Origin of the sequence: Priestia sp. TGN 0903, from assembly GCF_050846855.1 — a bacterium.
Taxonomy (GTDB): Bacteria; Bacillota; Bacilli; order Bacillales; family Bacillaceae_H; genus Priestia; species Priestia zanthoxyli.
The window spans coordinates 1-57,671 of the sequence record NZ_JBOZGL010000008.1 but is presented as its reverse complement, the minus strand read 5'-3'; the positions used below and the strand labels follow the sequence as shown (position 1 = coordinate 57,671).

Below are 57,671 nucleotides of genomic sequence, written 5' to 3'. Positions count from 1 at the left end.
AGAACTTTTCGTTTTGAAAACGAAAAGTTCTCCTGATTTTTCAATAAGCAATTCCAACGCGGCATTTTGGGAATTTTTGAGCCCATATTTCATGGTAGGTAAAGTGAGCGGTATCTCCCGTTGAAATTTTAACGGCATCTGCTGGCAAAATATCTTTTTCCACTCGGTATGTGCCTGTTACTTCACCATCAGGCAAGTAGGTTGGGCATATAACGGTCCAGTTTAGGTCACTTTCCTTCAAGTGTAAGTATCCTTTTAAATGATCTTCTGCTGCTCTGGTCGTTTTACGCTTTGATTCATTTGATTGAAAACGATACTTTTCCGGTTCCGTTCGTGACTGTAAAATACCTGCAGTTCCGATAGTAAGAATACGATGAACGCCGTAATGCTTCATGCTGTTTATAATAAGCGGAATACTTTTTGAAATGGTCTCTGCACCATCTGTATTTAACGCGCTGACTACGATATCTTGGTGCTTGAGGGCAAAGCTGATATTTTCTTGATCAAGGACATCGCCTTGTAAGATATGTAGGTTTGGATGACTAATCTTTAGCTTATTGCGGTCTCTAACAAGTACCGTAACGTCGTTTTCATCTTTTAGCATCATTTTTAATAAAGACTGTCCAACTCGTCCTGTTGAGCCTAATAGTAAAATTTTCATTGGTTGCACCCCTCTATAAAAGATAGTATCTATTCTTTAGAATATACAATTTGTATACTTATTCATAATAAAAAGCATGCGTAGCATAAAGTAATACAAAGTTGATGAAGAAAATATTCAACATCAAAAAAATTTGATATGATAAAAAGACAGAAAAATCAAAAAATAGGAGAGTGAATGTCTTTTGGGAGACTTGCCTCTGAATCAAATGATGATATTAGTCGTTTTGCTTATGTTATCAGCTTTCTTTTCATCTGCTGAGACAGCCTTTTCAAGCGTAAATAAAATTCGTTTAAAACATTACGCTGAGAAAAAGTATCGAGGAAGTAAAAAAGCGCTGCATATTGCTGAACACTTTGAGCAGACGCTATCGACAATTTTAGTAGGAAATGTTGTCGTAAACATTGCTGCGTCCTCTTTGGCAGCTAAAATTGCCCTCGATGTGTTTAAAGGAAACCTAGCACTTGTGATTAGTATCATCGTTATGACCATCATCATTTTGATTTTTGGTGAAGTCTTACCGAAATCGTTAGCGAAAGAGCATGCCGAATCTTTTGCGCTGATGATTTCTTCCTTGTTATTTCTTATTATTAAATTATTAACCCCGATTTCCTTCTTATTTTTACAGGTGAGAAAAGGAGCTTCTCACTTGTTAGCGTCTGCTCCCACACCAACGATCACAGAAGATGAAATTAAAGTGATGGTAGATTTAAGCGAAGAAGAAGGAACGATTAATAATATTGAAAAAGAGCTAGTTCATCGTTCACTCAATTTTAATGACATTGTGGTGGGGCAAATTTTAAAACCTAGAATAGATGTCACAGCAGTTGACGTAAATGCTGATATTGATTCGGTTTGTCAAATGTTTCTTGAAGAGAGATATTCGAGAGTCCCTGTATACGAAGATCATATTGATAACATTATTGGCATTTTATCAGAAAGAGAATTTTTAACCTGTTTAGTCCAAAGAAAAGAGATTTTTATTCGTGATTTGTTGAGACAACCTATTTTTGTAGTAGAATCCATGAAAATATCTGTACTATTGCCAGAGCTTCAAAAAAGTAAGGTGCACATGGCAATTGTAGTTGATGAGTTTGGTGGAACGGCCGGTCTTGTGACCTTAGAGGATATATTAGAAGAAATTGTGGGAGAGATTTGGGATGAACATGATGAAGCTGTTAAGTATGTACATCAGATAGGGGAAAAGGAGTACGAATTTAACGCAGACATCCCTATTGATGAATTTTTAACCTATGTAGCAGTTAGTTCTCCTGACAGTACGTGCCATACCTTAGGGGGATGGATATATGAGCAGTTTGATCATATTCCTGCTAAAGGAGACTTTTTCTCATATGAAGAGATATTGTTTACCATTAAGGAAGTAGAAAATCGACGCATTCGCAAAGTTTCTGTAAAATCATTTGCGAATAAGAATGAGGAAGCTGATTAAAAGAAATTAGAAAGCGCTCCAAGAGATCTTGGAGCGCTAAAGCCATAATATGAAATTAGTTAATATTAGTACTTGCCGCCTAAGTTTTGCTCAGCTAATTGTACTAAACGTTTTGTGATTTCGCCACCAACAGATCCGTTCGCACGAGCTGTTGCATCTGGTCCTAAGTTTACACCAAACTCACTAGCGATTTCGAACTTCATTTGATCGATAGCAGCTTGAGCACCAGGCGCTACTAACTTGTTTGATGAATTTCTGTTTGATGCGTTTTGATAATTTGCCATGTGTATTCATCTCCTCGTTAGATAAAATAGATTTAATGGTTGAGTTAGCTGGAGTTGAACCAGCCGAGCAGATGCATCGATTAGATCTGCTTGCCTACCGCGGCGTAACTCAATGTTTGCGAGCTGTTGTGCTCGGTTGTTACTAGTATTATGGCGAAAGGGAAAAAAACATATACATAGAATTTTATTGGTAATTTATAGAAAATTTTGTGTGGAGTTTGATAAAGAGTAAGAGAGTTTTATTCCGTGCATATTATAGGTACATATTGATCAGGTAAAGCGAGGTGTGCGGATGTCGATTTGTTCTTTATGTAATGGGTTTAGTGATGTACAAATGACGTGCAAAGCATGTGGAGAAGTGCTAGGGGATATGGGAAAAGTCAGCGATTATTTTGATGATTACAGTGCTTACATGGAAATCGATCAGTTAAAAGTAGAAAATGGGTATCTTAGTGATTTAGCAAATCACCAATGTATTCATCTCTTTTACTGCTCTACTTGTCACAGTGAGGAATTGAAGCAAATACAGGAATAAAAAAAGACCCCTAAGGGTCTTTTTTATTCGTGTTCAGCACGGATGCGCTGTTCGGATTCTGCATCAAAGAAATGCGCTTTGTTCATATCTAATGCTAAGTCTAGAGACTGAAGCGGTTTAATATCTGTTCTTGAATCTACGCGTGCTACAAAATCTTGTCCGCCAAGTTTAGAATAAAGCATGGTTTCAGCTCCCATTAACTCGGATACATCGACTTTAATGGTAACTTTTGTGCCGGGTGAAGATTCAATAAATACAGGTTCATCATGGAAATCTTCAGGTCGGATGCCTAAAATAATTTGTTTATTTAAATATCCTTGCTCGCGAAGTATTTTCATTTTACCTTCCGGAACTGCAAGAAGAGAATCGCCTACTTGAACCTTTCCGTCTTTTAACGTTCCGGTTAAGAAGTTCATAGCAGGAGAACCAATAAACCCACCTACAAATACATTTTCAGGTTTTTCATATACTTCTTTTGGTGTACCAACCTGCTGGATAATCCCATCTTTCATAACAACCAGACGAGAAGCCATTGTCATTGCTTCGGTTTGGTCATGTGTTACGTAAATTGTCGTTGTACCCAAACGCTGGTGAAGCTTCGCAATTTCAGAACGCATTTGCACACGTAATTTCGCGTCTAAGTTTGATAAAGGTTCGTCCATTAAGAAGACCTTAGCATCACGAACGATTGCACGACCTAGAGCTACACGCTGACGCTGTCCGCCGGATAATGCTTTTGGCTTGCGCTCTAAGTATTGCTCAAGTCCTAAAATACGAGCGGCATCTTTTACGCGGCGTTCGATTTCATCTTTTGGTAATTTACGAAGTTTTAAGCCGAAAGCCATGTTGTCATATACGCTCATATGAGGATACAATGCGTAGTTTTGGAATACCATTGCAATATCGCGATCTTTTGGAGCAACGTCATTTACACGCTTGCTGTCAATATAAAAATCACCTTTGGAAATTTCCTCTAGCCCTGCAACCATACGAAGCGTTGTCGATTTCCCGCAGCCTGAAGGCCCAACAAATACAATAAATTCTTTATCTTGAATGTGAAGGTTAAAATCTTTTACCGCCGTCACATCTTTATCATACATTTTATAAATATGTTCTAAACGTAATTCAGCCATTTCCATTTCCCCCTTGTATGTACTCTGTGAAACCGTTTTCTTAACTCTAGTGTAATTTTTTTTAATGAAACGGTAAATGGCAAACATGCACAAAAAAAAGAAAGAGTTTTCGTGCACTATTTACGAAAACCCTTTCATTTTATTTTTTATCCTGCGAATTTTTTAACGCAAGAATAGCTAAGTAAGCAGACACAGCTCCTGTGAAGTGTTTGATATCAAGGTGTGTGCGATCAATAAATTTCTCAATTCTATACTGCAAGCTGTTGCGATGCATGTACAAATTCTTAGCAGCAAGAGATACGTTTAAATTACATTCTAAATAAACTTTAATCGTTTCTAAAAGATCTCCATCATCTTTTACTAAGTCAAGTAAATGTATCATATGATTTTGGATTGCCTCTGAAGACTCTTGCAGAACCAAATGGGGTAAAACGTCGGTAAAATGGATAACATGATTTTGTTCGACTGTATGCTTAATTTGATAAAACCATTTCTTTTCACGCTCAAAAATTAATCGCGGTGAAGACGGAAAAAAGTGAATTTGTCCTTCAAAGAACTGAATTGAAGTTTCAAAATCATGACATAGCACCTCGATAGAATCTGATAAATTTTCAGTTAAGTCATTAGGATCATCAAAGGTTTCGATAACGATACCTGATTGTTTATCAATCCACAACACAGTAATCGAGGTAGAATACAAGGCGTGAAGCGCATTTTCAAACTCTATTTTTTGTTCAAACAAACGTTTAATTAAAAACTGGGTAAAGCGAAAAGAATGGTGCGTATGATGAGAGTGAATGACTTTTTCAGGTGCTTTAAATAACAGGTTTGACCAATACAATTGTTCTGGCGTCAGGAAAGAAACTTCCTCATCATAAGGCGTTAAAAAAGCAGAAAGTAATGCCTGCTCTTTTTGAGACAAAGCCGTGTGTTCAATTCCAATGAAGCCTTCATCACATGAAAACCATTTGTATCGTTCAAATTGAGAAGGGATTTTAGCCTTAATCATTTTATCCCCAAATAGTGTGTGCAGCTGTTTCATCTGTGCTCGTTCCCTTCGGTGAAAGCTTACTATTCATAAACGTGAAAAAGCATAAGCTCATGAATATAATCAATTAATTGTGTTTCATCTATTTGATTAGAAAGCGCAGTTTTCCATACAATTTGTCCATCTTTTAAATAATCAGCCTCGTAATAAACCCGATTCATATAAAACGAGATGTGCCAGCCCGGCATTCGATTATTTTGATACAGTGGTTTAACCTGAAAATGTGCAACCATAAAGAAAATCTCCTTTCTCAAGTAGTTATTATAAGCTTACCATGAGAAAAGGAGATGAAAAATCATTTAATCTAAAAATTTTGTTAATTTGTAAAATATGTTGCATATGTGTTTAGCACCTTGCGTTTGAATGTCTGTTTCATCAAAAATCATCGGTTTTGCATTCACTTCAAACAGATAATAATGACCTTGGACTGACTTTGCCATATCAAGAGAAAATTCTTCAATGAGAGGGAAGGACTTTTGAAGGACTTGCCCGCACGTATTTACAAAAGACGAAAGAAAGGAAGTATCTACTTCATCTTCAAGATCTTGAGAAGGTGAAATGCTTCCGCCGTTTAACGTATGTGTTGTAATGGAGTGATAGGGACTATGTCGAATACCGACGCCGCTAATAACATACCGGCTATCTTTGTGATGCGCTAAAATACGTAAGTCATAGCGCCGGTCTTTGAATGGCTGCGTCTCAATTGCTTCTTGAATGAGATAAGCAGACTTGGGAAGGTCAATTGCTTGTAAAGAAGAAAATTCTTCTTTGCGTGTATGATCTTGATAAATAATCGTATGCTTATCGGAAGATAATCGGAAAATTCCAGCGCCTTTACTGCTGTTAATAGGCTTAAAATAAAGAGAAGAGTGTTTTTGCAGAAGCTTAGCAATATCAATTTCTGGTGTTAAACGATAGGTTTTAGGAAGGTGAGAAGATAATAGTGGATGTTTTGAAAATAACTGATACACTTTCCATTTTGAAAAAAAAGCGGAATTAAAAAGGGGGATGTGCCTGCTTTTTATTTTTTTGTGTAAAGATTTCAGCTTTTTGGTTTCTGATTTTCTTCCTGGATAACGATTATATATAACGTTTGGCAGCGGCAAAGTTGTTTTGATCCACTGCTTTTTTGCCCCGTCAAAGCAATACCCTTCAAAGAAGTGATGAGACATTGTTTCTTCAGCGAATAAAGCAAGAAGCCCGCCTTTCTCTTGCAGGGTATGATGTAAGAGTTCTAATAAAGGACGCTGTTTTACATTCAGTTTTTCCAAAACAGCTTTGTTCGTTAAAACTCCCACAATAGGACCTGCTTTTTCTCCTTTTAAACGAAGAAAAGCTTGAGTAGAAGAAATACTTTGAGTAAAGGGAAGTTCAATTTCTTGAACTCCCCATGTGTAAGATGCTGAAGGATTATTATGAAACCACTGCTGCTTTTCTTTGTGATAGTAAATTGTAATCATATGCTGATGCCTTCAGGTGTATTTAGATAGTATCCAGATAAGTAAATCGCATATTCTAGAGAAAGTTTTCTAGTTTGTTGATCCGCTTTTCGTAAGGCAGGGTGTGAAAAAATAGAGCGACCGGGCTTAGAGTTAGCTTCAAACAGCCACACGTTTCCTTGATAATCCACTCCAAAATCGAATCCAAGCTCTCCAATTAATCCGTTCAACTCCTGTTCAAGTATATGACTAATTGAGATAGCGGCATCTTTTAGCTTATTTTCAATTTCTTTTTTGTAAGAAGGGTTAGTGAATATTTTGGCTGTAGCTTCAATTTCTCCGCCGTAATCAAGATGCGTAGTGATGCTGTTGGGACCGGCTACTTTAGCAGCTAGAGCAGTAAGCACCCATTGGTTATTCCCGTCTTTATTCGTATGCACGCGAAAGTCTACACAGCGCTTTTCTTTTTTGATTAATGAAATACCTTGCTGAGCAATGTATGAAGGATTAGTAAGTAAATATTCAAATTCTGATAATAGTTCCTCTAAGGTTTCTTTTTCTTGAACATGAAGACCTTTTTCTCCTTTGTAAGTCAGCGTGTACATGGAATCTTTAAAAGCTAGCGTATAAATGCCGCGGCCTAAGCTTCCGTTTTTCGGCTTTAAATAAACGGTTTGATGAAGAAGCAGAAGTTTTTTTATTTGCTCACACGAAGGACTTTCAACCGTGTAAGGTAACAAATAGGCTGTCTGCTCGTTCAGTTTTAAAAGCTCATGAATTTCCCACTTGTTGAAAAAATCAGGATTAAAAAATGGAATGCCGTAATCAGTCATCATCTTTTCTTTAATGAACTTAAAAGGAGCTAACCCCTCTGTTTTTCGATTTGGCAAACGGTTATATACAACGTTAGGAAGCGGGACTTCATGCTGTGTCCAGCCGCTTTCCTCGTAAAAATAGCCGTTTATGGTCCCGGTTTCCCAGTTGATATGATGAGTTCCAAAAATAAAAGGAAGTCCCCCTGTTATACTTGCAGTAGAAAGAAGTTTAGCTAAGTGAAGGGAACGCTTTCCAATTGGCCGCAGCAGAGAACCAGTAAAACCAGCTGATAACACACCAATTAAAGGTCCTAAGTGAATGGTCTCATTCACAATAATAGGGTGCATCATATGAGCGAAAGGAATTTGCAGTTTTGTCATTAGCTCAGCTGAAATCTGAATTTCTTCACATTCTGAAGATTGTATAAGGCATGGAGCTGTCATTGTTCCAAAAGCTGCTTGTTTCAAGGAGTCTTTGTAAAGAGATGCAGGAACAGAAAGATCGCATCCTAGCTGCTCTACTACAACAAGGCGAGTAAGAGTTTTTTTCATAGCATTACTCCTTACGATACGATAGTGTGTTAGCTAAATAGATGCAGTAAGACAGGACATTTTTATACATGACTTCTTTTTGTTCAGGAGCTGTCTCCATTACGATTTTTCTTCCTGGTTTCGAATTTAAATCTAGAATCCAGATGCTGAAGTCTCTCGAGATACATAAATCAATACCTAATTCAAAAAGAGAAGGAAAATGATTTTCCAGCACGGACGGAATCGTTTTACAAATGGTGTTGATTTCATCCATTACATATTGACGGTGAACGCGAGGGATGCGAGGCAGCAAGTTCTCAAAAGGTACAATAGAGGCTCCTGAACTTACATTTGTTACGATGGAGTCTCGTTCACCTTGTCTAATTCCTCTTCCAATTTCTTTCCAAGCACCATCGTTTCCTTTTTGTAATAGCAGTCTTATATCAAAAGGAGTGCGCTCATAAGGGAAAAATGAAATATGGGGCTGAGCAATATACAATACATCACGGGCCGTTTTCGTAAACCAGTTCTTAAACTCCTGAAAAGAGGAAAATAGAATGGTGTTTACAATGTCATTTTGTTGATAAGAAGCTTCAATTTCACGTCCACGCTGTCTTAATTTCACAATTCCTTTACCTTGTGAGCCGTTGGCAGGCTTAATCATTAGGCTATCGTTTGTTCGAAGCAGCTGAACAAGCTGCTCTACACTTTCGATTGGAGTGGTAGGAGGAATATATGAAGATAAATAGCTATCTTTTTTAATGGCTTCATAGACATCTAGCTTATTGGGCAATCCATGGCCTAAAAATGTAACATCTTCCCGCTGTTTAAGCCAGTTTACAATAGGGCGAGCCTTATTAGACAGCGAGTCTTTTCGATAAAAGCAGCGATCGTAAATAAACGAAGGAAGTAAAAAGGAATCTTCTATCCATTTCTTTTGTTGTAAATCGTAGCGGAAGCCTTCAATATTTTCGGTGTTAGGATGAATGTTAAAAGGAGTAAAACGGTATATTTCAATTGAAAACTCAGAAGCATGTTTAGCAATTTCGGTCACATACTCCACTTCTTGCTGTGGGTGAATCGTTAAAAAGCCTAATGAAATCATCGTAAATCCTCCTTGGCAAATTGAAAATTCGTTGCATGCAGACAATAATCAAGCAGTGCTTTTGTTGAGGGACGAACAGAGGAAGCGCTTGAATCTAATTGTTTGGAAGGTTTGACATTTACTTCAATAATCCAAGGCTTTCCTTCTTGATCAATCGCTAAATCAATACCAAATTCTGCATAAAGTTCAGACGGGTGAGAAAGCTGTGTGCAAATTTCAATCGCAATCTCTTTTAAAAGTGAAAGGATATGGCGCGTCGTTTTTGAATCATAGAGCTGAGTTAAAACTTGCTGAGGAGGATGAATATCCCCTCCACGAGCAAGATTTGAGACGAAATTGCCGGGTTTTGATACACGTGTGACAATGGACGTGATTTTCCACGTCAAGTCGTCTTTTTTATGACAGAGAATGCGGAAATCAAAAGGGCACTGTTTGTATGTCTGCAGTGAAATTCCTTCTTGGATGAGAAATCCTTGCCTTTTTAATTGACTATAAAGCGTTTCAAATAAGTCATAGAGAGATTCATATTCTTTTTCATACGTCTGTGTAAACGTTGTATAGTCTAAAATATACTTCTCTTTCTTTGAAATTTTAAAAATATTTTTTCCTTGGCTACCATGAACAGGCTTCAGAAAAACATCGTCATGAAGTTCCAAAGCGTCAAGAAGATCTTGACGTGAACGAAGCTGATACGTTTTTGGCAAATATGGAAGCAAGTGTACAACATCTTTAAGCTGTTGAAAAACCGTCCATTTATTTAAGTAGCGTGCGTTAAAGAAAGGAACGTCATGCTCTTTCAAAAATGTTTTAAAGGTTTGAAAATCAGCGCTTTGCTCGGTTTTCCTGGCATGAATCCGGTTGTGTACGATTCCCGGAAAGGGAACGTCTGAATAAACCCATCGATCACCGCGATAAACATATCCTTTAGGGGACAATGACTTCACGTCGCTCAATTTGCTCACATAGCAAAAACACCCTAACTCCTTGCAAGCTTGAACAAATTCCTTACAAAATACAGAAATGGAGCCAAAGGGTTCTTCATCTTCTCGAACTTCTGTTACGATGCTAATCACGGGTCCCATCCTAAACGTGTTCTCTTCGTAAATGCCTCTCAGCTGATGCGTTTCATACGGAAAGCAAAAGTCTGCAAATAGAGCTTCCGACATCATGAAGCAGCATTCTCGATGCTGAAAAACAGTGGCTTTGACTTCTTTCGTGATGGAGCCTACTGTTAACGTAAACTCGTGCTTGCATTTCACGCGTGAGAACAGAGCAGAACTAATGTAAATGTCGTCGCTCATATGGTTCTCTAGTGGTTTTAGAGAAATGGTAAAAGTATTCATAAACGAATCCTCTTTTTCTTTCCTTTAGTAGGCGAATGCTGATATATACTATGAGGAATTAGCCCAATCTGTGAAGAGAATTTATCGTTTTCTGAGAAAATAAAGGTCTTAAGCTGAATTTTATATAATAATTTGTTATAGTTAGGGAAGTCAAGAAATTATAGAACTGAATTAGGAGGAACTTAACGTGTCTGTAAACTTACATGATGTAGCAAATGATTTAGAAAAAGCAATTCGTCAAAGCGACGATTACACAAACTTAAAAAACTTATATGCAGCAGTAAACGCTGATCAAGGTTCAAAACAATTATTTGAGCGTTTCCGTACAATGCAAATGGAGCTGCAACAAAAGCAAATGATGGGCCAAGAGATCACTGAAGAAGAAGTTCAGCAAGCTCAACAAACAGTTGCAATCGTTCAACAAGATCAAAATATCGCGAAGCTAATGGAAGCTGAGCAACGTATGAGCATGGTAATTGGTGAATTAAACAAAATTATCATGAAGCCACTTGAAGAACTTTACGGTGCGGCTGAATAAGAGATAGAGAAAAGAGGAAAAGAGAAATCTTTTCCTCTTTTTTATGCGGAAATTCCTTCTAATTGTGCAGTTCTGCGCATAAGCTTAGTAACAAGGCTACACATGCCGACCATCATGAAAAGGTCATTTATAACCGTATCCTAACGGATTAGACATCTATGAAAGAAGGGGTTCTCATATGGCTTATCGATTGCTAGCGTTGAATATTGATGGAACCATTTTAAATAGCCAAGGGCGCGTTACAAAAGAAACGAAAGACGCAATTCAATTTGTGAAAAATAAAGGGGTTTACGTTACGTTAGTAACAAACAGGCATTTTCCGTCTGCTAAAAAAATTGCTCGATCACTTAAAGTTCATCCAGCAATGCTCATTACTCATAGCGGTGCCTTTATCGGAACATCGATAGACAAACCGATACTAGATAAGAGAATTAGCGAGGAAAAAACATTTAATCTCATTCAGCTTTTTGAAAATTTTAATTGTCATGTCCGCATTTTGCATGAAAGGTTTTCAATTGGAAATCGTGTAAAGCTTCCTAATAATATTGTAGCTAAAAGCGTGTTAAAAACGGGAGAACCGCTCTTTTATCCCGTGCAGTTCGTAGATTCATTAGGAGATACGCTTCGTGATGAACCTGTTTCTACTCCAAAAATAGAAGTGTATTTTGCAGATCGTAGAGAAAAAGAATACGCTGAGCAAACAATTGCCAGTGCAGTTCCGGATATTGAATGGTTTTCGTATCCAAATGAAAATAGATGTTATATTACGCCAAAAGGAGCCACAAAAGCTGCCGGCGTTCGTTATGTAGCAAATCGTCTAGGGATACCGATGGAAGACGTAGTAGCCATTGGAAATTGCTATGATGATGTAGAAACGATTGAACATGCGGGAATGGGTGTGGCCATGGGTAATTCACCAACGGAATTAAAAATGCTTGCGGATTGGGTTACTCGTTCTAATAATGAAAATGGTGTAGCATATATGGTGAAAGAATTATTTAGAAAGCAGCAGCGTCTTGGTTATCTTCATCAAATTGACAGCTTTCGTTTAAAATAAATAAAAGTATGTTAGTTGAAGGGAAATCCGAACGAAGAATCCAACTCGTTCGGATTTTTTTCATTGGTAAGATAAACTTCAGCTTCACGTATGTAGCTGTTTCTAACTGTTGATTGAAGGGCAAGGCGAAGACTCCTGCATAAATCAACAGAAGTGTAACAAGCAATTCATATGAGCTTATTTGTCCCATTTGTTCGTCTGTAGGTTGAATTAATGTAATTATGGCTCAATTTCTTTTTCCGTTTGTTTCCTGTCCGCATATTCCCTTGAGCTGAGCACCTTGACCGGACATACGTAGGTTTTGTAAACTGATTACTTAGATAGAATTGATTTGAAAGGTGATTATATTGAACATTTATATAAAAGGTATAGAAGATGAGCGTTTTTTACGTCCGCTTCACCGAATTTCAGATTTGTTTTTTGAAGAAAGCAACGTCTCCTTTGAGGATGATAACGAAGCTCAGCTCAAGGTCGAAGTAGAGCTAAAAGTTCATGAAGAAATTTATGCGAAAGCAGTGCTGCATGATGCTGCAACGGACAAGGTGTTTACAGAAGAGCTTTCTAAATCGTTTACGCCGTATGAAACAGAAAAAGAAAAATTTAAGCAAATAAAAAATGTGGTGCTTCGCGTCTACTTATCTGTGTTGCAGGAGTATACAAACATTGTTCAAAAATGGGGTATTTTAACCGGTATACGTCCAACGAAGTTGCTTCATATGAAACTGCAGTCAGGCAAAAGTAAAGAACAAGCACATCGTGAGCTAAAGGAAGAATATTTAATCACTGATGACAAAATTAATTTAATGCAGCATATTGTGGATCGTCAACTAGCAGCTATTCCCGATTTACATGAGTTAAAGAACGAGGTAAGCATTTATATAGGCATTCCGTTTTGTCCGACGAAGTGTGCATACTGTACATTCCCAGCCTATGCGATTAACGGACGTCAAGGATCCGTTACGTCATTTTTAGGCGGCTTGCATTATGAGATGCGTGAAGTAGGGAAATGGTTAAAAGACAATGATGTCAAGATTACAACCGTCTATTATGGCGGAGGCACACCAACGAGCATTACCGCTGAAGAAATGGACATGCTGTATGAAGAGATGTATGAATCGTTCCCTGATGTACAAAATATCCGTGAAATTACGGTAGAAGCAGGAAGACCCGATACGATTACGGAAGAAAAGCTAGCTGTTTTGAACAAATGGAATATTGACCGGATTAGTGTAAATCCGCAGTCTTATATTCAAGAAACTTTAAAAGCTATTGGACGTCATCATACAGTTGAAGAAACGATTGATAAATTTCATCTTTCTCGAAAAATGGGGATGAATAACATTAACATGGACTTAATTATTGGGCTTCCAAATGAAGGTGTAGAAGAATTTCAGCATACGCTAGACGAATCTAAAAAATTGCTTCCTGAATCTTTAACTGTTCATACGCTATCGTTTAAACGCGCGTCGGAAATGACTCAAAATAAAAGGAAATACAAAGTAGCAGATCGCTATGAAATTGGTAAAATGATGGATTTAGCGACTGAGTGGACTCAAGAACAAGGATATGAACCTTATTATTTATATCGCCAAAAAAATATTTTAGGTAATTTAGAGAACGTTGGATATTCATTCCCTGGTCAAGAGAGCCTGTACAATATTATGATCATGGAAGAAAAGCAGACGATTATTGGCCTTGGGTGCGGGGCATCCAGTAAGTTCGTGCATCCAGAAACAGGCATTATTACAAGGTTTGCGAATCCAAAAGACCCAAAATCGTACAACGATGGATTCGAGCACTATACGCAAGAGAAACTCAAGATTTTAGATGAATTGTTTAGGAAATAAAAAGGTCACTTTTTAGTGATCTTTTTTATTTTCAGCAGGGAAATGTCGGAATCTGTTGAATATATAAGAAAGTTGTAAGCGTTTTCTTATTATGACGATGCGAGGTGCCGCTTAATGATGAATGTACAGTTAACCGTACCATCTATGATGGAAAGAGCTGAAAAGCTGTTTGGTAAAAAAGAAGTGATTTCTAAATCTTCAAAAGGGATTCAACGTTTAACTTATAATCAGTTAATAAAACGGACTCGGCAGCTCTCTAGTATGCTAGAACGAATTGGAGTGAAGCGAGGAGAAAGAGTCGGAACGTTTGCATGGAATCATCATAGACATCTGGAGGCTTATTTTGCTGTACCGGGAATAGGCGCTGTGCTTCACACAATTAATATCCGGTTAGATTCTGAGCAAATTGTATACATCATTAACCATGCACGCGATAAAGTCATTTTACTTGATGAATGCTTTTTACCTTTATTTGAAAGCATTCATCAAAGGCTTCCACATGTTGAAGCCTATATCCTTATGTCAGATGAAGGTGAGCTGCCAGAAACAGAGTTGCCAGTGTATCATTACGAAAATTGGATTCAGCAAGGGGATGCATCGCATTCCTTTGTTCAAGATTTAAGCGAAGAAGAACCAGCAGGTCTTTGTTATACCTCTGCTACTACAGGAGAGCCAAAGGGCGTTGTATATTCTCATCGCGCTATTTATTTACACTGTATGGCGCTAGGGCTTGCTGATAGTGCTGGATTATCAGAAGGTGATACCGCTATGCCTATCGTTCCAATGTTTCATGTAAATGCATGGGGAATTCCTTTTGCTGCGGTCTGGTTTGGAACAAAGCTCGTGCTGCCGGGTGCTTTTTGTACCTCAGAGACGATTGCCTCTCTCATTGAACAAGAGAAAGTAACTCTTGCTGCAGCAGTACCTACCGTTTGGTTAAATTTTTTACAAGAGTTAGAAAAAAAGCCTTACGCAGTTGATAGTTTGCGGGCTATTTTATGCGGCGGATCAGCGGCCCCAAAAAGCGTCATTCGAGAATTTCAGGAAAAATATCAAATTGAATTTATGCATGCATACGGAATGACGGAAACAAGCCCTGTTGTAACCGTCTCCCGCTTAAAAAGCTATCAGTACAGCGAAGACCCTGAGTATCAGCTCAGCGTAAAAGCGAAGCAAGGTTTCTTAGTTCCTGGCGTTGAAATGAAAGTAATAGGTCAAAATGGAGAAGTTGCTTGGGATGGAGTGGAAATGGGTGAGCTATTACTAAAGGGGCCATGGGTAGCTTCTGAATATTACAAGGATAAAAGAACAGAAGATACGTTTAAAGACGGCTGGCTGTATACGGGAGATATTGTGACGGTTGACGAAGAGGGAACGATCAAAATTGTAGACCGAACAAAAGATTTAATTAAAAGCGGAGGAGAATGGATTTCATCGGTTGATCTAGAAAACGCGCTGATTGCCCATGAATCTGTTTTCGAAGCCTGTGTCATAGCAGTCCCTCATAAGGTGTGGCAAGAGCGTCCAGTTGCTTGTGTCGTGTTAAAAGATGCATATAAAGGTGTCGTTTCGTCAGAAGAGCTGCTCAAATTTTTAGCGCCGCAGTTCGCAAAATGGTGGCTTCCAGATGACATTTTATTTATGGATGAAATCCCAAAGACAACGGTCGGAAAGTTTTTAAAACGTACGCTTCGTGAACAAGTCCTCAATCATTATCAGAAAGGGTGAGTAAATATGACCGTCGAATTAAAAGTAGTAGAACTAGTTTTGCAAGAGCGTGTCGCCACAATTTCGTTTAACAGGCCGGATGCGTTAAATGCATTAAACGAAGAAGTGCTAGAGCAGTTTATTCAATGTTTAAAAGTTGTCGAAGAAAGTGAAGTGGACTTCTTAGTAGTAAAAGGAAACGGAAAAGTGTTTTCAGCAGGGGGAGATATTAATATGATGATGTCACCTTCACAATCAGAACGTTTTGAGCAGGTGATGGATTTAATTAATGAAGCCGTGCTGACTTTATACAGCCTGCCTCAAATGACGATAAGTGTACTGCACGGTGCGGCAGCAGGGCTAGGGCTCAGCATTGCGCTTGCTTCTGATTATATTATTGCAGAAAGACACACGAAAATTGCGATGAACTTTATCGGCATTGCTCTAATTCCAGACGGAGGCGGTCACTTTTTACTAGAAAAGCGCATCGGTTCTCATCGTGCGAAACAGCTGATTTGGGAAGGAAAGACATTAAAAGCAGAGGAAGCTCATCAATTTGGCATAATTGATGAAATAAAAGAAGGAGATTTGGCGAAGCGTGTAGAAGATTATCTCTCATATTGGCTAAAAAAACCTTCACGTGCTTTGAAGGAAACAAAGCGAATTTATGTGGAGACATCTATTTCACAATTAAAGCAAGTGCTTGCGCTTGAGAAAAGAAGTCAGTTTGCTATGAGCCAAAGTTCGGATCATAAGGAAGGTGTACGTGCGTTTCTGGAAAAGCGAGCGCCTGTTTTTAATCAAAGTGAAAAAGATATTTCCGAAAATTAAGTGAACTAGTTTAAAAGCCAATATTTTTGTCTATCATATTGATAGAGCATGTTTAAAAGTTGCAAAACAGTGGTAACACAAGATAATGTAGAAACTAATGAGGTGATTGGAAATGAACAAAACAGATTTAGTAAACGCAGTGGCAACAAAATCAGAGTTAACAAAAGCAGATGCATCTAAAGCAGTTGACGCATTACTAGAAACAATTTCATCAACGCTAGGTGAAGGTGAAAAAATTCAGTTAATCGGCTTCGGTACATTTGAAGTACGCGAGCGTGCTGCTCGTACAGGCCGTAACCCTCAAACGGGTGAAGAAATGCAAATTCCAGCATCAAAAGTACCGGCATTTAAAGCTGGTAAAGAACTAAAAGAAGCTGTAAAGTAATATAAAACGCCGGAAAGCTAAACCTTTCCGGCGTTTTGTATTAACGATGAAATAATACAAGTTTTCCGCTAGAGCTAACGCATCGATGTGTTTTTTCTAAGTAGGCAAGCTCTTCTAACTTTTTGGTGCCGATTGTCTTTGCTTCTGTTTCAGAAGCTGCTTCGAAGCTTTCATCTATTAATTTTTCTCCAGTCTTTTCAAAAGCGGTTAATGTATAAGTACTCATAAAATCTACTCTCCTCTTATAGTATAATTGTAAGCGTATTCAACATATTTCTCGTCTTATTCCTCTAAATCCTGCTAAGGTTTACAGATATCATTTTTTTCCATACAATAAACATAGGTTTATTTACAAAGGAGGAATTAAATGTCTCTTTCTATCCGTGAAGTTTCAAAAAGGTACGGTGAATTTACAGCTGTAAATGAACTATCCTTGCAAATTCCAAAGGGTGAAGTGTTTGGTTTTTTAGGTGCAAACGGTGCTGGCAAAACAACGACGTTTCGAATGATTTTAGGGCTCATTGAACCAACCTCAGGTCACATCCAATGGAATGATAAATCTTTAACTTACAGTAGAAGCCATCTAGTTGGTTACCTTCCAGAAGAAAGGGGATTATATCCGAAATTAAAAGTCAAAGATCAGCTTGTTTATCTAGGACGGCTGCGCGGGATGAAAAAAGCTAACGTGCTGCAAGAAATGGAGCGCTGGTTATCTCGATTTAATATTCCTCAATATGCTTCAAAAAAAGTAGAAGAGCTATCCAAAGGAAATCAGCAAAAAATTCAATTTATCGCTTCCGTTATTCATCGTCCCGAGCTGCTTATTTTAGATGAACCTTTTAGCGGCTTGGATCCTGTAAACGTAGAGGTACTAAAAGAAGCGGTACTTGATTTGAAAAAACGCGGGACGACGATTGTTTTTTCAAGTCATCGAATGGAACATGTGGAAGAACTTTGTGAATATTTATGTATTATGCATCATGGTACGCCTGTTGTATATGGAAGACTGCCGGAGATCAAGCGTTCATTTGGCAAGAAAAACGTCATTATACATGGGAAAGGTCCGTTTGAGAGAATTACGGAGCTTGAAGGTGTTGTAAAGGTGAAAAAAACGGTTGAAGGCATGATTGTTCAAATTCAGCATGAATCCGTATCGCAACTCATTTTTCAAGAACTTAAACATTTTTCATTTGTATCTAAATTTGCAGTGGAAGAGCCTTCATTAAATGATATTTTTATTGAAAAGGTAGGTGCTTCCTATGAATAAATTTTGGGTCATCGTTTTTCATACATATCTTAATAAATTAAAAACAAAATCTTTTATTATTACGACGATTATTACTGCTCTTATTCTAGTTGCTCTTACAAATATGGAGAAAATTATCGACGTTTTTAATTCAGACGATAATGGCACAAATGTGGGTGTCATCTATGAAGTGGAAAGCGTATATACGTTGTTCAAACAAAATGTAAATGCTATGGATTCAGACATTCATTTAAAAGAATTTACGTCTGAGGCTAAGGCAAAGCAAGCGGTAAAAAGCGGGCAGCTCGATAGCTATTTACTTTTATCTTTAAACGATAAGCAGCTGCCTCAAGCTGTGTACAAAGCTAACTCTTTGGCCGAATCAAATCTTTCGTCTACCTTAGAACAGGCGGTACAGCAAACAAAAGTGGCTATGGCTACAGTGAAAATTGGTTTAGAAGAAAAGCAAATTGATCAGCTTTACAGCCCTGTTTCATTTGAAAAAGAAGCGTTAGTTGAAAATGCCAAAACAGAACAAGAGCTAAATCAAGCAAGAGGTCTTGTGTATGTTCTGCTGTTTGTTATTTATTTTGCCGTTATCATGTATGGGAGCATGATTGCGATGGAAGTAGCTACTGAAAAATCATCCCGCGTTATGGAGATCCTTGTATCGAGCGTATCACCTATTACACAAATGTTTGCTAAAATTATTGGAATTGCACTGCTCAGCTTAACACAGCTTGCAGTGATACTGAGCGTGGGCTACACATCGTTAAAAGCCAGTGTGGAAACAAATCATAACGGCATCTTTTCTTATCTCGGATTTAATGATGTTCCGCTGACTACATTCGTGTATGCATTTGTCTTTTTCATATTAGGGTACTTTCTTTTTGCTACGCTCGCGGCTTTTTTAGGTTCTCTTGTAAGCCGTATTGAAGATGTACAGCAAATGATTACGCCCATGACCCTTGTGATTGTGGCCGCTTTTTTAATTGCTATGTTTGGACTTGGTGATCCTGAAACCACAATCATTACGGTCACATCTTTTATCCCGTTTTTTGCTCCGATGATTATGTTTTTGCGTGTAGGTATGTTAAATGTTCCTATGTGGGAAGTGAGTGTATCGATAGGGATTTTGGTTGTGACGATTACTGCTTTAGCTATATTTGGTGCCCGTGTGTATAAAGGAGGAGTCCTTATGTATGGTCAATCTACCTCTTTTAAAGATATTAAAAAGGCGCTGCAGTTAACGAAAAAAGAAACATAAAGAAGTGAGAGGCTGAGACAAAAGTAGATTAGTTGAAGGGAGGTCCGGACGAACAATCTAGATTCTTGATGGAGAATCCAACTCGTCCGGATTTTTTTATTGGTATGGTGACCATAGTTTGCATGTATGTAGTTGTTTCTAGCTGTGTATTGGAGAGCAAGACGAAGACTCCTGCGGAGAAAGCGGAAGCGACGAGGAGGCTCAGCGGCTGCCGGAAAGAGAAGTCTTGCACGGAAATCAACAGCGGTGCCTCAAGCGATTCATACTAGCTCCTTTATCCAATCTGTTTGTCTTTAGAATGTATTGATTTTGTTGTGTCATAATCTCATCTCTTATGAAAAAGCGTCTACCCGTGCATTCGGTGCCAAGCGATGGTAAAATGAAATGTAAAGAGCTGTAAATAAGCGGACGAAGCGATAAGAGCTTTGCTATCAAATACATAGAATGAAGTGGTAAGGAGGAAAAGGGCATGACAAAAGGAATTGCTCAATACGAAGTAGGAGAGCAAGTTGATCTTTATTTTTTAATTAAATCCTCAACGAGAGGAATTGCAAGCAATGGAAAACCATTTTTAACGGTAATCCTACAGGATAAAACAGGTGATATTGAAGCCAAGCTGTGGGATGCATCCCCAGATGACGAGGAAAATTATGCTGCTCAAAAGATTGTGCGAGCTGCTGGAGAAGTAATGAATTACCGCGGGCGCAACCAGCTGAAAATACGCAACATTCGTCCTGCGCAGCCCCAAGACGGAGTGCGCACATCTGACTTTTTAGAAGTGGCGCCTTTATCTCAAGAAGAAATGGTGGAACATATTACAAAGAGTATATTTGAAATGAAAAATTCAAATGTCCAGCGCATTACTCGCCATTTGTTTAAAAAATATCAAACGGAATTTTTAGAATATCCGGCAGCAACTAAAAATCACCATGAGTTTGTATCGGGGCTTGCCTACCATGTGGTGTCTATGCTGAAGCTGGCTGAGTCATTTTCAACCCTTTATCCAAGCTTAAACCGCGACTTGCTGTATGCTGGAGTTATTCTTCATGACCTTGGCAAAGTATTTGAACTTTCAGGTCCTGTTTCGACGATATACACAGTCGAAGGGAACTTGCTTGGCCATATCTCGATTATGGTGAATGAAATTGGAAAAGCGGCGGAAGAATTAGCGATTGAAGGAGAAGAGGTCATGCTTCTTCAGCACCTTGTATTATCGCATCACGGTAAGGAAGAGTGGGGAAGTCCGAAAAAGCCGTTAATTAAAGAGGCTGAGATGCTTCATTTGATTGACAATGTAGACGCTAAAATGAATATGCTGGACCGAGCATTAACAAAAGTGAAGCCTGGTGAATTTACAGAGCGTATTTTTGCACTTGATAATCGTTCATTTTATAAACCAACGATTGATTAAAAAGGTATAAGTCTTTCTTCCTTCGCATATAGTGGTTGTAAATAACTGTGATGGGGGATCAATATATGGTGACACTACCAATTTGGATTTATTTAGTTGTAGCAGGCATTTTCTTTAGTGGATTTATGGCAATTCGTGCTGCACAACATGATAAGCAAGTGGATGATTCGTTTATTGAAAAAGAGGGACAAGTCTTCATCGAAAGAATGCAAGTGGAAAAAGAAAGACGCAACAGCGATTCTATCTGATTATATAAAAGAGCCTGTCACATGAGTGACAGGCTCTTAGCATTACTGCTGAGGAGTTTCTACGCCAGATTGACTATCTGTCGCACCTTCTTCGAAAATTGGTTTTACATTTTTATCTTTGACTTCCACTTTTGCTTTATCAAGCTCTTTTTGAATCTTCTTGTTCGCTTCTGCTTGATCTACTTTTGAACGTTTGATTTGCTGCTCAAGTTCGGGTTTCTTTTTCTCAAACGATTCTACTTTCTTTTTATCGACTAGTTTAATGATATGGTAGCCGTACTCTGTTTTGATTGGTTTACTTACTTCACCTTTTTTCAGCTTGTAAGCCGCTTCTTCAAATTCTTTAACCATTTGGCCTTCACCGAAGTAGCCTAAATCGCCGCCGTTAGCTGCAGACTGCTGATCCGTTGAATATTCTTTTGCTAGACTAGCAAAGTCCTCGCCTTTTTTGATTTTCGCTTCTACTTCGTTTGCTGTCTTTTCGTCTTTTACTAAAATATGACTTGCGCGAATTTGAGGTTTTTGAGCTTTATATTCATCATAAGCTTTTTTCAGTTCTTTGTCCGATACCTTAATGCCTGCCGTAGCAGCTTTTTCACGGAGAATATCAACTTTTAGCATATCTTTGACTTCTTTTTCGCCTTTTTGCTTAATAACTGAATCCACCTGATCACCGTATTGTTCTCTTAGAATGTTCAGCTGCTGATCAAGCTCTTTATCCGTTACTTTATATTTTTTACTCAATACTTTTTCTTCGGTAACGCTTCGTACGAGTGTATTAAATTGGTCTTGTCCGATTGTATCTTTCATTTGCTTATACAAATCACCTTGAGTGATATTGCCTGCTTTTGTTTCTACAATTACTTTTGAAGAATCGTTTGCATTTGAAGCATCATTTCCCCCACTGCATGCTGATAAAGCAACGAGGCTGGCTGCCGTTGTTAGTGCAACTAAGCTTTTTTTCATACGTAAACACTCCTACTCATCATTTTTACTTATGTAGCTTGACTCAAGATTTACTATATCACATTTCCTGATGTTAGCAAATGAAGTTAAAACCACGTAAATTTACATTTATTTTCCACTAAGCATGGAGTGATTATACGCTTATGATGGCTTTTTTATAAAGCGTTTTCAAAATGGTGGACAAACTCACAGAGTAATCTCCAAACGAGAAGCAAGAGAAATAAATTATGGAGTTTGGGCTAAAAGCCTAGACGTTTTTTGAGCTGATGCATAAGATGCAGTATTAGTAAACAAAGGGGGTGCTCAAATGAGCGGATGCGGATATGGAGGCGGTTTTGCACTATTAGTTGTACTGTTTATCTTATTAGTCATTGTTGGTTGTGCATGTTACCACTAGGAAACAGATGAATATAAAAGGAAAGGGGCGATAGATATGGGTTCTTACGGATGCGGATACGGCAGTGGATTTGCTCTATTAGTCGTATTATTCATCTTATTAGTTATCATCGGCGCTAGCTGTTTTTGCTAAGCCTATAAAAAAGCGGTGAGACATCTCACCGTTTTTTATGTAAATGATACTTCAATATAAGATGAAACTAATAAAATGGTAATTAATACATTAATCGTACGAAAAACTTTAGGCTGTTTTTCAGCTGGAATTTCTTTTTGAATACACAATGTATTTGTTAGTGCATTGATGTAGAATAAAATGAATAGTGCAAATACAATAAAGAATATGTACATAAAAATCCCCCTAACAAAATCAGTGTGACGAAGACAAAAAGTCTTATAGTCATTTATATAGTACAGCTTTGTATGAATTTACAAATATCTATATTAACATTACCAAAAAAGCGGTAAAATAGATAGTTATATATACGGTTGAACAAAGAATTTCAAAAGGTATTTACACAGAAATGCGGTTTTTATTTTATAAAGGGTAGTTAAGAAGTTGAGAAATAGGTTTTAAACGAAATAGCAAAGTGAATGGATAAGAAATGAGTAACAATCAGCCATTGTGCAAAAGGATTGTTAAAAAGGACAGAGGGATTTATATTAATATATGCAGTGAGTACATAATCAGTATATGAAAATCTTTATACGGTGCTACTCAAACAGGAAATGTGATTGACGAAGAAAGAATTATTTGGAAGAACATGAATGAATCATGTACAATATGGAGTAGAGATATATGAACGTTGAAGGAGTAGGGGAAGCGGATGGAAACTTTAGAATCTCGAGTATCACGTTTAGAATATTACATAAAACTGTTATCTGGGACATCTGAACAAGAAGCTAAACCATTTATTGATTTAGTGGTAAGAAATCAGCTTACAAAGAAGGAAGTAGAGGAAATTTTAATTCTGTGTGAAGATACAAAAAACGAATATATTGAGCAAAAAGCGGAAGGCCTAACAGACTTTGTTCCGCTTCTTACACAATTTGTTGGTATGCTGAATTATAAATTAACTCCTAGAGAGACGGTCGAATCGCTTCGTTATCAACCTTCTTATCAAGATGTGATGAATGAATTTTTTGAAATTATTCAATGGATAAGGGACTAACCATTAAGAGTTTGAAATAGTCTCCTGGTGGTTCTCTTTATCTTTCTTGACAAGCTTGCCATCTTCTTCAGTGAATTCTTCTTCGATATGATGGAAAGATCGCTCGAAGATATCCATAAAATCTTCACCGTAAATTTTGCGGATGACGGTCATTAGTTCCATAAACTCAGGGAATTTGCCGTACAAGTCGCGCAACGGAAGTGCGCCGCTGAATACTGAATTATTAGAAGGTTCGTAATGTTCCATTAAATCCAGTAAAATGGCCTCGCCTTTATCTGTCAGCTGAATGTACGTATTTCGCTTGTCGCTTTCTTTTTTAGAAAACTCAAGTAAACCTCGTTCTTCTAGTTTTTTGGAGAAGTTAAATGCAGTAGAAACATGCATAACTCCAAACTTGGCAATTTCGGAAATGGAAGCCCCGTTTAAATGATATGAAATCCACAAAATATGATGCTCGTTAATATTAAGGTCATAAGGCTTAATCCATTGCTGCCAATCCTTCTCTACGGTTTTCCAAAGGGCTTTACTTAATTGGGCAATACGTTGGCTAAATAGAAGTGCTTCTTTCAAACTGTAATCCTGATCACTAGTCTTTTTCATCTTCTCCCACCTACTTAGTCTCTTTTTTTATTTATCTTCTATTATGCCAATAAAATAAAAAATTATAAAGATGTAAATTTACAAAATTTTAAAAAATTAAAAAAGAAGGCGCTTTAACCTTCTTTTTTGTCAATTTTTTCATTGGGATTTTTAGTTGTCTGTACATGTTCCTCTAGGTTTGACAAAGAATTTTGGATTTCTTTCAAATGATGCTGAATGGATTCCTTATGAGGGACAATTTCTTCTTTAAACTGACCAAGGGTAGTAGAAAGGTCACTTGCGATATTTTTCACTATAGTATTTCCTTCTCTGGCGGTCATTTGTACTTGTTGAGAAACAGCTTTTATTTTTGTTGAGAGCTCTTGTTGTGAAGCGTTAACTCGGTCTTTTCGAGAACTGACACGCTGTTTAAGTTCTCGTCCTGAATATGGAGTAATAAGAAGCGTTGTAATAGCGGCTACGGTGCTTCCGATTGCTGCTCCAGCTGCTAGTTTTTTCATTCTACTCATTATTTATTTCCTCCTATGTAGTAAAGTAATTGCTAACACTTCCTTCTGACATAATCATAAAAAAATAGCATAGATTTATACAAAAGAAGGAGGTTATCAACATGGGATAGCTTTATTCATTCTTTTGATGATTAGCCTGAGTTTTTTTCTCGCTGCTTTTAAATGGTTTAGCCTTACGACTAGAACGGCATCATATCCACCTAAACACGTACTTAAACAAAAGTCTCTTACATGTGCGACAGTGGCTTTTGCGAGTTTTTTATTGGCGCTTATACTTTATTATGTAACCTAGGATGGGGAACTTAAACCTTTATTACATAGTAAGTCTTCATACCTATTGTATGAGCTGCAAATGAAATTTAAGTGAAAAGCATCCTGTACCATTTCTTTTTAAACAAAAGAACCGTAGGCTGTCTCTAAAAGATCAGCAACATACTATAAATGAACCGTTTTATCTAAAGGTCCGCCACGCTTTGGCGGGCCTTAGCTTTTGGTGTAAAAAAAGAGCCTGATTCTTAATTAAATCAGGCTCTTGACGTTACGATAATTTTGCTTTGATACTTGTGCGTTTTAGAACGGATTGAACAATTGGATAAATAACGACCATAACGATTGTATTTACTACTGTTGCAGGTAATACAACCGCAGCAACAAGTGCCATGACGCTATTTCCACCCGGTAAGCCGACGATTAGCGCGGCAGCTGACAAGAATACGGTTCCTGATACGAGCGTGCCAACAGCTGTTAAAGCAGCAGCAACTGGTGTTTTCATGCCTATTGCTTTTTTCACAAGCATAAATAATGCAAAGAAAACAAATGCTGTAATTGGTTTATCAATCAAGTTTGCAATTTGTCCGCCAGGAAAGCTTGTTGTTAAAGCAGAAATAACTGCTGTGGTTAAGCTAACCAATGCAACATTTTTTACGCTAGGAAACAACAGGATTGCTAAAAACATCATTGTTAACATCATATCTGGCTTCATTCCAAATAAAATAGGAGGTACCACCGTGTGGAGAACCGCTCCAATTCCGACTAATAACGCTAAAGAAACTAAAACTTTTGTATTCATTTCTCATCTCTCCTCTTCTAAGCTAAGCTCGAAATATACCAATAGTGCGTCTATGCCCATTGCATATATTTACATACTGATTATAACATATTTATGTGAAAAAAGAATCAGCTAATTCTGCCAATTACGCGTTTGCCTGCGCAAATTCATCCATAAAGACGGCAAGAGCTTCACACGCTTCAAGCGGCACAGCATTGTAAATAGAAGCGCGGCATCCGCCGATTGAACGGTGTCCAGCTAATCCTACAAAGCCTTTTTCTTTTGCTTGCTGTAAAAACTCAGCCGTTAGCTCATCGTTTGGTAAAGTAAACGTGACATTCATAATTGAACGGCTTTCCTCTGTAGCGTGAGGAGTATAGAAACCGTTTGAACGTTCCATGCTTGCGTAGAGTAACTTAGCTTTTTTATGATTTTGAGCTTCAATGGCTTTAACGCCCCCTTGTTCTTTAATCCAATCTAAAACAAGTGAAAGCATATAAATACCAAACGTTGGAGGAGTGTTGTAAAGAGAATTGCTCTTTACGTGAGTCTCATAGTTCAGCATTGTTGGTAAACCTTCAGGGATACGTTTAAGCAATTCTTTCTTCAAAATGACAACTGTTACACCAGATGGTCCGAGGTTTTTCTGAGCACCAGCATAAATGAGTGAGAACTTAGATACATCAATTTGACGGCAAAGAATGTCGCTTGACATGTCAGCAATTAAGTCTACTCCTTCAATAGAAGGGTAGTCAGCCCATTGTGTACCAAAAATGGTATTATTGGACGTGATATGCAAGTACCCAATCTCTTCTTTTGGAAGCTTTATATCATCTAAAGCTGGAATAGAGCTGTAGTTCTCTTCTTTAGTAGAAGCAACCACTGCTGTTTTTCCAAGTTTCTTTGCTTCTTTTAACGCTTTTTCTGACCATGATCCCGTTAGCACATATGCCCCCACTTGATCAGGAGCTAAAAAGTTCATTGGAATCATAGAGAATTGCAGGCTTGCTCCGCCCTGCAGGAATAAAATTTCATGTGTATCTGGAATATTAAGCAATTCCGTTAGTGTTTCTTTAGCATGTGTTAATACATCTTCAAACTCTTTGCTGCGATGTGATAATTCCATCACAGACATACCTGTATTTTTGAAGTTAACTAGCTCCTCTTGAGCAAGTTGTAAGACAGGTAGGGGAAGCGCAGATGGACCTGCATTAAAATTATAAGCTCTGTTTAACGTAATCACATTAATTCCTCCTCAAATTAGTTCGAACACTCATCATACAAAATGGCTAATGACTGATGTCAGAAAGAATATCATTATACTATCATGAAAACTCTTAGTTGTGGAGGTAACTTTTCAAAAATTTAAATTAATCTGTAAAGAGAAAATAATAGAAAAAAGATAAATAAAAAGTATACGTAAACATGTTTTGGTAAACATGTAAAAGAAATGTTTATATGCTATACTGATGGAAGAAATAATGTGGAGGAACAGAATGAGAGTATTAAAATATGCAATATTAGGGCTCTTAAATCAGGAGGAGCTCAGCGGGTATGACATTACCAGACTTTTTAAAGAAGAGGTTGGTAATTTTTGGAGTGCTAAACACAGCCAGATTTATCCCGAGCTAAAGCGATTAACAGAAGAGGGATTTATTCGCTATGAAACGGTGATTCAAGGCAAAAAATTAGAAAAAAAGATGTATTCGATAACGGAAGAAGGAAGAGTCGAGCTAAGCAAGTGGCTCACTACGATTGATCCTATTCCTGAAACAACTAAAGATGAATTTATGTTAAAAGCTTATTTTGCTTCATCCATGTCAATAGAAGAGTTAAAGCAACAAATAGATAACCAATTATCAAGCAGGAAAATGAAGCTGACTTTTTTAAAAAAACGAATGGATGATCTTTTAGAAGAAGTTAATCACCACATTACCGTTTCTTCTCCTCAATTTGGTCATTACTTGGTGCTATCTCGTGCTCAAGACCGGGAGACAAGCTATATCAATTGGCTTGAACGTACGCTGAATTTAATTGAAAAAGAACAATAAGAAAAGGTGAGCAGATCATGAGTTGGTGCATAAAATCATTTCAAGAGCTGACAAACGATGAGCTTTATGAAATTCTACAGCTTCGCACCTCTATTTTTGTTGTGGAACAGAAGTGTGCTTACTTAGAAGTAGATGGAAAAGACAAATTTGCTTATCATTTGTTCAAAAAAGAAGATGAGAAAATTATCGCATACCTTAGAGTTTTACCAAAAGGAATTAGCTATAAGGAAGCTTCTCTTGGACGTATTATTGTAAAACAAGCACAGCGCGGTACAGGTCTCGGAAGAGAACTAGTAGCAAGAGGAATTGCTTTTCTAGAGAATGAATGGCACGAGAAGACAATTAAAATTCAAGCTCAAAGCAGACTTCAAACATTTTATGAATCGTTTGGTTTTAGACCTATTTCCGATATTTATTCAGATGAAGGACTCCCACACGTCGATATGCTAAAGACACCTTAGAAACTTCACCATTTGTGTGAAGTTTTTCTATTTTTAAAACGGGTAAGGTGAAAGAAACGTGTAGGGTTTAGTGGCATGCAGATAGAATCGATATGACTACTACTAAATTAGTAATTTATGAATAAGATAGATAGTGAATTTGTTTCTTTTTACTTATTCTTTGATTTTCAGTAAGTGATATATTGAAGAAAGTAATAATATTGTATATAATGATTTTTGTAACAAAAATGTAACAATTACGTAATATTCTTAATATTTATTGAGAAAGAAATTTGTTGTACATATTGCTTGGAGGCATTTTTATGAGTGCAAAAGAAAAGAAAAATAGGTATATATATAGTTTGGACGGACTTCGGGCCTTTGCTGTCATGGCTGTGATTGCTTATCACTTAGGCTTTGGATGGGCGTCTGGAGGATTTTTAGGAGTTGACGTTTTCTTTGTATTATCTGGGTATTTAATTACCTCAATTTTACTGGTGCAATCTTGGGAAAATCCTTTAAAGAATTTGAAGCATTTTTGGATTAGCCGTACGAGAAGACTTCTTCCAGCTGTGTATGTGATGGTCATATTAACTGCAGCGTGGGTTATTTTATTTAACCGACCATTGTTAACAACGCTACGAGGCGATGCATTATCGTCTATTTTTTATATGAGTAACTGGTGGTTTATTTTTCATAAAGTTTCATATTTTGATAGTTTTGGATCACCGTCACCATTAAAGAACTTATGGTCACTTGCTATTGAAGAGCAGTTTTATATTGTATGGCCACTTGTTTTATTGTTGGGTTTGAAATTTATTAAAAAGAGAGGAATTCTTTCTCTATTTATTTTAGCTGGAGTAATGGCCTCAGCCATTCTGATGTCTTTTTTATATGAGCCAGGAGGAGATCCTAGCCGCATTTATTATGGAACCGATACTCGGCTGTTTGCCCTTTTAATCGGTTGTTTACTTGCATTTGTCTGGCCCATGTATCGTTTATCATCAAAAAATCTTCCAGCTGTGGGCAAGCAAGTATTAAACGCAGTAAGTATGGTAAGCTTCTTTGTATTTATTCTCTGCGTATGGAGCGTTGATGAGTATACGCATGCATCTTTTCTTTATCAAGGTGGCATGCTGCTGATTTGTTTAAACGCTGCTGTGCTGGTTGCAACGATTAGTCACCCTAGTAGCTTTTTAGGAAAAGCTTTGTCGTTTAAACCGCTTCGCTGGCTTGGTACTAGATCATACGGTATCTATTTGTGGCATTATCCGGTTATTGTTCTTACAACACCTGTAGCCGAGATTGGCCGCCCGGTCTATTGGCATGCGCTGTTACAAGTAGGAATTACATTTATCATTGCTGAACTTTCGTACCGTTACATCGAGGTGCCTATTCGCACACGCGGTTTTCGCTATTATTTCCGGCATTACCATCCGAGAGAGCTTTTTAAATGGCGTAATCTCTCTCGTTCGAGACAAGCGGTTTTGGGCAGTCTCATTTTCTTTTTGGCGTTGTTTACAGCGGATATGACAAGCTTTGCTATTAGTACGCAGCAAAAGGATGAGACCGAAGCAAAACAAACAGAGGTTAAAATTCAAACGAATCATAAAGAAAATGCTTCAACTTCTGTCAAAGACAAGAACAAAGCGGAGGATGAAAAAACAAAGAACGCGGAAAAGAACTCCGCAGAAGAAAAATCTGATGCAAAAGAAGAACAGCAGCCGAATTCTTACAGAGATGTTCTTGCGATTGGAGATTCGGTCATGCTGGATATTGCTCCTAATCTTAAAGAGATGCCGCTTAGTATTACGATTGACGGAAAAGTAGGAAGGCAGCTCAATGAAGCACTGCAGCTAACTCCAAGTTATCAAGCATTTAATAATCCGAACAGCGCAGTGATTATTGAGTTAGGAACGAACGGTTATTTTACCAATGAAGAACTTGAACAACTGTTAAAAGCTTTTTCACAAGCGGACGTTTACTTAGTGAATACGCGCGTTCCTCGTTCCTGGGAAAGCACCGTGAACCAGAACTTGAAAGCTGCTTCTGAAAAGTTTGATCACGTCACGCTTGTAGATTGGTACTCTGAGGCTTCTAAGCACCCTGAATACTTTACATCAGATGGTGTCCACTTGGTACCTGAAGGATCAAGAGCATTAACAAAATTGATTGAAGAGCGTATGAATTTAGAAGTTAAGGCAGAAAATGGTTCATAATGAGCGAGAGACGTATTGAGTTTTACATCATAAACTGATTAATAGATAAAACAAAAAAAGCTTACATGTGTAAGCTTTTTTTGTTTCAAGAAAGGCGAGAAGAAATATTGCCAGCGATTTCTTGAAGTTTTTCAGGCGTGTATTCGCTTGTATGCTCTTTCCATACAGCACCGAATCCATCGCCTTCCCCGTAGCGTGGAATAATGTGCATATGATAATGAAACACGGATTGACCAGCTTTTTCACCATTATTATTTAAGATGTTTAAGCCGATTGGGCTGTATGTTTCTTTAATTGCATTTGCGATTTGAGGAACCACTTCAAATAAATTGCGCGCAATTTCCGGTGTTAGTTCGTGAATGTCTTTTTTATGTACTTTTGGAATCACCAACGTATGACCTTTTGTTACTTGACTAATGTCTAAAAAAGCTAATACATGTTCATTTTCAAATACTTTTGCACCTGGAATTTCACCGCGAATAATTTTGCAAAAAATACAGTTTTCATCATGTGTGCTCATTATGTTCACCTTCCGTTACTAATATAAATGTATGGGTATACATGTACGTTTATTTTACCACAAAGTAGAAATGCAATCAGCAGGCAAGAAATAGCCACTCATATTTTATACACAAAAACGGGATGCAAACGATTATGCATCCCGTCATGTGAAGAAGGAAAAAATAGCTTTTAATGCAGCATATGATCTTTAAGGAACACCTCATTTACGTAATTGCATTGCCTAATGAAACAGTCACTTGAAAAAGTATATTCTCTTTAACAAACACCTCATTTAAGCATTAAGCTAAAAAAATATACAATGTGAACGAAATCGTTCTTGGTCTTTGACAAACACCTCATTTACACAGTAATAAATGAACATTATTGTCTACCCATTATATATATTCTTACTACGTTCATGACTACCATCCCCTTATGAATCAAACATACATTGATTTACAATAAGGTTTTCTGAAATATGCCTGCTGTAGACACCTCATCCCAAATGTAAGAAGCTTTGTAATGATTAGTTGTAATCAATAACTTGTTTTCCTTCTTCCCTATATAGAATGTCCCGATATTTCGATTATATTCTGGAAAAATTAACCGAAAAGAATTGAAAACGATGTGAGGACGAAAAAGATTTGGTACAATAGAGCAAATAGCGCTTGCGCTTGTAGACAAAAAAGAACAAATAAAAGGAGATCGTGATGGGTTCTTTATTGCAAATTAACAATATTACAGGGGGATATACGAAAACTCCCGTCTTAAAAGATGTATCGTTTGATGTAAATGCAGGTGAATTAGTTGGGTTAATCGGCTTAAACGGAGCCGGAAAAAGTACAACGATTAAACATATCATTGGATTAATGGAAGCAAAAAAAGGAAGTGTATCCATTAATAATAAAACCTTTCAACAAGACCCAACAGGCTATCGAAGTCAGTTTACGTTTATTCCAGAAACTCCTGTGCTCTACGATGAATTAACATTAAAAGAACATTTGGATATGACAGCTATGGCTTATGGAATTGAGCCTCAAGCATATGAAGCACGTCTGCAGCCGCTTTTAAAAGAATTTCGTTTAGACCGGAAGTTAAAATGGTTTCCCGCGCATTTTTCAAAAGGGATGAAGCAGAAGGTTATGATTATGTGCGCTTTTTTGGTTCAGCCGTCTCTTTATATTATTGATGAACCTTTTTTAGGTTTAGACCCGCTTGGTATTCAATCTTTACTTGATTTGATGACGGATATGAAAAAGCAAGGTGCAGGCATTTTAATGTCCACACACATTTTGGCGACCGCGGAGCGCTACTGTGATAAATTTGTTATTTTACATAACGGAGAAGTAAGAGCGCAAGGAACGCTTAAAGATCTTCAAGAAGAATTTCAGATGCGCAATGCTACTCTTGATGAAATTTATATTGAATTAACAAAGGAAGAAGGCTATGAGTAAGATTGACGCATTATGGAAGCAACGATTTCAGCAGTATTTAGTGGATGTAAGAAGATATACAAAATATATCTTAAATGACCACATTAAATTAGTGTTAATTTTTGCGATTGGCGGTTTAGCCTACTATTATCAACAGTGGTTGAGTACATTAACACCTGCGTTTCCTTCGGCTGTAGTGATTGCGATCCTTATGGGATTGATTTTAACAATGGGCCAAATTCAAACGTTTTTAAAACGACCTGATTTAGTCTTTTTGCTTCCTTTGGAGACGAAGCTGCAGCCTTATTTCAAAAAATCTTTTTGGTTTACCTTTACGATTCAGCTTTATATTTTATTATTTGCAACGGGTGCAGCAGCGCCTCTTCACGTAAAAGTAATGCATGATTCTTACTCAAATATTTTTGTGTTTTTTCTGCTATTACTCATTCTGAAAGTTGTAAACTTAGGCATGTCTTGGTGGGCCGTATGGTTTGAAGAAAAGTGGGCGAAGTGGACAGATTATATCGTCAGATTTTTCTTAAACGCAGTTTTTACTTATTTCTTATTTTCGCATGCATACGTATTTTTTACAGGAATTGTAGCGGTAATTATGATTGCGCTAGCCGTTTATTATCGCTCTCTTACAAAAAGGAAGCCGATTAAATGGGAAAAGCTAATTGACTTAGAAGAAAAGCGCATGGGCTATTTTTATCGATTAGCTAATTTATTTACGGATGTTCCACAAGTCAAAGAACGAATCAAACGCCGTAGATATTTAGATTGGCTAGTAACACGTATTCCATTTCGTCAAAATGCCACTTACCATTACTTGTACACCAGAACATTTTTGCGATCAGGAGATTATTTAAGTTTGCTCGTTCGCTTAACTGTCATTGGCGGATTTTTAATTGTAGCTGCGCCGTTTCAATACGGCAATATAGTGGTTGTTTTATTTGTTGTATACATAACGGGTTTTCAATTACTCCCGCTTTGGAAGCAGCACAAGCAAATTTTATGGCTTTCTCTTTATCCAGTCGAAGCTAAAGAACGAAAAAGGGCATTTTTGGACGTATGGAAAAAAGCGCTGTATGTACAAATTCTTGTGCTCGCCATAGTGGTGGCTTTTTCTAATATAGTTGCTGCACTGCTTTCCTTGGCAGCAGGTGCTATATTTATTCACTTATTTGTAAATGCATATGTAAATAAAAAATTAACGTAAAAAAGCTCCGAATGGAGCTTTTTTTACGTTTTTAGACTACTTTTGAGACAAAGATAATATCCGAAAGCGATAGACGTTCATCGCTACTTTTGTGAGATGATCAAGAAGCTGATAATTCGCATACGCACCTACAACAGCTCCAATTCCCGGCATCAGCTGAAACATTTTCACAACATCAATGTAATCGCGATATTCTTGTTGAAAAGCTTTCCAATCAAGCTCAAGAAGTTCCTCTTTCTTTTCCTCCCAGCTTTCTACTACTTCGAGCAGCTTCGTTCTATGGTCGTCGCTGCAAAAGGCAAGATGAAAAATATACAGCATATAAATGCGTTCTTCTTTTTCTTTTACATCAAAACCATACGTCGCGGCAATGTCAAATAAGCACTTCATTTTTATGGAAAGAAGAAGTGGGAAATCTGCTGCGCCTAAAAGGAGACCACCTGCACCAGTACCAGCTCCTTCTACAGCAGCTGTTTTTTTGTACTTAGGTATGAGCTCCAAAATTCTTTTCTCTTTTTCTTCAAACGAAAGACCGCTGACATCTCTTTTTTTAGTCGTGAAATCGGACCCAACAAGCGTGGTTTCAACCATTTTTTTTATACTTTCAGTTATAATTCTATGGACTTTAGCAGGGATTTTTTCATTTAGTTTAAGCTGTAAGGATTTTGCGGTACGCTGAAATTTAGAAGGTCGTTTCAACATGCTAAATTTCCAATGTTCAGCTTCTCGTAACACTTTTTCTTCATACGTATTCAAAAAAGTCACCTCTTTTCAGTCGATATAAATACTACGTTTTAAGTGAGAAAAAGTTTCCTAAAATAAAACAGCAAGCAATCGTCTGTTTATCTGTACGAATGCTTGCTGAATGATTAATTCGCTTTTATTGCGTTTTTAGAATGAGCTTGTTCTCTTAAATACTCAACAGCAGCCGTACCAAGCGTTTTCGCTGCGATAAGCATTGCTTTTTCGTTAAAATCAAATTTAGGATGATGATGAGGATAAGGAGCATCTACACCTTCTGGCTGAGCTCCTGTAAAGAAGAATGTTCCTTTAATATGCTGCAAATAATAAGAGAAATCTTCTCCAGTCATGTGAGGCTCCGTTTCTTCGACTGTATGAACTTCATCGATTTGAGAAGCAGCAGAAGCAAGAAAGGCCGTTTCTTCCGGGTGGTTTACGACGGAAGGATAGCCGCGCGTATAACTCAGCTCATAAGAAGCATCAGCCGTTAAGCATGTACCTTGGACAATTCGTTCGATTTCTTTTTCGACATCATTTCGTACATCTTCATTAAATGTTCTTACCGTTCCAATTAGTCGAGCAGAATCAGCGATAATATTAAATGCATTTTCTGCTACAAAAGAACCTATGCTTACAACCGCTGAATCAATTGGATTTACACGTCTGCTTACAATTTGCTGTAAATTAACAACAAGCTGAGAGGCGATGACGATTGAGTCTTTTGTTTTGTGGGGCTGTGCACCGTGTCCGCCTGCTCCTTTGATCGTAATTTCAAAGCGATCAGCAGCAGCCATAATAGGGCCCGTTCGATATTGAACCACACCAGTGGGAGTTAATGACCATAAATGCGTTCCGAATATTGCGTCTACACCGTCTAAGCATCCGTCTTCAATCATGGACTTGGCGCCTCCGGGAGCATACTCTTCGGCGTGCTGATGAATGAAGACGATTTTACCAGGGAGAGAATCTCTTATTTCAAAAAGCGCTTTAGCAAGGACTAAAAGAGTAGCCGTATGACCATCGTGGCCACATGCATGCATCACGCCCGGAACAGTTGATTGATAGGGTACATCTTTTTCATCTTGAATAGGAAGGGCATCAAAGTCGGCTCTCAAAGCTACAGTAGGACCAGGTTTTCCTCCTTGAATGCTTGCTACAATGCCGTTTCCTCCTACATTTGCTCGGTAAGAAATACCGATCTTGTCATAAAAAGACCGAATGTAGGCAGCAGTTTGAAATTCTTTAAAAGACGGTTCTGGATACTGATGCAGATATCGGCGAATTTGAACCATTTCATCAAATTTTTCTTCAAGTAAAGTATGTAGCTTGGAGTTCACATAACCATATCCTTTCTGTGTAAGTTGAATAAAGTTTTGAATTTTTTGACATTTTAATCATTATATCATTATCTATAAAAAAGAAAAGAATGTAAGCGTTATTATTGAAAAAAGTAATTGAATCATGAAATATTTTATATACATAATAGATACATAAGATGAGAAATAGGGACAAAGAATGAGTTTTTTACCAATTTTCTCGTGAGATAATAGGAGGTAACGATATGGTAGATTCACAAACTGTATCTCTGTACAAAAAATTGATGTGGGCGTTTGGGATTGCGGGTCTCGTTTTTTTAGGAGTGTTGTTTGCTGTGTCGACAGATTCTTTTCAAGGAGACCGCTGGCTTGTTTCAGCTATAGATGACAGCACTATTCTTCAGTCAGCGTCATCTGTTTTTCACGGCCTGTCTTTTTTAGCTTCAAAAGTGATGATTATGGTTCTTTTAGCTGTACTTATTGTTTTTTTATTTTTAAAAAAAGACTATATTGGCATGATATCCTCATTTTTACTTATTTTAAGCGGCGATATTATTAATAAAGCAGTTAAAGATGCGGTAGAACGAGCCCGTCCTCTTGAAGGCATCGAAGGCTACAGTTTTCCAAGCGGCCATGCAATGATGGGAATTCTTATCTACGGTCTGATTTTCTTTTTTCTGATCAAGCATATAAACAATCAAAAGGTGGCCAAGTGGTATCAGCGGGCAATTACTTTAATTGTTTTGTTAATCGGCGTGAGCCGTATTCTGTTAAGAGAACACTTTTTAACAGATGTATTAGCTGGCTACAGCTTAGGGCTTATGTGGCTAATTGTAGGCATTTTCTTCTATACGCTTGTTTATGCGTATGTAAGGCCGTCAGCGGAAAAAGAGTTTCCAAAAGGTATGTAACAAATATATACATATGACCCCCTTCATCAAAAGAAGGGGGCTTTTGTTTAAACTAGGAACATTGCGACAATCGTTGTAACAACTAATCCAATCGCTACAGGTTTTAAATTGCGTCTAGCGAGTTCAAACGGACTGACTCCACAAATCGCAGCAGCTGGAATGAGCGCCCATGGAATCAACGTTCCCCCTCCAACCCAAATCGCAGCAATTTGCCCCAAAGCAGTTAGCGTGGCAGCGCCCGATCCTAAAGCAGATGCAAATAAATGAGAGACAGAGCCTACGAGTGAAATACCTGAAAAGCCTGAACCGTCTAACCCTGTAATAGCTCCTAGCGCAGTTATCGTCACAGTAGCGACCTGTGCAGTTAACGGTACAGTCGAAGCAAGCGCAACGCCTAGGTCATTGACAAGTCCATGTGATCCTTTCGGAAGAAAGTCACCAATGATTGTTTTAAATCCAGCATCTCCTAAATAGAAAAAAGCGGCAATCGGAATAACGGGACCGAATACTTTAAACCCAAACTGCAAGCCTTCAATCAAGTAGGAAGTGGTTTGTTCGAGACCTTTTCCTTTGTGAGCAATAAGCGACACCACTACTAAAATAAATAGAGCTGTACCTCCAACGAGAGCAGTGGCATCTCCTCCCTGTAAATGAAGGGCGAACATTGCCCATACGTCTATAGCAAAGAAAAGAGGAACTATAATGGCTAAAGCCCGGCGTAATGAAGGAGAAAGAGGTGTGGATTGGTTAGAAGAGCTGCTTGTTAAAATTGTCGGTTGCGCCTGAATTTTATTGTGCTTCATATCTTGTTTTAGAAAGTAAAAAGCAGAGAGTGTGGTAACGACTCCCATCACAATGACAAGAGGGACACTTGCTTGAACAACCTCGTGAACCGGAAGCCCTGCTGCGTCAGCGGTTATCTTAGGGGCAGCTTGAATAACAAAGTCTCCTGAAAGCGCAACGCCGTGGCCGAATAAATTCATCGCTACAGCTACGCCTATAGCTGGCAGCCCTACGCGGATGGCAACTGGTAAAAGCACGGCTCCAAGTAAAGCAACGGCTGGAGAAGGCCAGAAAAAATAGGAGATGGTCATCATAACTAATCCAATAACCCAATAGGCAAGAGTAGGTGTTTTAATGAGGCGAGCAAAAGGTGAAATCATCGATTCATTTATTCCTGTAGCCATTAAGACTTTACTCATGGATACAATAATTGAAATAATTAAAATGGTAGGAAGCAGTTCTGTAATGGCATAAATGAAGCTGGAAAAAACAGCGCTGACGGAGTGGCTTAACGAAGAGGTAGCCGTTAAGGAAAGCAAAAAAATCCCGAGTATACAAAGGATACTCGTATCTCGCCGCATAATCATAAAGCCGATAATGAAGGCGATAAAAAGGACATACATCCAATGAAGAGCTCCAAGCTCTATGCCCATAAAAATTCCTCCCAATAGGTGATGTAGTATACAATATGACGTTTGTGCCTATTGTGATACTCGCCTACTAGGAGGATGTTTACTTATTTAACTACGTGGTATGAGGTGACATAAGAAGGGCGAGAGAAAATCGATGGCTGCTGATCCACGCCTTCTGACGTACCGCGTTTTTTGTGTGCTTCATTATAGGCTTTTGAAGACTGCCAATCGCTAAATGAACTTTCATCTTTCCATCCTGTAAAGATAATGTATGTGTCATTTTGCAGTGGACGAAGCACACGAATAGCTGAAAAGCCTGCTTCATTTTCAATTAAACGAGCGCGTTGGCTAAATCGCTGTTCAAACAAAGGACGGCCTTCATCTGTAACTGAAATATTATTTAGTACAGCAAATCCGCTATCTGCAAGATCTCCAGAAGCATCTAATACTTCATAAGCATGTCCTTCTTTAAAAATTGTATCTCCATCTGTTTCGTGGACTAGTGCAAATTGATCGTCATCTTTGTGAAGCAGTAATAAACGTTCACTCGGATGTTCGTCGATCAACTTTTGAAGGTAAGGGCCTGTTCCGTAAGTAATAAAGATCTTCATGGATTATACTTCCTTTCTAATTGGGAATTGCATACAATTTACAATTGTAAATCATACTAAAATTATAAAATTTTACACACAAAAATTCAAAAATTGTGAACTTCTAATGAAGATGGTAAAGTAAAACATTGATGAAGTTGTTTTCCATATTATCAAAAGTTTAGCGGAAGAAAAGGGGTGGCACGATGTACAAAAAAGGCTTATACGCAATTGCTGCCTTAGTTGGAATTTTTCTATTAGGATTGATTGGATATATTATCATCTTGTTTCTTGGAAACTATGTAATTGATGAGAAAAAAATCGTCATGGACTCGGCTACGAGATTAGTCGATGAAAATGGAGACGAATTAACAAAGCTCTATGTGAAAAATCGGGACTTGGTTTCAATTGACAAGATTCCAAAGCATGTGCAACAAGCATTTATTTCAATTGAAGATGTTCGTTTTTATGAACACCACGGAATCGATTTTAAATCTATTGGCCGAGCATTATACCGAGATATATTGGCTGGAGGAAGTGTTGAAGGAGGAAGTACTTTAACACAGCAGCTGGCTAAAAATGTGTTTTTATCGAATGATAAAACGCTGCTTAGAAAAACAAAAGAAGTAGTGGTGGCTATTAACCTGGAGCAGCGTTACAGTAAGCAAAAACTGCTTGAAATGTATTTGAATCAAATATACTTTGGACACGGAGCCTATGGAATCCAAGCTGCATCCAAGCTTTACTTCAATAAAGATGTCTCCGAATTAACGGTAGAAGAAGGTGCACTTCTCGCTGCACTGCCAAAAGCACCGAATTCCTATTCTCCTATTTTACATCCAGAAAAAAGTATAGAACGTAGAAATGTTGTGTTAAATGCCATGCAAAAAGCAGGTTATTTATCAGCTGAAAAAAATGTCCGTTTGCAAGGAAGAACGCTGGGGTTGAACATAAAGGAGCAGGCTAAAAATCCAGCGTATTTAACCTATATCGATATGGTTATCCAAGAAGCAGAGAAGAAATACAGCATTTCGGGCAATGAGCTTCTGCGCGGAGGTTATACGGTCAAAGTACCGATGAATATAAAAGTACAAGAAGCCGCCTACGAGCTGATGAAAGAAAATCGTTATTTTCCAGGTACAGATAACAGTGCCCAAGGTGCTTTTGTATTAGTCGATAACAAAAGCGGAGGAGTTTTATCTGTTATGGGAGGACGAGATTATGTACAAAAATCGCTCAACCGCGTAAATGTCAAAAGACAGCCAGGTTCTACGATGAAACCTATTGCGGTATATGGCCCTGCATTAGAAGAAGGTCAATTCAAGCCTTATTCGTTGCTGCAAGACAAGCTTAGAAGCTACGGGGGATACACACCTAAAAACGTAGACGGCCAATATGCTAAAAAGGTAACGATGTACGATGCCTTAAAAGATTCTAAAAACGCAGCTGCCGTCTGGACATTGAATCAGCTAGGAGTTGAAACAAGCAAGCAGTATCTCACAAAGCTAGGAATTCCGTTAGAAGATAAAGGGCTTGCGATTGCTCTTGGAGGATTAAAGGAAGGAATTACACCGCTTCAATTAGCAGGAGCGTACCGGGCATTTGCTGAAAATGGAGAAAACATCCAACCGTACTTTATTCAAGAGATAAAAGATCAAGATGGAAAAGTGATTGCAAAAGCTGTTCCCGACACTCACAAAGCATTTTCAAAACAGACGGCTTGGTATATGACAAAAATGCTTCAAGGAGTTGTTAAAGAAGGAACGGCAAAAAATGGAGAGTTTAAAGGAGAGTTAGCAGGAAAAACAGGGTCTACTTCGTATACGAATGTTAAAGGAGCCACAAGAGATGCTTGGTTTGTTGGATATACCCCAGATGTTGTAGGAAGCGTGTGGATGGGATATGATTCTACAAATGACCAGCACTATTTAACAAAAGGAAGTTCTTATCCAACTCTATTATTTAAAGACATTCTAACAAGAGCTGGTTACGACGAAGCTGCATTTCAAAAGCCAGCAGGCGTTAAAGATCTGCCAAAACCAATACGTTTAGAGCAAGTTAAAGACTTAAAACAAGAATTAACATTCCATCCATTTGGTTTGCTAACGGTAAGTTTATCGTGGACACCTTCACCTGATAAAAGAGCTGTTTATTATGTTTATGAGAAAAAAGGGGATAAAGCCGAATTGATTGGCAAAGTGAAGGGAAAAGGAGCATTTGAAAAAGAGCGTGTGAATCTGCTCGACAGTCCTACTTATTATGTAGTTCCTTACAATTCCCAAACACAACAAAAAGGAAAAAAATCCAACGAAGTAACACCTGCTCTTTTTCAATAAAAAAAGGAAGAGTAGGGCGATTTTTTGACATTTTTAGCAGGTGGCTATACAAGTCGTAAAGAAATGGGTATAGTGACAAGTAGAGAATATAACGTGAAACTTTAATCAGTAGAGGAACCGGTATGTTCCTTTGCTGATTATTGTCTGTCTAATCGAAGAAAATACGGATGGAAGACAATCGAGAAAGGTGGAAATTATGAGTCAAGGAACGTTTAACGATACTTTTTTAAAAGCCTGTAGAGGGGAAAAAACGGATCATGTTCCGGTTTGGTATATGCGCCAAGCAGGGCGTTCACAGCCGGAATACCGAAAGCTAAAAGAGAAGTACTCTCTATTTGAAATCACTCATCAGCCGGAGCTTGGGGCATACGTAACACGCCTGCCCGTTGAACAGTACGGAGTGGATGCAGCTATTTTATATAAAGATATAATGTCACCGCTTCCTTCAATTGGAGTGGATGTTGAAATCAAGTCAGGAATTGGTCCTGTCATTTCTAATCCAATTCAATCTTTAAGCGATGTAGAAAAGCTAGGAGAAATTACCCCGGAAGAAGATGTTCCGTATGTATTAGATACGATTAAGCTGTTAACAACAGAACAGTTAAACGTACCTCTAATTGGTTTTGCCGGTGCTCCTTTCACAGTAGCAAGCTATATGATTGAAGGAGGACCTTCAAAAAACTATAATAAAACAAAAGCATTTATGTACACGGAACCTAAAGCATGGTTTGCGCTAATGGATAAGTTAGCAGATATGACGATTACATATGTAAAAGCGCAAATTGACGCTGGAGCAAAAGCCATTCAAATCTTTGATTCATGGGTGGGGGCCTTAAATGTAGCGGATTATCGTTATTTTATAAAGCCTGTTATGGAGCGGATTTTTACCTCTTTGCGCGAAAAAAATGTACCTCTCATTATGTTTGGAGTAGGAGCAAGTCATTTGGCAAAAGAATGGCATGATCTGCCGCTGGATGTAGTGGGATTAGATTGGCGAACACAGCTGGATGAAGCACGTGCACTAGGCTTAACAAAAACACTGCAAGGAAACTTAGATCCTGCTATTTTGTTAGCTCCATGGGAAGTTATTGAAGAACGTGTAACAGAAATATTAGATAAAGGGATGGCCAGTCCTGGTTACATCTTCAACTTGGGGCACGGCGTCTTTCCACAGGTTCAGCCGGAAACGTTGAAGCGTTTAACAACCTTTATTCATGAATATTCTGCAAATAGACAATAAATTGTCAAATAATTTGGAGCGCTAAACTTTGAATTTTTCTTTTTATTCATGGCAAAATGAAGACAAGTATTGAATCTAACAAAGAGGTGTCGAACACATGAGTAAAAAAGTAATGGGATTACTTGTAATGGCATATGGAACACCATATAAAGAAGAAGATATTGAACGTTACTATACACATATCCGCCGCGGACGTAAACCTTCACCGGAAGCCTTGGAAGATTTACAAAACCGCTACGAAGCAATTGGGGGCATTTCACCTCTTGCAAAAATTACGCAGCAGCAAATGGAAAGTCTAGAAAAGCGCTTGAATGAAGTACAGGATGAAATTGAATTTAAAGCGTATCTTGGCTTAAAGCATATTGAACCGTTTGTTGAAGATGCAGTAGAAGCCATGCATAAAGACGGAATTAAAGAAGCGGTCAGCATTGTGCTTGCACCTCACTTTTCAACGTTTAGCGTAAAATCCTATAATGGACGCGCCAAAGAAACAGCTGAAAAATTAGGAGGACCAATCATTCATTCCGTAGAAAGCTGGTACAGTGAGCCAAAGTTCATTCAGTACTGGGCTACACGTGTTAAACAAACGTTTGATTTAATAGACGAAGAGAAACGCCAAAAAGCCGTATTGATTGTTTCTGCGCATAGCTTGCCAGAAAAAATTATTGCAGCAGGAGATCCATATCCAAATGAGCTTCAAGAAACAGCGGATTTAATTGCACAAGCAGCTGGTATTGAACATTACGAAATTGGCTGGCAAAGTGCTGGAAATACGCCTGAGCCATGGATAGGTCCTGATGTCCAAGATTTAACAAGAGAACTGCATGAAGAAAAAGGCTATACGTCGTTCGTCTATATCCCGGTTGGATTTATCGCGGATCACTTAGAAGTACTTTATGATAACGACTACGAATGCAAAGTGGTAACAGATGAAATTGGGGCTGATTATTACCGTCCTGAAATGCCGAATGCACAGCCTGAATTTATCGATGGGTTAGCTACAGTTGTGTTAAAACGAATTGCCCGTTAAGTCAATATAGATTCTTTGTACGTTGAACAGGGACGAAAAGTAACTTATAATCAATATAAAGAAAAGTAAGAAGCGAGCTATGGGTTTCCATAATCGCTTCTCTTTATATTGAATTTTACAGAAAAGGCGATGATAACATGACGGATAGACGAAAAAAGGTTGTCATCATCGGTGGAGGAATAACAGGTCTTTCAGCTGCCTATTATTTGCAAAAAAAAATAAAGGATCATCAGCTGCCTATTGATCTTCAACTAATAGAAGCGACGCATCGGCTTGGCGGGAAAATTCAAACGGTCAAACGAGACGGTTATTTATTTGAAAAAGGTCCTGATTCATTTTTAGCGCGTAAGCTAGCTGCTACAAAACTGGCAAAAGAAGTAGGGTTAGGCAGGGAGCTAGTCGGAAATGAAAAGGGGAAATCCTATATTCTAGTAAAAGATACACCGCATGCACTGCCTGATGGTGCTGTAATGGGGATACCAACCAAGTTATCCCCTTTTATCACAACGGGGCTATTTTCACCTGTTGGAAAGCTGCGCGCAGCAGCTGATTTTTTTATACCAAAGACAAAAAATCAGGATGACCGTTCGCTAGGTGTATTTTTTAGAAGACGGTTTGGTGATGAAGTTGTTGAAAATTTAATTGAACCTCTATTATCAGGAATTTACGCAGGAGACGTCGATCGTTTGAGTTTAAGATCAACATTTCCACAGTTTTTGCATGCTGAACATAAGTACAGAAGCTTAATTGTTGGAATGAAAAAGCTAAAAGAAATTCACCCACAGCACGGTGATGATTCGGAGTTTAAAAAAAATAGCGTCTTTTTAACATTAAAAGAAGGTCTGCAATCGCTAGTAGATGGGGTAGAAAAAGCAATAGATCCTGATATTATTACAAAAGGAATAAAAGTAGAGAAAATTTATAAAGAAGATACCACATATGAATTATCGTTAAATAGCGGGAAAGTCATAAAAGCAGACAGCGTTATTGTAACTTCTCCTCATGCAGCTGCTCAGTCTATACTTTCGGAATATAAAATATTCGAGCCGTTGAAGCATATGCCTTCCACTTCAGTAGCTACTGTTGTGATAGCCTTTGCAAAAGAAGCGCTGCAAGACAATCTAGATGCAATGAACATTGCCGTTTCAAGAAATAGCGATTACACGATTACGGCGTGCACATGGTTAAATAAAAAATGGCCCCACGCAGTTCCGGAAGGAAAAGTGCTGCTGAGATGTTTAGTTGGACGAACCGGGGACGAAGCTATTGTGGATCAGCCTGACGATGAAATTTTCAAAATTGTCCTAGACGATTTGAAGAAGCTCATCACAATTTCTGCTGAGCCTGAATTTTACGCCGTAACGAGATGGAAGCAGTCAATGCCTCAGTACACGGTGGGGCATCATGATATGCTAGATACAATGAACGAGCAGCTCGAAAAAGAGCTGGCAGGCCTTTATGTAGCAGGAAGCTCGTACGAGGGTCTAGGTATACCAGAATGTGTAGAGCAAGGAGAAGATGTGGCTAAAAAAGCGGTTAAATACGTGCAGCAGCTGTAGAAGTGGAGCGATGAATCAATGCTCCGCTTTTTTGTCTACTACCTGAAGAGAAAGGTTATGCTAAGAGAAGAGATTGTGGTTGAAAAGCAAAAGAAACTTATGCTATAGTAAAACCGTACTTGTTGACTGAAATATTCATTTGGTCAGAAAGAAGGGGATAACGTGGCTATAGACCGAAAGCAATCAGTTGTTGACGCAGCGTCAAAATCATTTGCGCTGTTTGGATATAAAGCAACGACTATGGAGCAAGTGGCGAAGCTTGCAAATGTCGGAAAAGGAACGATTTATACTTTTTTTAAAAACAAAGAAGAGTTATTCGATGAAATTGTTACACGAATGATTCGAGAAATGACAGATGCAGCTGAAACTGTCATTGACAGCAACCGTCCTTTTTTTGAAAATGCCCAAGCAGCCATTTTTCGAATCTTAGAATTCCGCACTGAGCATCAGCTCATGCTGAAGCTGGTACAGGAACAGCAGTTAGGCACTACAGCAGTGCAAGAAGTGCTGGTGCGAGTAGAAGAAGAGATTTTGACTTATATAAAAAACAAAATCGAAATTGCTATTTCTAAAAAAGAAATCAAACCGTGCAACCCGGAGCTCACAGCTTTTTTACTATTTAAAATGTACATTGCACTCGTCTATGATTGGGAAAAACGGCATGAGCCGCTTTCAGAAGAAAAAATTGCTGAATTAATTGAACTATACTTTTTACGCGGTCTGTCTCAGTGAGATGGGCTTTTTTCATAGAAAAAACAAAAAAGGTCTCATGACGAGACCTTTTTTTATTGTTCATTATCATCTTTTTTTACGCCGTTTAATTCTGTATTTCCTGTTTTTGCATCTTCTTCTTTTTGCTCTACTTCTTTTTCGCCTTCTTTTTTAAGATCGAAGTAAGCTTTAATAGAATCGCCTGTAATAGTTTTACTTAACGTATTAGATGTACCTGCTACATAAGCAGAAGGGATGACGACCGCTACGGCTACTTCGGGATTATCATAAGGTGCGTATGAAACGAATGTAGAGTTACGGACGCTTACGCCTTTGTTAAATGTTTCAGCTGTACCAGATTTACCAGCGATATTATACTGACTGTATTTTCCTGTATTAAGTAAACGCCCTGTACCATGTGAGCTAGTAACTACGCGGCGGAAGCCCTGCTTAACAATGTCAATTTCCGATTGACTCATTGTAATACGGTTTAATACTTCCGGCTCAAACGAGCTTTGTACGCTCCCTTTTAGTTCACTATCAAGCTCAGGCTCGCGGATTTCTTTTACTAAGTGCGGTTTCATGCGATATCCACCGTTAGCAATCGTTGAGATGTACTGAACAAGCTGAAGCGGCGTGTACGTATCATACTGTCCGATACCAAAATCCAACGCTTTACCCGGTTCATTTGTGACGCTGTTACGAATACCGGTTGATTCGTTTTCTAATTCAATTCCCGTTGAAATTCCAAGACCAAACTGGCTATAGTATGAGCGCAGCTTATTAAAGATAGACGGTGGAATGTTCAGTCTGCCGCCAGGGCGGTACGTTTCACCAGCCATGCTCATAACCGTGCGGTACATAAATACGTTTGATGATTGTTCTAGAGCTTTTTCGATTCCAGTAGCTCCCATATTATGTGAGGACTTTTTCTTAGTGCCTCCAGCAAATGTCATCGGTGCATCATAAAACACCGTTCCAGGCTGAATAGCGCCTGAGTCAAGACCTGCAAGAACAGTAGCTCCTTTTACAGCTGAACCCACTTCATAAGAAGTTGTCATGTTACCAAGAGCAAAATCTTGTACTTTTCGTGCTCCCGTCTTTTTATCTGTAACGAGCTGTTTTCCACCCATTGCTAAAATGTCTCCCGTGTGAGGGTCCATCATAATAGCAAACGCGCGATCCATTAATCGTGAACCAGCTGCTCCAGATGTCACAGCTTTTGTTAAAATATCTTCAACTTGTTTTTGAAGTTCCATATCAATTGTTAAAATCAAGTCACTGCCGCGCTGACCTTCTGTAACGGTCTCTTGGCTAACTAAGTTGCCAGAGCGGTCCGTTATGTTTTGCACGCGAGCTTTTTGACCGCGAAGAACGTCTTCATACTGTTTTTCTAAATAACTTTTTCCTACTCTATCGTTACGGCTGTAGCCGTGGGACAAGTAGTACTGTAAGTTTTCGCTTGGCAATCCTTCATCTGCCGATGTGATTTTACCAAGCAGCGTGCTAAGTAAGCCATCGTATGTATACATACGGTCCCAGTAAGTTGTTGTATCAACGCCTGGCAAGTTCCCTAATTGTTCACTAATAACGGCAAGCTCTTTATCTGTTAAGCCGCTTTTAATAATTTGAGCGGTTAACGCGTAGCCGCCTTCCATCTTGCTTTTAATAGCAATCACTTCAAGGTCATCTTTCACCGATAAAAGTTCGTTTTTGGTGATGCGCTTCAGCTGAAGAGGATACAAATCATCTTCAGAAAGCTGACCTTCTTTTACTTTTTGCTTATCTGCTGCGGTAATTTTTTTCGCTGCTGCTTTTGGATGAGTTGCAATCCAATAATCTTTTAAGTCGCGTTCTGTTAGCTTAATCGTATTTTTATCTTTCTTTTTATCCGATTTGCCAAACACGTCTGTTGTAACAGGAACATCAATAAGAGTGGCAAGCTTTTTAGCTACTTTTAGCTTGTCTTCTTGAGTGACGCCCTTCAAACGCGTGTACGTGACAGCGTTCAACGGTTTATTATCCACGATAACGCGGTCATAGCGGTCTAGCATCTTTCCGCGAGGAACCGGTGAATCTACCGTTTCATCTTCTGTTTTTTCAACTTCTCGTTTATAGTTCTCTCCGTACACAATCTGTACGAAGCCTAATCGTAAAATGAGTGCAGAAAAAAGCAGGAAAACCACAATAAACAGCCAGTTAATTCGAAATGAGACATGTGTTTTTTTGCGCTTTTTAGTTTTCATGTAAACCCCTTCACTTTGTTTATACAAGTTAAAAAAATTCATAAATTTTCTTATGAATCTATCACTCTACATATTAACATAATTTTGTCTATAAATGTTATTAGGTGGAATAAAACAGATAAAAATTTTATAGAAATTTTTGCGGAAGAAGAAAGACCTGTCGAAGGGTGCTGAAGGGGGGTGTTCAATATTTTCCACTCGGTTGTTCAATATTGTTACCTGTTCAAATGTCCTAGAATCGGTAAAATAAAGAGAGATAGATATCAAGGGGGGCAAAACGAATGAAAATGAAAAGGCTTTCAATAATGTCTGGCGTGTTAGCAACATCACTTTTATTTGCGACAGCATGTTCAAACTCAGGTACGGATTCAAAAGCAAGTAAATCAACAGGCTCAGGTGATCAAGTTGTTATTGATATGTTCCAGTTCAAAGTGGAAATTGCAGATCAGCTGAAAGAATTAACGGATGAATATACAAAAGAACATCCAAACGTAAAGTTTAACATCCAAACAGTCGGCGGAGGAGCGGACTATGGTGCAGCATTAAAAGCACAGTTTGCCTCTGGAAATGAACCTGATATCTTTAATAATGGAGGGTTCCAAGAAGCGCAAACGTGGAAGGATAAATTAGAAGATTTGTCTGATCAGCCGTGGGTAGATAATCTGTATGATATCGCTAAAGAACCGATGACAATGGACGGGAAAATCTATGGTCAGCCGCTAAACTTAGAAGGTTATGGTTTTATTTATAATAAAGATTTATTTGAAAAAGCAGGCATTAAAGAATTGCCTAAGACGCTGTCGGAATTAGAAGCAGCTTCTAAAAAGCTTAAAGCAAAAGGCATTACGCCATTTTCTAACGGATACGGCGAGTGGTGGGTGCTAGGTAACCACTTATTTAATATTCCAATGGCGCAGCAAGATGATCCAGATGCGTTTATTAAAGGTCTAAACGAAGGAAAAGCAAAATTTGAAGGCAATGAAACGTTTAAGCAATTTATGAATCTGTTCGATTTAACGTTAAAGTATGGAAATAAAAATCCATTAACGACAGATTACAATACACAAGTTACTCAATTTGCTTCTGGTGAAACAGCGATGATGCAACAAGGTAACTGGACGGTAAATATGATCACGAAAATCAATCCGGACATGAAAATGGGCTTTATCCCAATGCCGATCAGCAACGATGCGAAGAAAAATGATAAATTAGCAATCGGAGTTCCAAATAACTGGGTAGTGAACAAAAATGCACCAGATGCAGATAAAAAAGCAGCGAAGGAATTCTTAAATTGGATGGTTTCTTCTAAAGAAGGTCAAAAATTCTTAGTTGAAAAGTTCAAGTTCATTCCAGCGTTCAAAAACATCGATGGAAAAGGAATCGATTCTTTATCTGATGATATCTTAAAATACTCTGAAGAAGGCAAAACATTATCTTGGAACTGGTTTAAGTATCCAGAAGGAACGGTTCAAGAAGTAGGCGCAGCAATGCAGTCTTACGCAGGCAAACAAATGACGGAAGAAGAGTTTATGAAGAAATTAGATGCAATTTGGGCAAAAATGAAAAAATAACCAAAAAGTCCGCGTGGAAAACGCGGACTTTTTGGTGTGAAAAAAATAGCTGGTTAGATTCATAGTTATGAAAAAATAATAGTTAATTGAAAGCGCTTTTAATGTATAATAATAGTCATAATGTATGACATTAGTCAAAGGAGGTTAGTTGTGAAAGGCTGGAGCATACGCAAGAAATTAATTTTGTTTTTCTTATTCGCAACCGTTATTCCCTTTTTAATTTCAACGATTTTTACGTATCAATACACAAAAGAAACGGTTAAGAATCGATTTATTTCTACCAACTATCAAGTTATTAAAAATGGAAGCAATGATTTGAGTGATTACTTAAATGAAATTGCTAATATTACAAAAAGGCTGTACGGCTACCACCCATTTATTAAAGTGTTAGATGAAGGCGTATCAAGTGACTTAGGAGCCAATCAACTGGAAATATCACGCACTCTTCTTTATTTATATAATACTCGTCCAGAGATTGAACAGCTCCATCTTTATATTGAGAACGGGCATGACTCGTATACAGCTTATAATTCGAAAGTGAGCAGCAGAGGGAAGTACGATGATATTTACACTCAGCCTTACTATTCTTATTTAAATAAACATCATAAATTTCTTGCCATTGAGCCTACCCATGAAATTTATAGCTACAATAATTTATCAACGTTAATTGACTCACTGCCGAATCAAGTTATTAGCTTTCATCAGCGGATTGATGAAATTCCATCAGACAAGTTGTTAGCTTATCTATCTTTAGACATTAATATGACACAAATTCAATCTATATCGCAGCGCTTATATAATGAAGAGTCAGAAGATTTTTATTTAATGAACAATAAAGGGAAGGTTTTGTATTCTTCGGATTCAAAGGTTATTGGAAAAAACGAAAACTACCCGTGGCTAAAGGCGCTTACGTCTCAAGAGGATCACAGCATGGAATGGGAAGATAAAAGCTTCTCAGGCGTATTAATGTATGAAAAGCTTAAACAGCCTTTTGAGGACTTATACATTGTGAAGCGAATTCCTTACAGTGTTTTATATGAAGATGCAAGAAAGACAGCACTTATGAATGTATTAATTGGCCTGCCATTTTTGTGTATGCTCGTTATCGCTACGCTTTTTATATCGGTCCGTTTTACACAGCCGATTAACGTATTAATTCGCAATATGAAAGAAGTGGAAAAAGGATCATTTGAAGTCCGGTTTAAATCGCTTGGAAACGATGAATTTGGTGTTTTAGGAAGGCACTTTACCTCTATGGTAGAAACAATTAATGACTTAATTGAACGTAAATTCCGATTGGAGTTAGAAAATAAATCAACGCAGCTAAAAGTGTTGCAGTCACAAATTAATCCGCATTTTTTATACAACGCATTTCAATCGATTGGAACTCTTGCCCTTAAGCATAAAGCAGTTGAAGTATATTCTTTATTAACCTCACTTTCTCACATTATGCGTTACAGCATGAATATGAAAGAGGATATCGTTAGCTTAAAGCAAGAAGTCGATCACGTAAAAGCTTTCTTGAGTCTACAGAAGCAGCGGTTTGGTTCAAAGTTTGAGTATGAGTTAAATATCGAAAAAGAGGCAGAGCTTATGCGAATACCGAAAATGATCTTGCAGCCTCTTGTTGAGAATTCTTTTAAACATGGATTCGAAACCCGCACAGGAAGCGGAAAGCTGTTGATTTCAGCGAAGTTAAACGGAGAAGAACTGATTCTAACTGTTTCTGATAACGGAAAAGGGATAGGAGAGCAAGAGTTGAATCAATTAAAAGCGAGACTTCAGCAATCGTATAATCAAACAGATGAGCATATTGGGTTGCAAAATATTTATGAACGACTTCGCATCTACTATGGAGATCATGCTTCAATGCAAATTAGCAGTCAAGAAAATCACGATTTTACCGTTGTCATAAAGCTAACAACAATTGAAGAAAAGAGGGATAGTGATGAAAGTATTAATCGTGGATGATGAAGAGCATGTAAGAGAAGGAATAAAGCTGCTTGGACAGTGGGAAGAGCATGAAATTACAGATGTGATAGAAGCTGATAGCGGTGAGCAAGCGATTGCGCTTATTGAGGATCACGGACCGGAAATCATTTTTACTGATATGAAGATGCCTAATATCGATGGAATTGCTTTGTTGGAGTGGATTAAAGAGAATTCACCTTCTAGCAAAACGATTGTGGTAACAGGGTATGATGACTACCACTATATGCGTAAAGCTATTCATTTTGGAAGTACGGATTATATTCTAAAGCCAGTGGATCCTTCGATTTTAAACGATACGCTTGTACGAGCTGTAACTCAATGGAAGAAAGAAGAAGAGTCCAGAAAAGTCCATAATAGCAGCTATCGTTTAATCAATGAAATGAAGCCGATTTATCGAGATCGAAAACTAACGCAGTTAATGAACAATTATTTGCTAAATCAATCAATCTATGAAGAGTTTGGTTTCCATCTGACTAGAGAATATGAAGTGGGGATTGTACGTGTAGATGAATCCATTATTCGTTCTTTTGGCGGTGACCGGGATTTAGCCTATTTTTCAATTTTAAATGTAATCAATGAAATGCTGATGGCAGAAGAAAATGGGGTAGCCTTCCGTTATTTATCAAATAAGTGGGAAATTATCATTATATTTTGGAATGATTTTGAACGCATAACCTCTTTGCTGACGACTTTACATACAGCAATTCGCCGTACGTTAGACGTGAGCTGTCGGATTGCAAGAGGATGCAAAGTCTCTTCTATTGATCAGCTAATGAAATCCTATGAACATGCGAAAAATTCGCTTTTATTAAGCAATGTTCTTGATCAAAATAAAGTGAAGGTCTACGGCGAGCAAGACGTTTTAGCAAGTGCTTTATTAATAAATATGATGGATTATAACAGTAAAATTGAAGAGGCGCTGCAAGTAGGGAAGTTTGAAGCTTTTTTGCCGGTATTCAACGAAATTATCACAGCTTTTGAAGCACAAAATTATCTATCATTAAAGCAAATTCTGCATTTTGAGCAGGAATATCAGCTGTTAAGCCAGCATTGGTTAAAAAGATATCACATTCCTTATACGATAAGTAATGGTCCTGAATATGTTCTTTCTTTTTTCTATAACCAAGATGGGCAGTTTCAGCTAGCAAAGTATGTAGAGAGAAAAAAGCGTGAAGTAAAGCGTTTTTTAAAAGTAATAAAAAGGTATAGCAAGCAAAACAATCGCGACGTTATTTATGAGATCGAACAATTTTTGCAGCAAAATTTTCATCGAGATGTGAAGCTTCAAGAAATATCGGAACGTTTCTATTTAAGCCGTGAATACATTTCGAGAAAGTTTAAGCAAGAATTTCAAGAAAATATTTCAGATTATATGGTGAAAGTCAGAATGAATAAAGCCAAATCACTTTTACTAAATGAAGAACTAAAAATCTATGAAATTGCGAATATGATTGGATATCATGATGATAAATACTTTCGAAAAGTGTTTAAAAAAGTAGAAGGCATTACGCCAAACGAGTATCGCAGTTTGACCGTATAAAAAAAAGCTGAAACTGTTATAAAACAGTTTCAGCTTTTTTTATTTCATGATATCTAGGCAGTGATCGCATTTGTTTCCGTAGCACTCATGCTGTTCCTCGATGTCGTTTCCGCATTCTACGCACTTTTTATTGGGTAATCTTTTGAAAAATTCAGTCATTTTTTCTAACATTTAAATCCCCTCCGTTGTTTTTTGTTACTAACATTGTATTATAACAGATGTTGAAATGTCAATTATGTTTTATAACAATTTAGCCTATTTTGCTATTCTAAGTGGTTATTTGTTATATAACAATGAGTTATTTCGATAAAATAGGCAAAACGAGTATCTTTCAGTTAGTTTTCAAAAAAAAGTAGGGTATACTGAACGTAATAAAAATAGTACGAAAGGGTGATTGAAATGAAAGTAACTGTTATTGGTTTTTGGGGAGGATATCCTGCTGTTTCAGAAGCTACTTCTAGCTATTTAGTTGAGCACGATGGATTTCAGCTGCTTGTTGATTGTGGAAGCGGTGCATTGGCTCAGCTGCAAAAATATGCAAAACCAGAAGAAATAGATGCGATGATTTTATCTCATTACCATCATGACCACGTGGCTGATGTCGGAGTATTTCAATATGCTCGCCTCATTCAGACTCATCTAGGGAACGCTGTTAAGGAACTTTCTATTTACGGACATACATATGATCAGGAAAGCTTCAACAAACTTACTCATAAAGGAATTACCAAAGGAGTAGAGTACGATCCGAGTCAAAAACTTGACGTTGGGCCTTTTACAATCGAATTTATGAAAACGAAACATCCAGTCGTTTGTTATGCCATGAAAATAAGTGCTGGCAATCAAACCGTCGTGTACACAGCGGACTCGAGCTATTTAGAAGAATTTGTTTCTTTCTCAGAAAATGCAGATCTTCTTATTTGTGAATGTAACTTTTATGCTAGCCAAGATGGAAGCGGTGCTGGACACATGACAAGTACAGAAGCCGGTACACTTGCTTCTAAAGCAAGTGTCAAACAACTCATGCTTACTCACCTTCCACACTACGGAGAACACCAACAGCTAGTAGAGGAAGCTGCTGCTCATTATCAAGGTACGCTTACGTTAGCTGAATCAGGATACGTATGGGAATAACAAGGAGGAAAATGAATGTTATTTATTGATAATCAAAAAAATTATGATCCCCGAATTAACTTAGCAATTGAAGAATATGCGCTCAAGCATCTAGATATTAATGAGACATATCTGCTGTTTTATATTAATGAACCTTCTATTATTATTGGAAAAAACCAGAACACCATTGAGGAGATTAATACAAAATATGTTGAAGATCAGCATATTCATGTAGTGAGACGTCTATCTGGAGGCGGTGCCGTTTATCATGATAAAGGAAATTTAAACTTCAGCTTTATTACGAAAGACGATGGAAATAGCTTTCATAATTTTAAAAAGTTTACCGAGCCAGTCGTGGAAGCGTTAAAGAAATTAGGAGTCAATGCTGAGTTAAGCGGACGAAATGATTTAATGGCGGAAGGACGTAAAATTTCTGGAAATGCTCAGTTTTCGACGAAAGGAAGAATGTTCAGCCATGGAACTCTTCTTTTTGATTCAGAGATTGAAAACGTGGTATCAGCGTTAAAAGTAAAAAAAGATAAAATTGAATCCAAAGGCATTAAGTCTATTCGAAATAGAGTAGCGAATATCAGTGAATTTTTAGAACAGAAAGTAACGGTGGAAGAATTTAGAGAAATGCTGCTTCGGTATATCTTTGAGGGAGAAGAAAATATAACAGAATATAAACTAACGGAAAAAGATTGGGAAACGATTCATCAAATTTCTAAAGAGCGCTATCAGTCATGGGATTGGAACTATGGAAAATCACCTAAATTTAACTTACAGCACTCTCACCGCTTTCCTGTGGGACAAATTGACGTTCGTTTGGAAGTGAATAAAGGGAAAATCGATGCTTGCACCATCTATGGAGATTTCTTTGGAGTGGGAGATGTCCAGGAAGTACAGGGAAAATTAACAGGTGTTCGTTATGAAAAAGCTTCTATTGAACAAGCCTTAGAGGACATCGATATTCCACATTATTTTGGTAATATTACAAAAGAAGAGTTTGTTGAATTAATCTATTAAGAAAAAAGTCTGCCACATCAGGCTTTTTTTCTTTTTAAACAGATGAGTCTTGTCAATAGAACAGCAGTAACATTATAATAGAATAGAAGAAGTAAGAATTTTTCCATTATTATGACTTAATAATGAATGGTTGTTCATTCATTCGTTATTAAAAGGAGGAAGTTATGAGATGAATTTGTCAGCACAGCTTCATAAAACAGCTGAGCAATTTCCGCAAAAATCGGCATATGTTTTTATGGATCAGGAAACATCTTATGCAGATCTTGATGCATCGGTATCTAAGTTTGCTAATGGTCTGAAGCAATTAGGTGTAAAAAAAGGAGATCATATCGCTTTAATTGTCGGCAACTCGCCTCATTTTGTTATTGGATTGTACGGTGCTCTTCGAGTAGGAGCTACTGTTATACCCATTAATCCTATTTACACAGCGGATGAAATTAGCTACATGCTTCAGGATGGAGATGTAAAAGCAGTTATTGCGGTTGATTTACTTCTCCCTGTTTTAAAAAAAATCATTGGACACACTCCATTTTTGGAACACGTTATCTTATGTGAAACGACAGATACAGTGGAAAGTATACCTTCTTATTTTCACACGTTTTCGCAAGTTGTAAACAGAGGGGAAGCTACATATGATTTTCTCGAGTTAAAAGAAGAAGATGTGGCCATCATTCTGTATACGTCAGGAACGACTGGAAAACCAAAAGGAGCTATGCTTACGCATAAGAATATTTATTCAAACGCTCAAGACGTAGCAGATTATTTAAGTATAAATGGGAATGACCGAGTCGTAGCTGCTTTGCCGATGTTTCACGTATTTTGTTTAACTGTTTCATTGAATGCGCCTTTAATGAATGGAGGAACGATATTAATTGAACCAAAATTCAGTCCATCTTCTATATTTGAATTAATTCAAAATCGACAAGCGACTATTTTTGCTGGCGTTCCGACAATGTATAATTTTTTACTTCAGCATGACAAAGGGAAAAAAGAGCACTTTCACACGGTAAGGCTTTGTATATCAGGCGGGGCATCAATGCCGGTGGCACTTCTAACCCATTTTGAACGTAAGTTTGGGGTCATGGTAGCAGAAGGCTATGGATTATCTGAGGCTTCTCCTGTGACGTGTTTCAATCCGATTGATCGAGAGAGAAAAGCAGGTTCTATAGGCACATCTATTATGAATGTTGAAAATAAAGTGGTAAATGAACTGGGAAAAGAAGTAGAAGTAGGACAAGTTGGCGAACTTATCGTCAAAGGCCCTAATGTGATGAAAGGGTATTATAAGCTTCCTGAAGATACGGAATATGCTCTCCGAGATGGTTGGCTGTATACAGGTGACTTAGCAAGAATGGATAAGGAAGGTTATTTTTATATCGTTGACCGTAAAAAAGATTTAATTATTGTAGGAGGATATAATGTTTATCCTCGCGAAGTAGAAGAAGTGCTATATGCGCATCGGGATATTGTAGAAGTGGCTGTTATCGGAGTTCCTGATCCTTCTTTAGGTGAATGTGTGAAGTGTTACGTGGTTTGCAATAATCAAGAGATAACGGAAGAGAAGCTTATTGCCTACTGCAAAGAGCACCTTGCTAAATATAAAGTGCCAAGTGAAATTGAATTTTTAAAAGAACTTCCTAAAAATACAACGGGAAAAATTTTAAGGCGTGCACTGAAGCGGCAGGTATCTCAGGAGCGATAAAATGAAAGCGATTCCAATTTGGAGGTGGTAAAAGAATGTCATCTATTTCTTATGAAATAAAGGGACACGTCGCTCATGTGATACTGAACCGTCCGGAAGCGATGAATGCTTTTAATTACGATATGCTTAAAGAATTGGAAGAAGTAATTGAAGGAATTCGTATTCAAAAAGATATTCGAGTTGTGACGTTTAAAGGGGCAGGTGAAAAATCTTTTAGTGTAGGTGCGGATTTAAAAGAACGTAAAACCCTCTCTGATCAAGAGGTAAAGCGCAATATTTACAAAATAGGAGAAGTGTTTTCTAAGATAGAGCAGCTTCCTCAGCCAACGATAGCAATCATCAACGGATATGCATTTGGAGGAGGAATGGAGCTGGCTTTAGCATGTGATTTCCGGATTGCTTCAACAGAAGCGCTTATGGGTTTAACGGAAACAAGCTTAGCGATTATACCAGGCGCAGGAGGAACACAGCGTCTCCCTCGCCTAGTTGGTGAAGCAAAAGCAATGGAACTAATTTTAACAGCTCAGCGCCTCACGGCATCAGAAGCAAAAGAATGTGGTCTAGTAACGAAGGTAGCTCCTGGATATCAAATAGAAGAAACAATAGATATTTTTATCTCGCTTTTATTAAAAAATGGGCCAATTGCACTTCAGCAAGCAAAATTTGCTATCAAAGAAGGAATGAAGGCCGATTTGCAGACTGGCTTGCAAATTGAACGAAAAGCATATGAGTTAACGATTCCGACAGAAGATCGTCTAGAGGCGCTTCAAGCATTTGCTGAGAAGAGAAGACCTAGTTTTAAAGGGAAATAAGAAGGGGCTGTCTAATGGACAGCTCTTTTTTAATTTCTTCGTATAATGAAGAAATTAAAAAAAGTAAAGGGTTCAAGAATAGAGAAGGAAAAGTTTAAACCTAGCTTTTGCCTATAATATGATGATATGATCTAGATAAAACAGCTATCTGAATCAAAAAGTAATGATTTCGAATTTTTTTGTTAAAAACTGTTGACTTTAATAAAGATATATTTTATTATTATAAAGCGTCGTTGAGACATAACAGTAACAACGAAGCTGAAAAAAGAATTTCAAAAAGTTGTTGACATTACGTCGGTAACTTGATAAGATAATAAAGTCGCTTAAGAGCGGCGGTTGAACTTTGAAAACTGAACAAAGCGACAAACGTCAACGTTAATTTTTATTTTTT

The 57,671-nt window shown here is 37.8% G+C and carries 57 protein-coding genes (1 of these 57 running past the window's edge); 34 read left to right on the top strand and 23 right to left on the bottom strand.

The window, feature by feature from the left end; genetic code table 11:
• A protein-coding gene (locus tag ACRPLY_RS22540; protein WP_016762958.1) for a hypothetical protein crosses the window boundary here: on the top strand, positions 1-2 show a 2-nt sliver of it. Its footprint begins 196 nt before the window's first position; just 2 of its 198 coding nucleotides fall inside the window; its start codon lies off the left edge, out of view; its stop codon straddles the left edge of the window (only 2 of its three bases are visible, at positions 1-2).
• 38 nt (positions 3-40) lie between these two features.
• Here the strand turns inward: ACRPLY_RS22540 and ACRPLY_RS22535 are convergent, their stop codons facing one another.
• Positions 41-661 (bottom strand): NAD(P)-dependent oxidoreductase, encoded by a 621-nt coding sequence (locus ACRPLY_RS22535; RefSeq protein ID WP_028412573.1) that lies wholly within the window; start codon positions 659-661, stop codon positions 41-43.
• 184 nt (positions 662-845) lie between these two features.
• Here ACRPLY_RS22535 and ACRPLY_RS22530 point away from each other — a divergent pair, with 184 nt between their 5' ends.
• The gene (locus ACRPLY_RS22530; protein WP_028412572.1) at positions 846-2,111 is read left to right on the top strand and encodes a hemolysin family protein; all 1,266 of its coding nucleotides are present in this window, start codon (positions 846-848) and stop codon (positions 2,109-2,111) included.
• Positions 2,112-2,176: 65 nt separating this feature from the next.
• Here the strand turns inward: ACRPLY_RS22530 and ACRPLY_RS22525 are convergent, their stop codons facing one another.
• Positions 2,177-2,395 (bottom strand): alpha/beta-type small acid-soluble spore protein, encoded by a 219-nt coding sequence (locus ACRPLY_RS22525; RefSeq protein ID WP_013055290.1) that lies wholly within the window; start codon positions 2,393-2,395, stop codon positions 2,177-2,179.
• A gap of 292 nt (positions 2,396-2,687) precedes the next feature.
• Here ACRPLY_RS22525 and ACRPLY_RS22520 point away from each other — a divergent pair, with 292 nt between their 5' ends.
• Positions 2,688-2,930, top strand: coding sequence for a hypothetical protein (locus tag ACRPLY_RS22520; RefSeq protein ID WP_154974279.1), 243 nt, complete (start codon positions 2,688-2,690; stop codon positions 2,928-2,930).
• 23 nt (positions 2,931-2,953) lie between these two features.
• Here ACRPLY_RS22520 and ACRPLY_RS22515 read toward each other — a convergent pair whose 3' ends face one another.
• From ACRPLY_RS22515 to ACRPLY_RS22485, 7 genes are all read right to left on the bottom strand, one after another.
• Complete coding sequence (locus tag ACRPLY_RS22515) at positions 2,954-4,063, bottom strand: ABC transporter ATP-binding protein (protein WP_025752961.1); 1,110 nt, start codon at positions 4,061-4,063, stop codon at positions 2,954-2,956.
• A 139-nt stretch (positions 4,064-4,202) separates the two neighbouring features.
• Positions 4,203-5,105: a PucR family transcriptional regulator gene (locus ACRPLY_RS22510; RefSeq protein WP_033580652.1), complete on the bottom strand. Its 903-nt coding sequence runs from the start codon at positions 5,103-5,105 to the stop codon at positions 4,203-4,205.
• 29 nt (positions 5,106-5,134) lie between these two features.
• Positions 5,135-5,344 carry a YheE family protein gene (locus ACRPLY_RS22505; RefSeq protein ID WP_028412569.1) on the bottom strand — a complete coding sequence of 70 codons (210 nt, stop codon included), beginning with the start codon at positions 5,342-5,344 and terminating at the stop codon, positions 5,135-5,137.
• Positions 5,345-5,410: 66 nt separating this feature from the next.
• Positions 5,411-6,571, bottom strand: coding sequence for a YheC/YheD family protein (locus tag ACRPLY_RS22500; protein ID WP_432232118.1), 1,161 nt, complete (start codon positions 6,569-6,571; stop codon positions 5,411-5,413).
• Positions 6,568-7,917: a YheC/YheD family protein gene (locus ACRPLY_RS22495; protein WP_028412567.1), complete on the bottom strand. Its 1,350-nt coding sequence runs from the start codon at positions 7,915-7,917 to the stop codon at positions 6,568-6,570. Before ACRPLY_RS22495 ends, ACRPLY_RS22500 begins: the two co-directional genes overlap by 4 nt.
• Before the next feature lie 4 nt (positions 7,918-7,921).
• Positions 7,922-9,001: a YheC/YheD family protein gene (locus ACRPLY_RS22490; RefSeq protein WP_049162846.1), complete on the bottom strand. Its 1,080-nt coding sequence runs from the start codon at positions 8,999-9,001 to the stop codon at positions 7,922-7,924.
• Positions 8,998-10,344: a YheC/YheD family protein gene (locus ACRPLY_RS22485; protein ID WP_047751684.1), complete on the bottom strand. Its 1,347-nt coding sequence runs from the start codon at positions 10,342-10,344 to the stop codon at positions 8,998-9,000. Before ACRPLY_RS22485 ends, ACRPLY_RS22490 begins: the two co-directional genes overlap by 4 nt.
• 187 nt (positions 10,345-10,531) lie before the next feature.
• On the opposite strand from ACRPLY_RS22485, the gene ACRPLY_RS22480 reads away from it, so the two are divergent.
• The 6 genes from ACRPLY_RS22480 (at position 10,532) to ACRPLY_RS22455 (ending at position 16,709) form a co-directional block, all read left to right on the top strand.
• Positions 10,532-10,882, top strand: a complete 351-nt coding sequence (locus ACRPLY_RS22480; protein WP_013055299.1) for a YlbF family regulator — start codon at positions 10,532-10,534, stop codon at positions 10,880-10,882.
• A 178-nt stretch (positions 10,883-11,060) separates the two neighbouring features.
• Positions 11,061-11,939: a Cof-type HAD-IIB family hydrolase gene (locus ACRPLY_RS22475; RefSeq protein WP_028412564.1), complete on the top strand. Its 879-nt coding sequence runs from the start codon at positions 11,061-11,063 to the stop codon at positions 11,937-11,939.
• Between the two features lie 344 nt (positions 11,940-12,283).
• Positions 12,284-13,786, top strand: coding sequence for a coproporphyrinogen III oxidase (locus tag ACRPLY_RS22470; RefSeq protein WP_182029536.1), 1,503 nt, complete (start codon positions 12,284-12,286; stop codon positions 13,784-13,786).
• A 114-nt stretch (positions 13,787-13,900) separates the two neighbouring features.
• Positions 13,901-15,514 carry a long-chain fatty acid--CoA ligase gene (locus tag ACRPLY_RS22465; protein ID WP_432232117.1) on the top strand — a complete coding sequence of 538 codons (1,614 nt, stop codon included), beginning with the start codon at positions 13,901-13,903 and terminating at the stop codon, positions 15,512-15,514.
• Between the two features lie 6 nt (positions 15,515-15,520).
• The gene (locus ACRPLY_RS22460; RefSeq protein ID WP_028412561.1) at positions 15,521-16,324 is read left to right on the top strand and encodes an enoyl-CoA hydratase; all 804 of its coding nucleotides are present in this window, start codon (positions 15,521-15,523) and stop codon (positions 16,322-16,324) included.
• Between the two features lie 112 nt (positions 16,325-16,436).
• A complete protein-coding gene (locus ACRPLY_RS22455; protein ID WP_013055305.1) occupies positions 16,437-16,709 on the top strand; it encodes an HU family DNA-binding protein in 273 nt (90 codons plus the stop codon).
• Between the two features lie 40 nt (positions 16,710-16,749).
• Here ACRPLY_RS22455 and ACRPLY_RS22450 read toward each other — a convergent pair whose 3' ends face one another.
• A complete protein-coding gene (locus tag ACRPLY_RS22450; protein ID WP_028412560.1) occupies positions 16,750-16,935 on the bottom strand; it encodes a YhzD family protein in 186 nt (61 codons plus the stop codon).
• A gap of 141 nt (positions 16,936-17,076) precedes the next feature.
• On the opposite strand from ACRPLY_RS22450, the gene ACRPLY_RS22445 reads away from it, so the two are divergent.
• The 4 genes from ACRPLY_RS22445 (at position 17,077) to ACRPLY_RS22430 (ending at position 20,881) form a co-directional block, all read left to right on the top strand.
• Positions 17,077-17,976, top strand: coding sequence for an ABC transporter ATP-binding protein (locus ACRPLY_RS22445; RefSeq protein ID WP_028412559.1), 900 nt, complete (start codon positions 17,077-17,079; stop codon positions 17,974-17,976).
• Complete coding sequence (locus ACRPLY_RS22440; RefSeq protein WP_098999425.1) at positions 17,969-19,222, top strand: ABC transporter permease; 1,254 nt, start codon at positions 17,969-17,971, stop codon at positions 19,220-19,222. Before ACRPLY_RS22445 ends, ACRPLY_RS22440 begins: the two co-directional genes overlap by 8 nt.
• Positions 19,223-19,691: 469 nt before the next feature.
• Positions 19,692-20,633, top strand: a complete 942-nt coding sequence (gene yhaM / locus ACRPLY_RS22435; protein ID WP_013055309.1) for a 3'-5' exoribonuclease YhaM — start codon at positions 19,692-19,694, stop codon at positions 20,631-20,633.
• A 65-nt stretch (positions 20,634-20,698) separates the two neighbouring features.
• A complete protein-coding gene (locus ACRPLY_RS22430; protein ID WP_013055310.1) occupies positions 20,699-20,881 on the top strand; it encodes a sporulation YhaL family protein in 183 nt (60 codons plus the stop codon).
• A gap of 42 nt (positions 20,882-20,923) precedes the next feature.
• Here ACRPLY_RS22430 and ACRPLY_RS22425 read toward each other — a convergent pair whose 3' ends face one another.
• Complete coding sequence (locus ACRPLY_RS22425) at positions 20,924-21,847, bottom strand: peptidylprolyl isomerase (protein WP_013055311.1); 924 nt, start codon at positions 21,845-21,847, stop codon at positions 20,924-20,926.
• A gap of 307 nt (positions 21,848-22,154) precedes the next feature.
• Between ACRPLY_RS22425 and ACRPLY_RS22420 the strand changes: the two genes are divergently transcribed.
• Together ACRPLY_RS22420 and ACRPLY_RS22415 are read left to right on the top strand one after the other, a co-directional pair.
• The gene (locus tag ACRPLY_RS22420; RefSeq protein ID WP_074682953.1) at positions 22,155-22,244 is read left to right on the top strand and encodes a YjcZ family sporulation protein; all 90 of its coding nucleotides are present in this window, start codon (positions 22,155-22,157) and stop codon (positions 22,242-22,244) included.
• 36 nt (positions 22,245-22,280) lie between these two features.
• A complete protein-coding gene (locus ACRPLY_RS22415; protein WP_016762974.1) occupies positions 22,281-22,376 on the top strand; it encodes a YjcZ family sporulation protein in 96 nt (31 codons plus the stop codon).
• 35 nt (positions 22,377-22,411) lie between these two features.
• Here ACRPLY_RS22415 and ACRPLY_RS22410 read toward each other — a convergent pair whose 3' ends face one another.
• A complete protein-coding gene (locus ACRPLY_RS22410; protein WP_013055312.1) occupies positions 22,412-22,591 on the bottom strand; it encodes a hypothetical protein in 180 nt (59 codons plus the stop codon).
• 476 nt (positions 22,592-23,067) lie between these two features.
• Between ACRPLY_RS22410 and ACRPLY_RS22405 the strand changes: the two genes are divergently transcribed.
• Positions 23,068-23,412 (top strand): DUF1878 family protein, encoded by a 345-nt coding sequence (locus ACRPLY_RS22405; RefSeq protein ID WP_013081673.1) that lies wholly within the window; start codon positions 23,068-23,070, stop codon positions 23,410-23,412.
• Between the two features lie 3 nt (positions 23,413-23,415).
• Here the strand turns inward: ACRPLY_RS22405 and ACRPLY_RS22400 are convergent, their stop codons facing one another.
• From ACRPLY_RS22400 to serC, 4 genes are all read right to left on the bottom strand, one after another.
• On the bottom strand, positions 23,416-24,012 hold the full coding sequence (locus tag ACRPLY_RS22400) for an HTH-type transcriptional regulator Hpr (RefSeq protein WP_014461677.1): 597 nt from the start codon (positions 24,010-24,012) through the stop codon (positions 23,416-23,418).
• A 113-nt stretch (positions 24,013-24,125) separates the two neighbouring features.
• A complete protein-coding gene (locus ACRPLY_RS22395) occupies positions 24,126-24,521 on the bottom strand; it encodes a YtxH domain-containing protein (RefSeq protein ID WP_028412556.1) in 396 nt (131 codons plus the stop codon).
• Between the two features lie 538 nt (positions 24,522-25,059).
• Positions 25,060-25,590, bottom strand: coding sequence for a tryptophan transporter (locus tag ACRPLY_RS22390; RefSeq protein ID WP_028412555.1), 531 nt, complete (start codon positions 25,588-25,590; stop codon positions 25,060-25,062).
• 124 nt (positions 25,591-25,714) lie between these two features.
• Complete coding sequence (gene serC, locus ACRPLY_RS22385) at positions 25,715-26,812, bottom strand: 3-phosphoserine/phosphohydroxythreonine transaminase (RefSeq protein WP_034327445.1); 1,098 nt, start codon at positions 26,810-26,812, stop codon at positions 25,715-25,717.
• 253 nt (positions 26,813-27,065) lie between these two features.
• On the opposite strand from serC, the gene ACRPLY_RS22380 reads away from it, so the two are divergent.
• The 3 genes from ACRPLY_RS22380 to ACRPLY_RS22370 all read left to right on the top strand — a co-directional run bounded on the left by ACRPLY_RS22380 (position 27,066) and on the right by ACRPLY_RS22370 (position 30,279).
• Positions 27,066-27,620, top strand: coding sequence for a PadR family transcriptional regulator (locus ACRPLY_RS22380; RefSeq protein WP_028412553.1), 555 nt, complete (start codon positions 27,066-27,068; stop codon positions 27,618-27,620).
• Between the two features lie 17 nt (positions 27,621-27,637).
• A complete protein-coding gene (locus ACRPLY_RS22375; protein ID WP_098999424.1) occupies positions 27,638-28,081 on the top strand; it encodes a GNAT family N-acetyltransferase in 444 nt (147 codons plus the stop codon).
• Between the two features lie 302 nt (positions 28,082-28,383).
• Positions 28,384-30,279, top strand: a complete 1,896-nt coding sequence (locus ACRPLY_RS22370; protein ID WP_098999423.1) for an acyltransferase family protein — start codon at positions 28,384-28,386, stop codon at positions 30,277-30,279.
• 85 nt (positions 30,280-30,364) lie between these two features.
• On the opposite strand, the gene ACRPLY_RS22365 is transcribed toward ACRPLY_RS22370, so the two are convergent.
• Positions 30,365-30,799, bottom strand: a complete 435-nt coding sequence (locus ACRPLY_RS22365; RefSeq protein ID WP_014461670.1) for an HIT family protein — start codon at positions 30,797-30,799, stop codon at positions 30,365-30,367.
• Positions 30,800-31,490: 691 nt separating this feature from the next.
• On the opposite strand from ACRPLY_RS22365, the gene ACRPLY_RS22360 reads away from it, so the two are divergent.
• Positions 31,491-32,234: an ABC transporter ATP-binding protein gene (locus ACRPLY_RS22360; RefSeq protein WP_098999422.1), complete on the top strand. Its 744-nt coding sequence runs from the start codon at positions 31,491-31,493 to the stop codon at positions 32,232-32,234.
• Entirely contained in the window at positions 32,227-33,432 is a 1,206-nt protein-coding gene (locus ACRPLY_RS22355; RefSeq protein WP_432232116.1) for an ABC transporter permease, read from the top strand. Before ACRPLY_RS22360 ends, ACRPLY_RS22355 begins: the two co-directional genes overlap by 8 nt.
• A gap of 36 nt (positions 33,433-33,468) precedes the next feature.
• Here ACRPLY_RS22355 and ACRPLY_RS22350 read toward each other — a convergent pair whose 3' ends face one another.
• Positions 33,469-34,188 (bottom strand): EcsC family protein, encoded by a 720-nt coding sequence (locus ACRPLY_RS22350; protein ID WP_098112853.1) that lies wholly within the window; start codon positions 34,186-34,188, stop codon positions 33,469-33,471.
• 113 nt (positions 34,189-34,301) lie between these two features.
• Entirely contained in the window at positions 34,302-35,510 is a 1,209-nt protein-coding gene (locus tag ACRPLY_RS22345; RefSeq protein ID WP_028412548.1) for a M20 family metallopeptidase, read from the bottom strand.
• A 224-nt stretch (positions 35,511-35,734) separates the two neighbouring features.
• On the opposite strand from ACRPLY_RS22345, the gene ACRPLY_RS22340 reads away from it, so the two are divergent.
• A complete protein-coding gene (locus tag ACRPLY_RS22340; protein ID WP_028412547.1) occupies positions 35,735-36,400 on the top strand; it encodes a phosphatase PAP2 family protein in 666 nt (221 codons plus the stop codon).
• A 47-nt stretch (positions 36,401-36,447) separates the two neighbouring features.
• Here the strand turns inward: ACRPLY_RS22340 and ACRPLY_RS22335 are convergent, their stop codons facing one another.
• Positions 36,448-37,836 (bottom strand): hypothetical protein, encoded by a 1,389-nt coding sequence (locus ACRPLY_RS22335; protein ID WP_047751678.1) that lies wholly within the window; start codon positions 37,834-37,836, stop codon positions 36,448-36,450.
• Between the two features lie 83 nt (positions 37,837-37,919).
• Positions 37,920-38,426, bottom strand: a complete 507-nt coding sequence (locus ACRPLY_RS22330) for an antibiotic biosynthesis monooxygenase family protein (protein WP_013055327.1) — start codon at positions 38,424-38,426, stop codon at positions 37,920-37,922.
• 185 nt (positions 38,427-38,611) lie between these two features.
• Here ACRPLY_RS22330 and ACRPLY_RS22325 point away from each other — a divergent pair, with 185 nt between their 5' ends.
• The 5 genes from ACRPLY_RS22325 to ACRPLY_RS22305 all read left to right on the top strand — a co-directional run bounded on the left by ACRPLY_RS22325 (position 38,612) and on the right by ACRPLY_RS22305 (position 45,302).
• The gene (locus ACRPLY_RS22325; protein ID WP_033580640.1) at positions 38,612-40,741 is read left to right on the top strand and encodes a transglycosylase domain-containing protein; all 2,130 of its coding nucleotides are present in this window, start codon (positions 38,612-38,614) and stop codon (positions 40,739-40,741) included.
• Between the two features lie 196 nt (positions 40,742-40,937).
• A complete protein-coding gene (hemE, locus tag ACRPLY_RS22320) occupies positions 40,938-41,981 on the top strand; it encodes a uroporphyrinogen decarboxylase (protein WP_013055329.1) in 1,044 nt (347 codons plus the stop codon).
• Positions 41,982-42,078: 97 nt separating this feature from the next.
• Complete coding sequence (gene hemH, locus ACRPLY_RS22315) at positions 42,079-43,011, top strand: ferrochelatase (protein ID WP_432232115.1); 933 nt, start codon at positions 42,079-42,081, stop codon at positions 43,009-43,011.
• A 137-nt stretch (positions 43,012-43,148) separates the two neighbouring features.
• On the top strand, positions 43,149-44,570 hold the full coding sequence (gene hemY, locus ACRPLY_RS22310; RefSeq protein ID WP_432232114.1) for a protoporphyrinogen oxidase: 1,422 nt from the start codon (positions 43,149-43,151) through the stop codon (positions 44,568-44,570).
• 162 nt (positions 44,571-44,732) lie between these two features.
• Positions 44,733-45,302, top strand: coding sequence for a TetR/AcrR family transcriptional regulator (locus ACRPLY_RS22305; protein ID WP_013081690.1), 570 nt, complete (start codon positions 44,733-44,735; stop codon positions 45,300-45,302).
• Between the two features lie 53 nt (positions 45,303-45,355).
• Here the strand turns inward: ACRPLY_RS22305 and ACRPLY_RS22300 are convergent, their stop codons facing one another.
• Entirely contained in the window at positions 45,356-47,527 is a 2,172-nt protein-coding gene (locus ACRPLY_RS22300) for a peptidoglycan D,D-transpeptidase FtsI family protein (protein WP_028412541.1), read from the bottom strand.
• A gap of 281 nt (positions 47,528-47,808) precedes the next feature.
• Between ACRPLY_RS22300 and ACRPLY_RS22295 the strand changes: the two genes are divergently transcribed.
• The 3 genes from ACRPLY_RS22295 (at position 47,809) to ACRPLY_RS22285 (ending at position 52,630) form a co-directional block, all read left to right on the top strand.
• Positions 47,809-49,098 (top strand): ABC transporter substrate-binding protein, encoded by a 1,290-nt coding sequence (locus ACRPLY_RS22295; protein WP_033580638.1) that lies wholly within the window; start codon positions 47,809-47,811, stop codon positions 49,096-49,098.
• A gap of 150 nt (positions 49,099-49,248) precedes the next feature.
• Complete coding sequence (locus ACRPLY_RS22290) at positions 49,249-51,069, top strand: cache domain-containing sensor histidine kinase (protein WP_048020497.1); 1,821 nt, start codon at positions 49,249-49,251, stop codon at positions 51,067-51,069.
• Positions 51,047-52,630: a response regulator gene (locus ACRPLY_RS22285; protein ID WP_047751673.1), complete on the top strand. Its 1,584-nt coding sequence runs from the start codon at positions 51,047-51,049 to the stop codon at positions 52,628-52,630. Before ACRPLY_RS22290 ends, ACRPLY_RS22285 begins: the two co-directional genes overlap by 23 nt.
• Positions 52,631-52,669: 39 nt before the next feature.
• On the opposite strand, the gene yhfH is transcribed toward ACRPLY_RS22285, so the two are convergent.
• Positions 52,670-52,801, bottom strand: a complete 132-nt coding sequence (gene yhfH / locus ACRPLY_RS22280; RefSeq protein ID WP_013055337.1) for a protein YhfH — start codon at positions 52,799-52,801, stop codon at positions 52,670-52,672.
• A gap of 228 nt (positions 52,802-53,029) precedes the next feature.
• On the opposite strand from yhfH, the gene ACRPLY_RS22275 reads away from it, so the two are divergent.
• The 4 genes from ACRPLY_RS22275 (at position 53,030) to ACRPLY_RS22260 (ending at position 57,280) form a co-directional block, all read left to right on the top strand.
• A complete protein-coding gene (locus ACRPLY_RS22275) occupies positions 53,030-53,761 on the top strand; it encodes an MBL fold metallo-hydrolase (RefSeq protein WP_034267959.1) in 732 nt (243 codons plus the stop codon).
• 15 nt (positions 53,762-53,776) lie between these two features.
• A complete protein-coding gene (locus ACRPLY_RS22270) occupies positions 53,777-54,766 on the top strand; it encodes a lipoate--protein ligase (protein ID WP_098626103.1) in 990 nt (329 codons plus the stop codon).
• Positions 54,767-54,935: 169 nt separating this feature from the next.
• Positions 54,936-56,468, top strand: a complete 1,533-nt coding sequence (locus ACRPLY_RS22265) for a fatty acid--CoA ligase family protein (protein ID WP_432232113.1) — start codon at positions 54,936-54,938, stop codon at positions 56,466-56,468.
• Positions 56,469-56,503: 35 nt separating this feature from the next.
• Complete coding sequence (locus tag ACRPLY_RS22260) at positions 56,504-57,280, top strand: enoyl-CoA hydratase-related protein (RefSeq protein WP_047751671.1); 777 nt, start codon at positions 56,504-56,506, stop codon at positions 57,278-57,280.
• The last annotated feature ends 391 nt before the right edge of the window (positions 57,281-57,671 follow it).

Coding starts and splice junctions, on each gene's coding strand:
- ACRPLY_RS22535 (WP_028412573.1), bottom strand. CDS start 661: ATGAAAATTTTACTATTAGGCTCAACAGGACGAGTTGGACAGTCTTTA.
- ACRPLY_RS22525 (WP_013055290.1), bottom strand. CDS start 2,395: ATGGCAAATTATCAAAACGCATCAAACAGAAATTCATCAAACAAGTTA.
- ACRPLY_RS22520 (WP_154974279.1), top strand. CDS start 2,688: ATGTCGATTTGTTCTTTATGTAATGGGTTTAGTGATGTACAAATGACG.
- ACRPLY_RS22515 (WP_025752961.1), bottom strand. CDS start 4,063: ATGGCTGAATTACGTTTAGAACATATTTATAAAATGTATGATAAAGAT.
- ACRPLY_RS22510 (WP_033580652.1), bottom strand. CDS start 5,105: ATGAAACAGCTGCACACACTATTTGGGGATAAAATGATTAAGGCTAAA.
- ACRPLY_RS22505 (WP_028412569.1), bottom strand. CDS start 5,344: ATGGTTGCACATTTTCAGGTTAAACCACTGTATCAAAATAATCGAATG.
- ACRPLY_RS22500 (WP_432232118.1), bottom strand. CDS start 6,571: ATGATTACAATTTACTATCACAAAGAAAAGCAGCAGTGGTTTCATAAT.
- ACRPLY_RS22495 (WP_028412567.1), bottom strand. CDS start 7,917: ATGAAAAAAACTCTTACTCGCCTTGTTGTAGTAGAGCAGCTAGGATGC.
- ACRPLY_RS22490 (WP_049162846.1), bottom strand. CDS start 9,001: ATGATTTCATTAGGCTTTTTAACGATTCACCCACAGCAAGAAGTGGAG.
- ACRPLY_RS22485 (WP_047751684.1), bottom strand. CDS start 10,344: ATGAATACTTTTACCATTTCTCTAAAACCACTAGAGAACCATATGAGC.
- ACRPLY_RS22475 (WP_028412564.1), top strand. CDS start 11,061: ATGGCTTATCGATTGCTAGCGTTGAATATTGATGGAACCATTTTAAAT.
- ACRPLY_RS22465 (WP_432232117.1), top strand. CDS start 13,901: ATGATGAATGTACAGTTAACCGTACCATCTATGATGGAAAGAGCTGAA.
- ACRPLY_RS22460 (WP_028412561.1), top strand. CDS start 15,521: ATGACCGTCGAATTAAAAGTAGTAGAACTAGTTTTGCAAGAGCGTGTC.
- ACRPLY_RS22455 (WP_013055305.1), top strand. CDS start 16,437: ATGAACAAAACAGATTTAGTAAACGCAGTGGCAACAAAATCAGAGTTA.
- ACRPLY_RS22450 (WP_028412560.1), bottom strand. CDS start 16,935: ATGAGTACTTATACATTAACCGCTTTTGAAAAGACTGGAGAAAAATTA.
- ACRPLY_RS22445 (WP_028412559.1), top strand. CDS start 17,077: ATGTCTCTTTCTATCCGTGAAGTTTCAAAAAGGTACGGTGAATTTACA.
- ACRPLY_RS22440 (WP_098999425.1), top strand. CDS start 17,969: ATGAATAAATTTTGGGTCATCGTTTTTCATACATATCTTAATAAATTA.
- yhaM (WP_013055309.1), top strand. CDS start 19,692: ATGACAAAAGGAATTGCTCAATACGAAGTAGGAGAGCAAGTTGATCTT.
- ACRPLY_RS22430 (WP_013055310.1), top strand. CDS start 20,699: ATGGTGACACTACCAATTTGGATTTATTTAGTTGTAGCAGGCATTTTC.
- ACRPLY_RS22425 (WP_013055311.1), bottom strand. CDS start 21,847: ATGAAAAAAAGCTTAGTTGCACTAACAACGGCAGCCAGCCTCGTTGCT.
- ACRPLY_RS22420 (WP_074682953.1), top strand. CDS start 22,155: ATGAGCGGATGCGGATATGGAGGCGGTTTTGCACTATTAGTTGTACTG.
- ACRPLY_RS22415 (WP_016762974.1), top strand. CDS start 22,281: ATGGGTTCTTACGGATGCGGATACGGCAGTGGATTTGCTCTATTAGTC.
- ACRPLY_RS22410 (WP_013055312.1), bottom strand. CDS start 22,591: ATGTACATATTCTTTATTGTATTTGCACTATTCATTTTATTCTACATC.
- ACRPLY_RS22405 (WP_013081673.1), top strand. CDS start 23,068: ATGGAAACTTTAGAATCTCGAGTATCACGTTTAGAATATTACATAAAA.
- ACRPLY_RS22400 (WP_014461677.1), bottom strand. CDS start 24,012: ATGAAAAAGACTAGTGATCAGGATTACAGTTTGAAAGAAGCACTTCTA.
- ACRPLY_RS22395 (WP_028412556.1), bottom strand. CDS start 24,521: ATGAGTAGAATGAAAAAACTAGCAGCTGGAGCAGCAATCGGAAGCACC.
- ACRPLY_RS22390 (WP_028412555.1), bottom strand. CDS start 25,590: ATGAATACAAAAGTTTTAGTTTCTTTAGCGTTATTAGTCGGAATTGGA.
- ACRPLY_RS22380 (WP_028412553.1), top strand. CDS start 27,066: ATGAGAGTATTAAAATATGCAATATTAGGGCTCTTAAATCAGGAGGAG.
- ACRPLY_RS22375 (WP_098999424.1), top strand. CDS start 27,638: ATGAGTTGGTGCATAAAATCATTTCAAGAGCTGACAAACGATGAGCTT.
- ACRPLY_RS22370 (WP_098999423.1), top strand. CDS start 28,384: ATGAGTGCAAAAGAAAAGAAAAATAGGTATATATATAGTTTGGACGGA.
- ACRPLY_RS22365 (WP_014461670.1), bottom strand. CDS start 30,799: ATGAGCACACATGATGAAAACTGTATTTTTTGCAAAATTATTCGCGGT.
- ACRPLY_RS22360 (WP_098999422.1), top strand. CDS start 31,491: ATGGGTTCTTTATTGCAAATTAACAATATTACAGGGGGATATACGAAA.
- ACRPLY_RS22355 (WP_432232116.1), top strand. CDS start 32,227: ATGAGTAAGATTGACGCATTATGGAAGCAACGATTTCAGCAGTATTTA.
- ACRPLY_RS22340 (WP_028412547.1), top strand. CDS start 35,735: ATGGTAGATTCACAAACTGTATCTCTGTACAAAAAATTGATGTGGGCG.
- ACRPLY_RS22335 (WP_047751678.1), bottom strand. CDS start 37,836: ATGGGCATAGAGCTTGGAGCTCTTCATTGGATGTATGTCCTTTTTATC.
- ACRPLY_RS22330 (WP_013055327.1), bottom strand. CDS start 38,426: ATGAAGATCTTTATTACTTACGGAACAGGCCCTTACCTTCAAAAGTTG.
- ACRPLY_RS22325 (WP_033580640.1), top strand. CDS start 38,612: ATGTACAAAAAAGGCTTATACGCAATTGCTGCCTTAGTTGGAATTTTT.
- hemE (WP_013055329.1), top strand. CDS start 40,938: ATGAGTCAAGGAACGTTTAACGATACTTTTTTAAAAGCCTGTAGAGGG.
- hemH (WP_432232115.1), top strand. CDS start 42,079: ATGAGTAAAAAAGTAATGGGATTACTTGTAATGGCATATGGAACACCA.
- hemY (WP_432232114.1), top strand. CDS start 43,149: ATGACGGATAGACGAAAAAAGGTTGTCATCATCGGTGGAGGAATAACA.
- ACRPLY_RS22300 (WP_028412541.1), bottom strand. CDS start 47,527: ATGAAAACTAAAAAGCGCAAAAAAACACATGTCTCATTTCGAATTAAC.
- ACRPLY_RS22295 (WP_033580638.1), top strand. CDS start 47,809: ATGAAAATGAAAAGGCTTTCAATAATGTCTGGCGTGTTAGCAACATCA.
- ACRPLY_RS22285 (WP_047751673.1), top strand. CDS start 51,047: ATGAAAGTATTAATCGTGGATGATGAAGAGCATGTAAGAGAAGGAATA.
- yhfH (WP_013055337.1), bottom strand. CDS start 52,801: ATGTTAGAAAAAATGACTGAATTTTTCAAAAGATTACCCAATAAAAAG.
- ACRPLY_RS22275 (WP_034267959.1), top strand. CDS start 53,030: ATGAAAGTAACTGTTATTGGTTTTTGGGGAGGATATCCTGCTGTTTCA.
- ACRPLY_RS22270 (WP_098626103.1), top strand. CDS start 53,777: ATGTTATTTATTGATAATCAAAAAAATTATGATCCCCGAATTAACTTA.
- ACRPLY_RS22265 (WP_432232113.1), top strand. CDS start 54,936: ATGAATTTGTCAGCACAGCTTCATAAAACAGCTGAGCAATTTCCGCAA.
- ACRPLY_RS22260 (WP_047751671.1), top strand. CDS start 56,504: ATGTCATCTATTTCTTATGAAATAAAGGGACACGTCGCTCATGTGATA.